This is a genomic window from Agrobacterium sp. DE0009, from assembly GCF_007680755.1.
Taxonomy (GTDB): domain Bacteria; phylum Pseudomonadota; class Alphaproteobacteria; order Rhizobiales; family Rhizobiaceae; genus Agrobacterium; species Agrobacterium tumefaciens_B.
In genome coordinates, this window is sequence record NZ_VEIU01000003.1 from 166,167 (window position 1) to 222,213 (window position 56,047).

General features: G+C 55.9%; 57 protein-coding genes, 1 tRNA gene and 1 pseudogene (2 of these 59 only partly in view). 29 read left to right on the forward strand and 30 right to left on the reverse strand.

The window, feature by feature from the left end:
- The 3 genes from hydA to FS804_RS13530 form a co-directional block, all read right to left on the reverse strand.
- Positions 1–923, reverse strand: partial view of a dihydropyrimidinase gene (hydA, locus tag FS804_RS13515; RefSeq protein WP_144577080.1) — the 5' portion only. The gene continues 535 nt to the left of window position 1, outside the view; only the first 923 of its 1,458 coding nucleotides appear in the window; its start codon is at positions 921–923; its stop codon lies beyond the left edge, outside the window.
- Positions 920–1,354, reverse strand: coding sequence for an endonuclease domain-containing protein (locus FS804_RS13520; protein WP_063948309.1), 435 nt, complete (start codon positions 1,352–1,354; stop codon positions 920–922). The genes hydA and FS804_RS13520 overlap by 4 nt, the downstream gene beginning before the upstream one ends.
- A 188-nt stretch (positions 1,355–1,542) precedes the next feature.
- Positions 1,543–2,790 (reverse strand): Zn-dependent hydrolase, encoded by a 1,248-nt coding sequence (locus FS804_RS13530; RefSeq protein WP_186376802.1) that lies wholly within the window; start codon positions 2,788–2,790, stop codon positions 1,543–1,545.
- Positions 2,791–3,049: 259 nt separating this feature from the next.
- On the opposite strand from FS804_RS13530, the gene rutR reads away from it, so the two are divergent.
- The 3 genes and pseudogenes from rutR (at position 3,050) to FS804_RS13545 (ending at position 4,542) form a co-directional block, all read left to right on the forward strand.
- Complete coding sequence (gene rutR / locus FS804_RS13535; RefSeq protein ID WP_004443251.1) at positions 3,050–3,691, forward strand: HTH-type transcriptional regulator RutR; 642 nt, start codon at positions 3,050–3,052, stop codon at positions 3,689–3,691.
- A gap of 265 nt (positions 3,692–3,956) precedes the next feature.
- Positions 3,957–4,280, forward strand: a pseudogene (locus FS804_RS13540) (DUF2325 domain-containing protein); the annotation flags it as partial.
- Positions 4,261–4,542, forward strand: coding sequence for a hypothetical protein (locus FS804_RS13545; RefSeq protein ID WP_144577082.1), 282 nt, complete (start codon positions 4,261–4,263; stop codon positions 4,540–4,542). The pseudogene FS804_RS13540 and the gene FS804_RS13545, both read left to right, overlap by 20 nt.
- A gap of 139 nt (positions 4,543–4,681) precedes the next feature.
- On the opposite strand, the gene FS804_RS13550 is transcribed toward FS804_RS13545, so the two are convergent.
- The 4 genes from FS804_RS13550 to uppO all read right to left on the reverse strand — a co-directional run bounded on the left by FS804_RS13550 (position 4,682) and on the right by uppO (position 7,381).
- Complete coding sequence (locus FS804_RS13550) at positions 4,682–5,047, reverse strand: DUF423 domain-containing protein (protein ID WP_144577083.1); 366 nt, start codon at positions 5,045–5,047, stop codon at positions 4,682–4,684.
- On the reverse strand, positions 5,044–5,445 hold the full coding sequence (locus tag FS804_RS13555; protein ID WP_063948310.1) for a group II truncated hemoglobin: 402 nt from the start codon (positions 5,443–5,445) through the stop codon (positions 5,044–5,046). The genes FS804_RS13550 and FS804_RS13555 overlap by 4 nt, the downstream gene beginning before the upstream one ends.
- On the reverse strand, positions 5,445–5,783 hold the full coding sequence (locus FS804_RS13560; RefSeq protein ID WP_371417865.1) for a DUF86 domain-containing protein: 339 nt from the start codon (positions 5,781–5,783) through the stop codon (positions 5,445–5,447). The genes FS804_RS13555 and FS804_RS13560 overlap by 1 nt, the downstream gene beginning before the upstream one ends.
- A 182-nt stretch (positions 5,784–5,965) precedes the next feature.
- On the reverse strand, positions 5,966–7,381 hold the full coding sequence (gene uppO, locus FS804_RS13565) for a polysaccharide biosynthesis phosphomannomutase UppO (protein ID WP_144577084.1): 1,416 nt from the start codon (positions 7,379–7,381) through the stop codon (positions 5,966–5,968).
- Between the two features lie 270 nt (positions 7,382–7,651).
- On the opposite strand from uppO, the gene uppM reads away from it, so the two are divergent.
- A complete protein-coding gene (gene uppM / locus FS804_RS13575; protein WP_186376803.1) occupies positions 7,652–9,280 on the forward strand; it encodes a polysaccharide biosynthesis protein UppM in 1,629 nt (542 codons plus the stop codon).
- A gap of 16 nt (positions 9,281–9,296) precedes the next feature.
- Here uppM and FS804_RS24965 read toward each other — a convergent pair whose 3' ends face one another.
- Positions 9,297–9,506 (reverse strand): hypothetical protein, encoded by a 210-nt coding sequence (locus tag FS804_RS24965; RefSeq protein ID WP_063948266.1) that lies wholly within the window; start codon positions 9,504–9,506, stop codon positions 9,297–9,299.
- A 244-nt stretch (positions 9,507–9,750) separates the two neighbouring features.
- On the opposite strand from FS804_RS24965, the gene uppL reads away from it, so the two are divergent.
- Together uppL and FS804_RS13590 are read left to right on the forward strand one after the other, a co-directional pair.
- A complete protein-coding gene (uppL, locus tag FS804_RS13585) occupies positions 9,751–10,551 on the forward strand; it encodes a polysaccharide biosynthesis UDP-hexose transferase UppL (protein ID WP_144577512.1) in 801 nt (266 codons plus the stop codon).
- A 186-nt stretch (positions 10,552–10,737) separates the two neighbouring features.
- Positions 10,738–10,986, forward strand: a complete 249-nt coding sequence (locus tag FS804_RS13590; RefSeq protein WP_144577085.1) for a hypothetical protein — start codon at positions 10,738–10,740, stop codon at positions 10,984–10,986.
- Positions 10,987–11,008: 22 nt separating this feature from the next.
- On the opposite strand, the gene uppJ is transcribed toward FS804_RS13590, so the two are convergent.
- Positions 11,009–11,953, reverse strand: a complete 945-nt coding sequence (gene uppJ / locus FS804_RS13595; RefSeq protein WP_144577086.1) for a polysaccharide biosynthesis UDP-hexose transferase UppJ — start codon at positions 11,951–11,953, stop codon at positions 11,009–11,011.
- Between the two features lie 8 nt (positions 11,954–11,961).
- Positions 11,962–12,873, reverse strand: coding sequence for a polysaccharide biosynthesis endo-1,4-beta-xylanase UppH (gene uppH, locus FS804_RS13600; protein ID WP_144577087.1), 912 nt, complete (start codon positions 12,871–12,873; stop codon positions 11,962–11,964).
- Between the two features lie 212 nt (positions 12,874–13,085).
- On the opposite strand from uppH, the gene uppI reads away from it, so the two are divergent.
- Together uppI and uppG are read left to right on the forward strand one after the other, a co-directional pair.
- The gene (gene uppI, locus FS804_RS13605) at positions 13,086–14,153 is read left to right on the forward strand and encodes a polysaccharide biosynthesis UDP-hexose transferase UppI (protein WP_144577088.1); all 1,068 of its coding nucleotides are present in this window, start codon (positions 13,086–13,088) and stop codon (positions 14,151–14,153) included.
- 2 nt (positions 14,154–14,155) lie between these two features.
- Positions 14,156–15,235 carry a polysaccharide biosynthesis glycosyltransferase UppG gene (uppG, locus tag FS804_RS13610; RefSeq protein ID WP_063948312.1) on the forward strand — a complete coding sequence of 360 codons (1,080 nt, stop codon included), beginning with the start codon at positions 14,156–14,158 and terminating at the stop codon, positions 15,233–15,235.
- A 20-nt stretch (positions 15,236–15,255) separates the two neighbouring features.
- Here the strand turns inward: uppG and FS804_RS13615 are convergent, their stop codons facing one another.
- Positions 15,256–16,326: a GNAT family N-acetyltransferase gene (locus FS804_RS13615; protein WP_144577514.1), complete on the reverse strand. Its 1,071-nt coding sequence runs from the start codon at positions 16,324–16,326 to the stop codon at positions 15,256–15,258.
- A 637-nt stretch (positions 16,327–16,963) separates the two neighbouring features.
- On the opposite strand from FS804_RS13615, the gene FS804_RS13625 reads away from it, so the two are divergent.
- From FS804_RS13625 to FS804_RS13655, 7 genes are all read left to right on the forward strand, one after another.
- Complete coding sequence (locus tag FS804_RS13625; protein WP_144577089.1) at positions 16,964–17,743, forward strand: ABC transporter ATP-binding protein; 780 nt, start codon at positions 16,964–16,966, stop codon at positions 17,741–17,743.
- Positions 17,744–17,782: 39 nt separating this feature from the next.
- Positions 17,783–18,559 (forward strand): transporter substrate-binding domain-containing protein, encoded by a 777-nt coding sequence (locus FS804_RS13630; protein ID WP_144577090.1) that lies wholly within the window; start codon positions 17,783–17,785, stop codon positions 18,557–18,559.
- 12 nt (positions 18,560–18,571) lie between these two features.
- Entirely contained in the window at positions 18,572–19,294 is a 723-nt protein-coding gene (locus FS804_RS13635) for an ABC transporter permease (RefSeq protein WP_144577091.1), read from the forward strand.
- A 12-nt stretch (positions 19,295–19,306) separates the two neighbouring features.
- Complete coding sequence (locus FS804_RS13640) at positions 19,307–19,996, forward strand: ABC transporter permease (RefSeq protein WP_063948274.1); 690 nt, start codon at positions 19,307–19,309, stop codon at positions 19,994–19,996.
- A 20-nt stretch (positions 19,997–20,016) separates the two neighbouring features.
- The gene (locus FS804_RS13645; RefSeq protein WP_144577092.1) at positions 20,017–20,931 is read left to right on the forward strand and encodes a homocysteine S-methyltransferase family protein; all 915 of its coding nucleotides are present in this window, start codon (positions 20,017–20,019) and stop codon (positions 20,929–20,931) included.
- Between the two features lie 691 nt (positions 20,932–21,622).
- Positions 21,623–23,566, forward strand: coding sequence for a methyl-accepting chemotaxis protein (locus tag FS804_RS13650; RefSeq protein WP_144577093.1), 1,944 nt, complete (start codon positions 21,623–21,625; stop codon positions 23,564–23,566).
- 511 nt (positions 23,567–24,077) lie between these two features.
- Positions 24,078–26,021, forward strand: coding sequence for a methyl-accepting chemotaxis protein (locus FS804_RS13655; RefSeq protein WP_144577094.1), 1,944 nt, complete (start codon positions 24,078–24,080; stop codon positions 26,019–26,021).
- 125 nt (positions 26,022–26,146) lie between these two features.
- On the opposite strand, the gene FS804_RS25380 is transcribed toward FS804_RS13655, so the two are convergent.
- Together FS804_RS25380 and FS804_RS13660 are read right to left on the reverse strand one after the other, a co-directional pair.
- Entirely contained in the window at positions 26,147–26,281 is a 135-nt protein-coding gene (locus FS804_RS25380) for a hypothetical protein (protein WP_256366757.1), read from the reverse strand.
- A gap of 583 nt (positions 26,282–26,864) precedes the next feature.
- Positions 26,865–27,422 (reverse strand): DUF2971 domain-containing protein, encoded by a 558-nt coding sequence (locus tag FS804_RS13660; protein WP_144577095.1) that lies wholly within the window; start codon positions 27,420–27,422, stop codon positions 26,865–26,867.
- Positions 27,423–27,679: 257 nt separating this feature from the next.
- Here FS804_RS13660 and FS804_RS13665 point away from each other — a divergent pair, with 257 nt between their 5' ends.
- Entirely contained in the window at positions 27,680–28,369 is a 690-nt protein-coding gene (locus FS804_RS13665) for a DUF5677 domain-containing protein (protein WP_144577096.1), read from the forward strand.
- 31 nt (positions 28,370–28,400) lie between these two features.
- Here FS804_RS13665 and FS804_RS13670 read toward each other — a convergent pair whose 3' ends face one another.
- Positions 28,401–29,015 carry a DUF2441 domain-containing protein gene (locus FS804_RS13670; protein WP_144577097.1) on the reverse strand — a complete coding sequence of 205 codons (615 nt, stop codon included), beginning with the start codon at positions 29,013–29,015 and terminating at the stop codon, positions 28,401–28,403.
- Positions 29,016–29,027: 12 nt separating this feature from the next.
- Positions 29,028–29,924: a DUF4238 domain-containing protein gene (locus FS804_RS13675; protein WP_144577098.1), complete on the reverse strand. Its 897-nt coding sequence runs from the start codon at positions 29,922–29,924 to the stop codon at positions 29,028–29,030.
- A 220-nt stretch (positions 29,925–30,144) separates the two neighbouring features.
- Between FS804_RS13675 and FS804_RS13680 the strand changes: the two genes are divergently transcribed.
- Both FS804_RS13680 and FS804_RS13685 read left to right on the forward strand, forming a co-directional pair.
- On the forward strand, positions 30,145–30,645 hold the full coding sequence (locus FS804_RS13680; protein ID WP_144577099.1) for a hypothetical protein: 501 nt from the start codon (positions 30,145–30,147) through the stop codon (positions 30,643–30,645).
- A complete protein-coding gene (locus tag FS804_RS13685; protein WP_144577100.1) occupies positions 30,629–31,798 on the forward strand; it encodes a hypothetical protein in 1,170 nt (389 codons plus the stop codon). The genes FS804_RS13680 and FS804_RS13685 overlap by 17 nt, the downstream gene beginning before the upstream one ends.
- A gap of 3 nt (positions 31,799–31,801) precedes the next feature.
- On the opposite strand, the gene FS804_RS13690 is transcribed toward FS804_RS13685, so the two are convergent.
- Positions 31,802–32,065 carry a helix-turn-helix domain-containing protein gene (locus FS804_RS13690; protein WP_246665885.1) on the reverse strand — a complete coding sequence of 88 codons (264 nt, stop codon included), beginning with the start codon at positions 32,063–32,065 and terminating at the stop codon, positions 31,802–31,804.
- A 291-nt stretch (positions 32,066–32,356) separates the two neighbouring features.
- Here FS804_RS13690 and FS804_RS13695 point away from each other — a divergent pair, with 291 nt between their 5' ends.
- From FS804_RS13695 to FS804_RS13705, 3 genes are all read left to right on the forward strand, one after another.
- Complete coding sequence (locus FS804_RS13695; RefSeq protein WP_144577102.1) at positions 32,357–32,914, forward strand: hypothetical protein; 558 nt, start codon at positions 32,357–32,359, stop codon at positions 32,912–32,914.
- A gap of 11 nt (positions 32,915–32,925) precedes the next feature.
- Positions 32,926–33,273: a hypothetical protein gene (locus FS804_RS13700; protein WP_144577103.1), complete on the forward strand. Its 348-nt coding sequence runs from the start codon at positions 32,926–32,928 to the stop codon at positions 33,271–33,273.
- 97 nt (positions 33,274–33,370) lie between these two features.
- A complete protein-coding gene (locus FS804_RS13705; RefSeq protein WP_246665886.1) occupies positions 33,371–33,739 on the forward strand; it encodes a YbhB/YbcL family Raf kinase inhibitor-like protein in 369 nt (122 codons plus the stop codon).
- 265 nt (positions 33,740–34,004) lie between these two features.
- On the opposite strand, the gene drt3b is transcribed toward FS804_RS13705, so the two are convergent.
- Positions 34,005–35,972, reverse strand: a complete 1,968-nt coding sequence (drt3b, locus tag FS804_RS13710) for an antiviral reverse transcriptase Drt3b (protein WP_186376804.1) — start codon at positions 35,970–35,972, stop codon at positions 34,005–34,007.
- Positions 35,965–37,200 (reverse strand): antiviral reverse transcriptase Drt3a, encoded by a 1,236-nt coding sequence (gene drt3a, locus FS804_RS13715; protein WP_144577105.1) that lies wholly within the window; start codon positions 37,198–37,200, stop codon positions 35,965–35,967. The genes drt3b and drt3a overlap by 8 nt, the downstream gene beginning before the upstream one ends.
- Before the next feature lie 276 nt (positions 37,201–37,476).
- Here drt3a and FS804_RS13720 point away from each other — a divergent pair, with 276 nt between their 5' ends.
- Positions 37,477–38,109 (forward strand): recombinase family protein, encoded by a 633-nt coding sequence (locus tag FS804_RS13720; protein WP_144577106.1) that lies wholly within the window; start codon positions 37,477–37,479, stop codon positions 38,107–38,109.
- Here the strand turns inward: FS804_RS13720 and FS804_RS13725 are convergent.
- The 3 genes from FS804_RS13725 to FS804_RS13735 all read right to left on the reverse strand — a co-directional run bounded on the left by FS804_RS13725 (position 38,059) and on the right by FS804_RS13735 (position 40,741).
- Entirely contained in the window at positions 38,059–38,865 is an 807-nt protein-coding gene (locus FS804_RS13725; RefSeq protein WP_144577107.1) for a hypothetical protein, read from the reverse strand. The two genes, FS804_RS13720 and FS804_RS13725, sit on opposite strands and share 51 nt — an antisense overlap.
- Positions 38,866–39,260: 395 nt before the next feature.
- Positions 39,261–40,586, reverse strand: coding sequence for a DUF6538 domain-containing protein (locus tag FS804_RS13730; RefSeq protein ID WP_144577108.1), 1,326 nt, complete (start codon positions 40,584–40,586; stop codon positions 39,261–39,263).
- Positions 40,587–40,664: 78 nt separating this feature from the next.
- Positions 40,665–40,741, reverse strand: a tRNA-Arg gene (locus FS804_RS13735).
- A gap of 518 nt (positions 40,742–41,259) precedes the next feature.
- On the opposite strand from FS804_RS13735, the gene FS804_RS13740 reads away from it, so the two are divergent.
- Both FS804_RS13740 and FS804_RS13745 read left to right on the forward strand, forming a co-directional pair.
- A complete protein-coding gene (locus tag FS804_RS13740) occupies positions 41,260–41,766 on the forward strand; it encodes a MarR family winged helix-turn-helix transcriptional regulator (protein WP_063950783.1) in 507 nt (168 codons plus the stop codon).
- A 174-nt stretch (positions 41,767–41,940) separates the two neighbouring features.
- Positions 41,941–42,204 carry a hypothetical protein gene (locus tag FS804_RS13745; protein WP_063950782.1) on the forward strand — a complete coding sequence of 88 codons (264 nt, stop codon included), beginning with the start codon at positions 41,941–41,943 and terminating at the stop codon, positions 42,202–42,204.
- A 48-nt stretch (positions 42,205–42,252) separates the two neighbouring features.
- On the opposite strand, the gene FS804_RS13750 is transcribed toward FS804_RS13745, so the two are convergent.
- Complete coding sequence (locus FS804_RS13750; protein WP_144577109.1) at positions 42,253–42,735, reverse strand: hypothetical protein; 483 nt, start codon at positions 42,733–42,735, stop codon at positions 42,253–42,255.
- A 70-nt stretch (positions 42,736–42,805) separates the two neighbouring features.
- The gene (locus FS804_RS13755) at positions 42,806–43,813 is read right to left on the reverse strand and encodes a LysR family transcriptional regulator (protein WP_063950780.1); all 1,008 of its coding nucleotides are present in this window, start codon (positions 43,811–43,813) and stop codon (positions 42,806–42,808) included.
- A 252-nt stretch (positions 43,814–44,065) separates the two neighbouring features.
- Between FS804_RS13755 and chvE the strand changes: the two genes are divergently transcribed.
- The 4 genes from chvE to araD1 all read left to right on the forward strand — a co-directional run bounded on the left by chvE (position 44,066) and on the right by araD1 (position 49,067).
- The gene (gene chvE / locus FS804_RS13765; protein ID WP_063950779.1) at positions 44,066–45,130 is read left to right on the forward strand and encodes a sugar ABC transporter substrate-binding protein ChvE; all 1,065 of its coding nucleotides are present in this window, start codon (positions 44,066–44,068) and stop codon (positions 45,128–45,130) included.
- Positions 45,131–45,220: 90 nt separating this feature from the next.
- Positions 45,221–46,759 (forward strand): sugar ABC transporter ATP-binding protein GguA, encoded by a 1,539-nt coding sequence (gguA, locus tag FS804_RS13770; protein WP_063950778.1) that lies wholly within the window; start codon positions 45,221–45,223, stop codon positions 46,757–46,759.
- Positions 46,756–47,952, forward strand: a complete 1,197-nt coding sequence (gene gguB / locus FS804_RS13775; RefSeq protein ID WP_063950777.1) for a sugar ABC transporter permease GguB — start codon at positions 46,756–46,758, stop codon at positions 47,950–47,952. The genes gguA and gguB overlap by 4 nt, the downstream gene beginning before the upstream one ends.
- 119 nt (positions 47,953–48,071) lie before the next feature.
- On the forward strand, positions 48,072–49,067 hold the full coding sequence (gene araD1, locus FS804_RS13780) for a 2-keto-3-deoxy-L-arabinonate dehydratase AraD1 (RefSeq protein WP_144577110.1): 996 nt from the start codon (positions 48,072–48,074) through the stop codon (positions 49,065–49,067).
- A gap of 205 nt (positions 49,068–49,272) precedes the next feature.
- On the opposite strand, the gene FS804_RS13785 is transcribed toward araD1, so the two are convergent.
- The 7 genes from FS804_RS13785 to FS804_RS13815 form a co-directional block, all read right to left on the reverse strand.
- A complete protein-coding gene (locus FS804_RS13785; RefSeq protein WP_144577111.1) occupies positions 49,273–49,908 on the reverse strand; it encodes a histidine phosphatase family protein in 636 nt (211 codons plus the stop codon).
- A gap of 30 nt (positions 49,909–49,938) precedes the next feature.
- Positions 49,939–50,346, reverse strand: coding sequence for a VOC family protein (locus FS804_RS13790; protein ID WP_144577112.1), 408 nt, complete (start codon positions 50,344–50,346; stop codon positions 49,939–49,941).
- Between the two features lie 54 nt (positions 50,347–50,400).
- Positions 50,401–50,859, reverse strand: a complete 459-nt coding sequence (locus tag FS804_RS13795) for a GNAT family N-acetyltransferase (RefSeq protein ID WP_063950773.1) — start codon at positions 50,857–50,859, stop codon at positions 50,401–50,403.
- A gap of 115 nt (positions 50,860–50,974) precedes the next feature.
- Positions 50,975–51,571 (reverse strand): bifunctional 2-polyprenyl-6-hydroxyphenol methylase/3-demethylubiquinol 3-O-methyltransferase UbiG, encoded by a 597-nt coding sequence (locus FS804_RS13800; RefSeq protein ID WP_144577113.1) that lies wholly within the window; start codon positions 51,569–51,571, stop codon positions 50,975–50,977.
- A 4-nt stretch (positions 51,572–51,575) separates the two neighbouring features.
- The gene (locus tag FS804_RS13805) at positions 51,576–52,397 is read right to left on the reverse strand and encodes a transglutaminase family protein (protein WP_144577114.1); all 822 of its coding nucleotides are present in this window, start codon (positions 52,395–52,397) and stop codon (positions 51,576–51,578) included.
- Between the two features lie 21 nt (positions 52,398–52,418).
- Entirely contained in the window at positions 52,419–53,360 is a 942-nt protein-coding gene (locus tag FS804_RS13810; protein WP_063950770.1) for an alpha-E domain-containing protein, read from the reverse strand.
- Positions 53,361–53,363: 3 nt separating this feature from the next.
- Positions 53,364–54,773 (reverse strand): circularly permuted type 2 ATP-grasp protein, encoded by a 1,410-nt coding sequence (locus FS804_RS13815; protein ID WP_063950769.1) that lies wholly within the window; start codon positions 54,771–54,773, stop codon positions 53,364–53,366.
- 437 nt (positions 54,774–55,210) lie between these two features.
- On the opposite strand from FS804_RS13815, the gene FS804_RS13820 reads away from it, so the two are divergent.
- Positions 55,211–56,047: the 5' portion of a DMT family transporter gene (locus tag FS804_RS13820; RefSeq protein WP_144577115.1), read on the forward strand. The gene runs 60 nt beyond the window's last position; the window shows 837 of its 897 coding nt (coding positions 1–837); its start codon is at positions 55,211–55,213; its stop codon lies beyond the right edge, outside the window.

Consider the following 56,047-nt stretch of genomic DNA (forward strand, 5'->3'; position numbering starts at 1 on the left):
AGCGAGCCGGAGGCGAGACCCGCCCAGAGGCTATCCTGATGCTGACGGTTACGGAAGGGCGGCGACATGACGCGGCGGGCGGCGTGATCCCAGTCGGGATTGGCATATTCGCTTTCGTCGAGGATCAGGTGCTGGATCAGCGGCTCGCCATAAACCCGCATCCCGTTCTGCCGGGCGCGGCGGATGGCTTCATGGGCCTGTTCGCAGGAGGTGTGGACGACATAAAGCGGCGCGCCGGCCATATCGGCGATGATGATGGCGCGGTTGGTGGCCTCGCCTTCCACGGAAGGCGGGCGGGAATAGGCGTGCGCTTCCGGCCCGACATTGCCTTCCGCCATCAGTTTTTCCTGCATCTGCGCGACGATATCGCCGTTTTCCGCATGCACGAAGGGAATGGCGCCGAGTTCCGCGCAGCGCGAGAAGGAGGCGAACATCTCGTCGTCATTCACCATCAGCGCGCCCTTATAGGCCATGAAGTGCTTGAAGGAGTTGATGCCTTTTTCCTGAACCACCGTCTTCATCTCGTCGAAGACCTGTTCGCCCCACCAGGTGACGGCCATGTGGAAGGAATAATCGCAATTGGCGCGTGTCGCCTTGTTGTCCCAGCGTTGCAGGGCGTCAAGAAGCGATTGCCCCGGCTCCGGCAGGCAGAAATCCACGACCATGGTCGTGCCGCCGGCCAGCGCCGCCCGCGTGCCGCTCTCGAAATCATCGGCGGAATAGGTGCCCATGAAGGGCATTTCCAGATGCACATGCGGATCGATGCCGCCGGGCATGACATAACATCCGCTCGCATCCAGCACGGTGCCGCCGGTGAGATCAGGTCCGATCTCGGTGATCCGGCCGCCCTCGATCTTCACATCGGCCTTGTAGGTAAGGTCGGCGGTGACGATGGTGCCGTTCTTGATGATGGTGGCGGTCATTGGTGTCTGTTCCCGGTAGCGAGGGCTGGCGAATAACGGTCGGGATGATCAGGCAGGAAAGTTCCGGTGTTCAGCACGACGAGGATGGTGTCGAGCGTCTGGGATAGTTCTTCAAAGATCTCGTGGTTCCAGAACCGCAGAACTGCGTAGCCCTGAGTATTGAGCCATAACGTCCTTTGTCGATCATGTGTGGAGGAGGCGTGCTGCGATCCGTCAAGCTCGACGATCAGCATTTTTTCGCGGCAGACGAAATCGGCGATGTATGGGCCGAGAGGGACTTGTCGGCTGAATTTAAAGTCGTTCAACCTCCGGCTTTTGAGTTCGTACCAGAGGCGGTATTCGGCGTCGGTCTCGTCGCGGCGGAGCCTTCTCGCCTGCGCGGTTTTGCCCGGATGGCGTTTCGATGCTTTTTTGCCGGTGTGATCGGCCATGACCCTTGCCCCCTCATCCGGCCCTTCGGGCCACCTTCTCCCCGGCGGGGAGAAGAAATCGGAAGCACCGTCGCAGATTTTTGCGACGTGGGTCAGGGGGGAGAAGGTCTTGCCGCGTGTTTCTTCTCCCCGCCGGGGAGAAGGTGGCCCGAAGGGTCGGATGAGGGGGGCTGCCATCGTGGGTACGGTCATTCGACGATCTCCGCAGTCTCCAGCACCGCATGCAGCAGCACGTCGCAGCCGGCCTTTGCCCATTCCGGTGAAATCTCTTCGGCCTCGTTGTGGGAGAGCCCGCCCACGCAGGGGCAGAAGATCATGGTCGAGGGGGCGACCCTTGCGGTCCAGCAGGCGTCATGGCCGGCGCCGGAGATAATGTCCATGTGGCTGTAACCCAGTCGTTCGGCGGCAGAGCGCACCCGGCCGACCAGAACAGGATCGAAGGTCACGGGGTCGAAATGGCCGATGGCTTCGATCGAGCAGCCGACGCCGAGGTCTTCGGCGATGGCGGGCACCTCGCGTTCGAAGATGGCGCGCATGCTGTCGAGCTTTGCCTGCGAGGGGGTTCTGAGGTCGATGGTGAAGAGCACTTTGCCGGGCAGCACATTGCGGGAGTTGGGCGTAAATATCATCTGGCCGACGCCGGCGACGGCGCCTGGCTGGTGAGCCATCGCCACTTCCTGCACCTTTTCGAGGATGCGGGCGGCGGCGAGGCCGGCATTAACGCGCATGGCCATCGGGGTGGAGCCGGTATGGGCTTCCTTGCCGCTCAGCGTCACTTCCAGCCACCACAGGCCCTGGCAATGGGTGACGACGCCGATCTGCTTGTTTTCAGCCTCGAGAATGGGCCCTTGTTCGATGTGGTATTCGAAATAGGCGTGCATCCTGCGCGCGCCGACGTCTTCCTCACCCAGCCAGCCGATGCGTTTCAGCTCCTCGCCGTAGGTCTTGCCGTCTGTATCCGTGCGGCTATAGGCATAGTCCAGATCGTGAACACCGGCAAAAACGCCTGACGCCAGCATGGCGGGGGCAAAGCGGGCGCCTTCCTCGTTCGACCAGTTCGTAACCACGATCGGATGCCTTGTCCGGATGTTGAGGTCGTTCAGGCTGCGCACGACTTCCAGTCCGGCCAGCACGCCAAGCACGCCGTCATATTTGCCACCGGTCGGCTGGGTATCGAGATGGCTGCCGATATAGACGGGAAGCGCCTCCGGGTCCTCGCCGGCGCGGGTTGCGAACATGGTGCCCATGCGGTCGACACCCATCGTCAGGCCTGCCGCTTCGCACCAGTGCTGAAAAAGGCTGCGGCCTTCCGCATCCTCATCCGTCAGCGTGCGGCGATTATTGCCGCCGGCAATGCCGGGGCCGATCTTCGCCATGTCCATCAGACTATCCCACAGACGGTCGCCATTGACCGTCAAGTTCTTACCCGCCGTCATAAAGTGTCGTCCTCACCTGTTTTGTTTTTATCAAAGCAAAGCTTGTGCCGTTCCCCTTTTTGCCGGTTAAGATAACAGCCATTGCCTTGTGACGGCGATGATGGATAAATTGACCGGCTGGTAAACATTGCAAATTCGCGATGGCGTCAGCAAGGGATTTTGTGACGAATCGCAGTAATTTTGCCTAAGCTATGAACGGCGATTATTTTTTAAGCATACTGTAGCGGCAATTGCATTGAAAAGAAACAGAGAGCTGAGAATGGCCATACCGCGCGCAGCGAAAACACAGAAGCGGACCCGCATTCAGGAGGAAAAGCAGGAGGCGATTCTTGAAGCTGCACTTAGTGTTTTTTCCACGAATGGGTTCCGCGGCTCCACAATCGACCAGATTGCGGAGGCGGCCGGCATGTCCAAACCGAACGTGCTTTATTATTTTCGCACCAAGGAGGCGATGCATCGTGCGCTTATCGAGCGGGTGCTCGACACCTGGCTCGACCCGCTGCGCGCTTTCGATGCCGAGGGCAACCCAGAAAGCGAGATCCGCTCCTATATTCGTCGCAAGCTGGAAATGTCGCGTGATTTCCCGCGGGAGAGCCGCCTGTTTGCGAATGAGATCCTGCAGGGCGCGCCCCATATCGAGGACGAACTGAAAGGACCGCTGAAACAGCTGGTGGATGAGAAGGCCGAGGTAATCCGCGCTTGGGTGAAGGCCGGCCGGATGGCCAAATGCGACCCTTACCACCTCATTTTCTCGATCTGGTCGACCACCCAGCACTATGCCGATTTCGATGTGCAGGTGCGGGCGGTGCTGGGCGACAAGAACGGCGGCGAGGGACGTTTTGAGGATGCGGCCCGGCATCTGGAGCAGCTTTTCATGGGTGGATTGCGGATAAACGGCTGATCGGCCGGCTACGCGCGATTATGTGATAAGCCCTCCGCATAAAAACATGAGGAAATTTATCACCTTTATACTTTACTCCAAAACTCATCTTTATTATGGTGCCGGCATCCCGAACGTCGGGGCCCAATATCGGGGTATGAAAAATCAACCGGCAGGTGAGGGAATGGCACGCAAGGAAAAGAAGAAGGCCGAACGCGGTGGCAAGCAGGGCAAGGGCGCGCCGCAGGCCGAAAAGGAGGTGGCCGAAGAGCAGCTTTCCGGTCCGAAAAGCTTTCTTTATGTCGGCGGCCGTGACTGTCAGGTTGCCCATCTTCGCCAGATCGCCAGCAATTTTGGCGCCGAACTGATCCACCACGATGGTGGCTTACGAGAGGCGGTCTCGCGTATCGATACCGTGCTTCCTTCCGTCGACTGCGTCTTCTGCCCGATCGACTGTATCAGCCATGATGCGTGTCTGCGGGTGAAGTCCGGTTGCAAGAAATTCGGCAAGACGTTCATTCCGCTGCGCAATGGCAGCAAATCCAGTCTGGAGCGGGCGCTGCAGACGATGAATGAACGGACCTCCAGCGATGAACGACGAGCGCAATAACGTCCACGACGACAATCCCCCGGCAGCAGAAGCCTGCCGTGCAGAATTGCACAAGATGGCGGAGCAGGCAGGGGATTTCTGCCTGACGGATATTTACGAGATGGTTGGGGAGCGGGACGAGCGCAACCGCACCGCAAATGTCGTTGTTTTTCCGCATTTGAACGCCCGACAGCCAAGTCGGACGCCTTCATTTATAGAAGATGCGCCGGACAAGTGCCGCCGCAACATCCTGCCATTTCGCAGGAAGGGGCGGCAGAGTTAATGCACCTCCCCATGATCTCAGGGCTTGCGTGAGGCATCGAGGTCTCGGTGTTGCTTGGATCCTCGTCTCAGGGGTGAGGATGACGTTACCTGCGAGACGCCGCGGCACGCCATAGTTTCAGACAGCCGATTCAAGGGTGTCAAGCCGTGGGCTTCAAAAACGCTCCTGCGCACAACACCAACCAACCCGAGATCATGCCGAGGCCGCCGAGGGGGGCGGCGTAGGGGAAGAGGCTGCGGCCAAAAAAGTGTCTGACGACGAGATCGCCGACAAAGATGGCCGTGCCAAGGCCGAGGATCAGGCCGGCGGGAATGGCGGTTCGGATACGGTCTGCACCGATGTGGAGCGCGATCAGCACCGGCGCATGGGCGAGCGCCATGGCGGAGGCGTTGCCGAGCATATAGGTTTCGCCGGTATGGGTGGCGGCGGCCGCGAGCATGACCCCGGCAGCACCCAGCAGGCTGCCCAACAGCAGGATGAAGGCGCGCAGTCTCTCGTGGGTCATGGATTATCCGCTTCCTGGTTCTGCATGTGAAAGGCGAGCCGCTCGATCGGGGGCCAGATGATGTCTCGCAGCTTCGGGTTGTCGATTGTCTCGTCCATGGCGCGGCGGAAGCAGAGCAGCCATTCGTCCCGCTCGGCTGGGCCGATGGGGGCAACGAAATGACGACGGCGCAGCATGGGGTGACCGTGCTTTTCGACATAAACGGGCGGTCCGCCAAGATAACCGGTCAGATAATCGTAAAACTTCGCTTCGCTGCCGGAGAGGTCGGCAGGGTGAATGGCACGGCAGCGCGCCGCTTCCGGCAGGGTATCCATCAATTCATAAAAGCGCCGGGTCAGCGCCCTCACGGTCGCATCGCCACCGATCGCTTCATAAAGGGTAACAGTCTCGCCGCTCATCATCCGCCTCTTGTCGCCACCAGGACCTTATCGCTCCGCCGGACGGCAAGGGCAACAGGGCAATGACAGGGTGCGACATTAGGGACAGTGCGTTGATGAGGTCCTCGGTTTTCACTTGCGACGGATCGATGAATAGCTTCAACAGCGTTTCTGAGCGGCGCCACATGTTCCGTGACGACTGCCCAAACAACGTCATCCGCGATTCTGTGGTATTCATGGCGCAGAATATTGCCGATTCCAATCCAGGGCACATCCGGCACCGTGTGCACCGTTGTCCGGTTTAAATTCTTGGACAGGCTGCAATCCCGTTGAAGTCGGTGGCGAAAGGTGGAATTCACTCAACGTCATCCTCGGGCTTATCCCGAGGATCTAATCAGGTCGAATAAAACCGACGTTTGCAGATCCTTGGGTCAAGCCCGAGGATGACGTCGGCGCGATTGGATCGACTTTACTTACCATCTAATCGCGTCCGTTCTCTTCATGCGCGCAGCTTTTACCATCGCGCCTGCGGCTTTCACTCTCACCCGAAATTTCGAATGAGCTCCAGCCCCTTGCTCAGAAGCGTTTCAGCTTCATCCTGGTTGGCGGCTTCGACGTAACAGCGCATCTCGGGCGCGTTGCCGGAAGGGCGGAAGTGGATGGTGCTGCCGTCGGTCAATGACACGCGCAGGCCGTCGATGTCGCTGAGTCCCTTCACCGTGCCGACCGGGGCGAGGAACGTGTCGAGATTGGTACGCGAGGCGCGCAGATGCGTCATCAGCGCCGCGCTTTTTTCTTGGGCGAAATTTTCCAGCCGGTCGGCGGCGGCGACGGGCAGGTTATAGGCGGCTGCGATATGCGACAGCGGTTTTTTCTCTACGGCGGAAAGATGCAGCACGGCGAGAACCGGCAGGAAGCTGTCACGCGTCGGCAGCGGCGCCAGCGGATTGCCATTCAAGGTGAAGCTAGAGGCCGTCAGCAGGCCGCCATTGGCCTCGAAACCCATCACGCCCGTTTTACCTGACGCAAGCGCTTCAGCCATGCCCGCGATGACGAAGGGGGAGCCGACCTTGGTGCGGACCACTTCGAACCGGCCGTTTGCCTCGATACCGGAGTTGGAGGTGACAGGCGTGACGACGACGCCGGCATCGAGGAAATTGGCGGTGATCAGGCCGATCAGGTCGCCGCGCAGCGGCACACCCTTTTCATCGGCAAGCAGCGGACGGTCGCCATCACCGTCGGCGGAAACGATGGCGTCGAGCCTGTGCTCGGGCGACCATTTTTTGAGAAGCGAGAGCGTTTCCGGAGAGACGGCCTCGGTATCCACGGGGATGAAGGTGTCGGATCGACCGAGCGCCACGACGTCAGCGCCATAATGGGCGAGGACGTCGACGAAAAGATCGCGTGCCACGGTGCTATGCTGGTAGACGCCGATCCTGAGCCCGGAAAGCGCCTTTTCCGGCAGCAGCGCGATATTGCGCTCGTAGAAAAGTTCCGCTGCGATGGCGGAATGGTCTTCGGCGGTCGCCGCCTCGTCGCTGATGCCTTCCGCCTCGATTTCGGCGGCGAGAGTGGCGATCGCGGTTTCGTCCTGCTTGTCGATTTCGCCATCGGGGCGATAGAATTTGATACCGTTGCGGTCTGCCGGGATGTGCGAGCCGGTTATCATCAGCGCCCCCGCTTTCAGCGAGAGGCCGTAAAGTGCAAGCGCCGGCGTCGGCACGGTGCCGCAGTCAAGCGGCGTCAGACCGGCTTTTTTCAACGCGGCAATGCAGGTGGCGGAAACATCAGGGCTCGAATCGCGGAAGTCGCGGCCAACGAGAATGGGATCACCCGCCTTTGCCTGGCCCGATGTGAGAAGGTGCCTTGCAAATGCCGTCGCATAGACGGCCGAGGCTTTTCCTTTCAGATCGACAGAGAGACCCCGAAGGCCGCTCGTTCCAAATTTCAGGCTCATGCCAAACTCCGTTTCACAAAATCATTAGGGGTCAAATGGATACTGGAAAAAGATAACGCCCGAAAGAACCTATCGATCCATCCGGTTCGATCATACCGGTCAATCGTCCCTTTCATGCCCGCTGTAAATAGGCGATGATAGCCAGGCAATATGCGGGTAACTTAAAATTCACCCGTCATATCTAGACTTGCGCGTGAATAGCGGCTTTGGCGACGGTGATGATCACCTGTTACCGGCCTTTTTTGTGGTTCGTTCGAGTTGGATTGGCTGATGTACAGGCTTCAAAAGGCGGGACATAAGCAGGCACGTCCGCTCGATGACAAAGCGACGCCCGCGGCCAGACCCCACGGTTCCCTGCTTGATGATCTCGTTGACGAGGACGAGATTTTTGAACGTACCGTGTTGAAGGAGCATCTCGAGCCCAGGCCGACGAGGACCGCTGCCGAGCCTATTGAGGCCGCTGCGCCGCCACGCGCGATCCCTTCGAGCGGCGGTGTCGATGGTTTCCTTCCCGGGCTAAAATATCTCGACAGGATCGGGGTGGCCGATGTTTTCGACTGGCTGCGCCGCGGGATCGTCTGGATCGTGCTGGCGATCATTCTTTGCGTTACGGGTGCACTCACTTACGCTTCCATGACGCCGCCGCGTTACAAGGCCTATACGGATATCGTCGTCAATCCGTCCAACCTCAATGTCGTCAATGACGGGGTGTTTTCGCCAAACCAGCAGCGCGACACGCAAATCCTCGAAGTTGAAAGCAAGCTGCGCACCATCACGTCGCGCAACGTGCTGGCCCGGGTGGTAGACGAGCTTAAGCTTGATCAGGATCCCGAGTTCACCGAACCCGCGCCGCTTGCCCGGTTCAAAGCGCTGTTTTCGTCAAAGCCAGAGGATGGTGACAACCGCGTCGGGGCGCTGCGGTCGCTGGGCGACCGCGTGGCGGCCGAGCGCGACCCGCGTTCCTTCGTCGTGACGCTTTCGGTCTGGACCAATGATGCGGATAAATCCGTGACCGTCTCCAAGGCCATCGTCAAGGCCTTCGAAAACGAGCTTTTCCAGACGACCTCAGATAGCAGCCAGCGTGTTGTCGACGATCTGAAGAAGCGGCTGGAAGAAATGCGCGAGAACGTGACCGCTGCCGAAAAACGGGTGGCGGATTTCCGCCGTGAGAACGGTCTCCAGGAGAATAACGGCCAGCTCGTCAGCAATCTTGCCTCGGGCGAACTGAACGCGCAGGTGCTTGCCGCCCAGCAGCGTGTCATCCAGGAAGAATCGCGCCTGAAGCAGATGGAGGCGGCGATTGCGCAGAACCGCAGCCAGAGCGACGCGATCTTCGACAGCCAGACAATGAATACGATCCGCGCGCAATATAGCACGCTGCAACAGCAGATCGGCGCGATGACGCTGACCTATGGCGCACGCCATCCGCGACTTGCCACGGCGGGTGCGGAACGGGCCATGCTGGAACGCGGCATGGCGGATGAGGCGCGGCGCATTTTGCAGGCTGCCAAGATCAGCGTCGCGGAAGCACGCTCTTCGCTCGATGCCCTGCGATTAAAGGCCGTGGCGGAACGCGCCAACGTCTTTACCGATAATGAGGCGCAGGTCCGGCTGCGTGATCTCGAGCGTGACGCCCGGTCGGCGGCCGCGATTTACGAGACATACCTCACCCGTTCGCGTCAGCTCGCCGAACAGCAATCCATCGATTCCACCAACGTTCGGGTCATTTCGCAGCCGGTCGCGCCCAATTCCAGAAGCTGGCCGCCCGGCAAGCTGACCTTCCTGATTGCCGGCGGTGCGGGCGGCCTGTTCCTCGGTCTTGCGATTGCCGTGGCGCTTGGCCTCTGGCGTTTTCTGCGGCGGGAGGATCATGTGGACGTCGCGATGCGCCCGGCCTGAAGGCTGATTCCCAGAACTATTCGTCGGCGATCAGCCCGTCATATACTTCGAGCAGCGCGGCGGCGATGGCCGCGCCCAGCGCATTGCCGGCATCGCGGATGCCAGCCTCGTCGCCATCGCGCACTGAAATCGCCAGATCGGAGGCCTCGTTGGCCACGATTTCTTTCGCCCGCTCTATCGCCCAGAGGCCGAAATCGCCGCGATTGTCGATCGAGATTGTTTCCATGGCCGAAGCCCTTCCTTGGTTTGATGTCCGCGTCCCTTACCCCATCATCCGCAAAACCGGAATAGCAGGGTCATGATGTGCGCAACCTTCAGGGGAATAAATTGGCGCTTCAAACGGCCGCTTATGAAAATATTAATGATAGTTCTTCGTAGTGTCTGAAGCCTTATACCCTATGGATAAGGGTGACCATAACAATGAAACGATGCCTATCTTGGACGCCGGACAGATCATGACAGGGAGAGAGATGCCGCAGACGGAGGAGAGCGGTCAGGGCTGGCCGGTTATCCCTCTTGCGGCACTGCCCATTGCTGATGTGACGATCGATGAAACCGCGCGGGACTTCATTTACCGGGCGACGCGGGAGCGCGCCCCCGGCGCAAGACCTTTTTATTCCACGTCGGCAAACGGTCAGGTCATCGCGCTCTGTCATCATGACCCTGAGTTCGATGCCATGATGCAACAGGCGGACCAGATACACGCCGACGGCATGTCGCTGGTGATCTTTTCCCGCAAATTCTGCAGCAAGGCGTTGAGAGAACGGGTTGCGACGACCGATCTGGTGCATGCGGTGGCCAAGCGCGCCGAAGAAACGGGCAGCCGGTTCTATTTCCTTGGCGGTTCCGAAGAAGTGAACAGGGCGGCCGTCGAGGAAATGCAGAAGCTCTATCCGCGCCTCATCTTTTCTGGACGGCGCAACGGTTACTTCAGCCGGACAGAGGAAGACGCTATCCTTGCGGACATCGACGCATCGAAGACGGATATTCTCTGGGTGGGATTCGGCATTCCGCTGGAGCAGCGCTTCGTTTCGCGCAATCTCGACAGGCTTTCCAGCGTCGCCGTTATCAAGACCTGCGGCGGCCTCTTCGACTTTCTTGCCGGCAGGAACAGCCGGGCGCCGCAATGGATGCAGGACATGGGGCTGGAATGGCTCTACCGGGCCATGCTGGAGCCGAAACGTTTAGGCAAGCGTTATCTGCTGACCAACCCGATTGCGATTTATTCGTTGCTTAGACATCGCTTTGTTGCTTCACGCCGAACTCGCTGAAGCATTCCGGCGAGCCGCTGTGTTGCAATCAAGCACTTCTTCCTGCTTCGCCCAATAAATATGAGATCTCTCTAACATATTGAGCGGGATGTATTTTACCGCGGAAACCCGTTGCAACTGCACTCGTCTGCGCTACACTGCCAAAATACTACAAATTTATTCGAATGCTGGATATTGAGGACACCGATGGTGATTACGTCCATTGCGCTATTCATATATGGAATTGGCACCGTTACCTCCCTCGTCATGACCTATGTCGAAGGCGTCCGTCGCGACAAGAACTGGGACTTTTATCGCGTGGCCGGCATTATCCTTTGTTTTTTCTGGCCGGTGCTCGTGCCGCTCCTCATCGTAGCAACGGCCTTTTCGTCGCTCGGTCTTCAGAAGCGGCGCATGAACCCGATGTCGTTTGGCAGGCAAAAGACTTCGGGCTGACCGATGACGGGTGGCCTGGGTCTCAGCCCCTCTTCGCCGGCGCTTTATAGGGGGTGAGCGTGATGCCGAGGCTTGCCAGCACCCGGCCGATGGACATCAATGGTGGGTGGGTGGCTGGCAACAGGGCACCGGTCTTCACAGCCGCGGAGACGGCGCGCACCACCGACAGGCAGAGGCTGACGAGATTTTTGCCGGCAAGCAGCAGGCCGCCTTTGAGGCCGGGGCGGCGGGCGCGGTCGATGCTGTAATTGATGATGCCGGTGCGGAGCGAGCGCTCCATGATCCAGCGCGGCGCCATCCGGCTTTCCGGCACATATTCGATGATGACGGCCTTCGCGTTCCAGGCAAATTTAAAACCCGCCTTGCGGCAGCGGGTGAAGAAGTCCATGTCGCCGCCGCCGAGGAAGTTGAACTGCACGTCGAATTCGGGTTTCGGTAGGGTTTCGAATACCCGCCGCGAGATGAGGCAATTGCCGGAACCATGGATTTGCTCGACGGGGCCGGTCCGGGCTTCGATGGAGCCGAACAGCGGGTGCGCCAGTACGGCCTTCGTTGCCGGTGCGTCGAATTCGCGGTTGACGGGTCCGCCGACGATATCGACGCCGAAGGATTTCGCCGCCGACACCATTTCGGCAAGCCACTGCGGGGAGGCGGCCTCGTCGTCATCGATCATCAGGAACCATGCGGCCGAAGGGTAGCTCTGCCGGGCGGTGCGGAAGGCCGTGTTGATGGCGTAACAATTGCCCTGCGTTGGTTCGACCAGGGCCTGCCCCGCCATACCGCTTTGCGCAAGGAAACTACGTGCGACGGCGAGCCCCTGTTGGCCTGCGCCATCATTATCCACGATCACGACGGCGAAGGGAAAATCGACCTTCTGGGCTGCAAGCGACGAGAGCGTCTTTCTCAGGCCATCCGGCCGGCGGAAACTTGGAATGCAGACCACCGCTTCCGGCATGATCTCGGACATGAAGACTCCTAAATGCCGGCAAGTGCTGCGGCGGACAAAGCAATGGCCCTGAAGCTCTGGCGCGGGCGGTGGAGGAAGGTATCGGCCAGCGCCGAAAGGGCCTCCCGGTGGCGGCGGGCGCGAAAGGCCTGCGCCACCGTATAGGCATTCATGTGATTTTCGGATCGGTGGCGGAGGCGGCGCAGCTCCGGCGGCGAAACGGCAGCAATGATTGCGGGATCGGAAAACACGGCTTCGATTGCCGGTTCGCAATCGCGGAAGGTCAGAAGCCTGTTCATCATCACGCTCGTTGCGTGCACCCGGTAATCGAGAACATGACAGCCCGGCAGATAGACGAAGCGGCCTGCGGCGGCGAGACGGCACCAGCCATACCAGTCTTCTGCATACCGGAGCGACTCGTCAAAGCCGCCAAAGTCCTGGAAAACCCGGGTTCTGACCAGCATGATGCCGCCATTGACGATGAAGTTTCCACCGAGCAAGGCCTCCAGAATGAAACCGTCAGGCTTTTCCCTTCGGCGGATGAGGTTGCGCCGTCCGATCTTTTGGCCGCGTTCATCGATGCGCTCATAGTCGCCATAGACGGCGACGACATCCGGGGCCGACGTGCCGGCGGATAAGGTATTTACAGCGCCGGGCCGCAGACGGTCGTCGGCATCGAGAAACATGGTCCATTCGCCGCGCGCCTGCGACAGGCCGAAATTACGGACGGCGGAAACACCCTGTCTGCCCTGCGGGCGTGCCAGCAATTTCACGCGGGGGTCAGAAAAACCTTCCACTTTTTTCGCGGTGGCATCGGTGGAGCCGTCATCGACAACGAGCACCTCGCGGATGATCTCGCCCTGCACCAACACGCTGTCGATCGCTTCCAAGATGTAGCGCTCGCCATTGCGAACGGGAATGACAATCGAAACGGAAGTCACGCTTTTTCAACTCCATCAGGACAGACCAAGCAATCTCACAGTGAAGTTACTACGGCCTTAAGCGGATCTCACCAATTATGACGTGGGAGAACGTCAGTTAACCTTGCAAATCTTTAATATCCCTTTGGCATGGTTGGAATGTTATGTTTTGGGAATGAAAGTGCGGTGCGTCGGTCGAATGTCCATGCGCCGGGGATTGAGGAGGTGGGTGAATGCGGATCGGGCGGCGGAACTTTTTGGGCGGTGCGGCATTCGCCGGTTTGTTGCATGCTGTCGAAGGCCCGGCATTTGCGGCGCAGAAAAAGGCCACGATCAAAACTGCTCCCTATGGCGCGGCCGTCTATCTGCCCGACCTCAATGCGGACAGCCGCATCGGTGAGGCGGTCGTCAAATATTGCTCGCGCATCACCCCCGTCACCGAAATGAAATGGGAGGTCATGCGGCCTTCGGCTGAGGTCTTCGACTTCGCCGCTGCGGATGCGCTCGCCAATTTCGCGCGGCAGCACAAGCTTTCCATGCATGGCCATCCCCTGATCTGGTACGCTTCCAATGCCCCGTGGCTCGCCACCGTTGGCGGCAGTAAGGTGGAGAAGTTGATGGAGACACATATCGTTACCGTGATGGAGCGATATAAGGACGTCATCCGCAGCTGGGATGTGGTGAACGAACCGATCCCTGACGTTCCCGCCAACGTGCGCGCGCGGCGCGACGCCTGGTATTACGGCGCCGGGCCCGACGCCATCAAGAAAGCGTTCGACATCGCTCATGCGGTCGATCCGAAGGCGCAGCTCGTGCTCAACGAATATGATGTGGAATTTGCCGCCGAGAAATCGCCGGCCAAACGGGCTGCCTTCCGAAATCTCATTCTCGAGCTGCTCGAAAAAGGCGCGCCGATCAATGCTGTCGGTCTGCAGGGGCACCTGCGTGGCGGCTGGCCGATCGCCAAAGACGAGCTGGCGGCCTTCACGACCGAGATGCGTGGCTACGGCCTTGCCGTCCTCGTGACCGAACTCGACGTGATGGACCAGACGCTGCCGACGCCGGAAGCTGAGCGGGATATGCTGATCACCGGCCAGGTCCGCGAGTTTCTGGAGGCAGCCTCGGCAGGCGGGCCGCTTTCCTCCATCACCACATGGGGCATTTCTGATCAATACAGCTGGATCCGCTGGGCCTATCCGCGCCGGGACGGTACCGCCAACCGGCCGCTGCCGCTCGACTGGAGTTTCAAAGAAAAACCCATGATGGCCGTTATCAATGAGTTCCGGAACCGTGGTGCATGACGATGAATGCTGACATGCCGCTTCCTCCCGTTCAAAAGGCACTTCAGATCAATCTCCACCCCTTCGATGCTCCCCATGCGGCGCTGACGCTCCCGCATCAGCTGCGGGTGTGGGGCGGGCAGGTGGACCGTATTCTGCTGACGGTCGATACGGGTCAGGTGGGTGCCGGCCGATACAAGGGCAATGGTTTCGATTCCGCGCGTCAGCGCCTCTTCGACATGCTGGACGAAATGCAGATCAATTATCCGCATCTCCATGTCGATATCGTCGATTACAGCGAGGCGGCGCGTGGCGCGGTGACGCAGACCTTCTTTTCGCGCTCCCCCATTCCGTATCCCGCCAAGGCTTTCGACGGCGGGCCCTTCCATGTCTATTTCCATGGCCTGAAACGCGCCAATGCCCGTTACGTGCTGCATATGGACAGCGACATGATGTTTGGAGGCGGTAGCCAGAGCTGGTTCAGCGAGGCGGTCGCACTACAGAAGGCCAATCCGGATGCGCTGTGCATCACGCCGTTTTCCGGACCACCGACAGTGCGCGGCGATCTGGATGTGGCCCGCCATGTCGGCATGCCCGGCGTGAAGAATATCCCTGCGCCGCGCAAGCTGCCGTCACGCATTCCCACCTGGCGTTTTGCCACCGTCTCCACGCGGCTTTTCATGATCGACATGGACCGTTTTTCAAAACGGATCGGCTCGCTGGAACTGCTGCGGCCCGACGTCAAACGGCGCATCCGATCCTATGCCTATAACCAGCAGCCGGTTTCCATGCCGGCCGAGGAAGTGCTGAGCACGAACATGATGCGTGTCGGCGTGCACCGCCTTGATTTTCTCGGCACGGGCAAGGGCATGTATTCGCTGCATCCGCCCTATCGTTCGCCGGAATTTTACGCGGCGCTGCCCTCGATCGTCGAGCGCATCGAAAAGGGCGACATTCCCGAGGGACAGCTGGGCGATTTCGATATCAACGGGTCGATGGTGGACTGGGGAAGCGCTCTGGCAGCCAAGACGCGCTCAAAACGCTATGCGAAAGCGCTACGTCACCTGATTTCTGCCAATGCCGGACGATTTGGCAAGGCATGAAAGCGTGACGCCATGTCGCCTCAATAATCGGTACTAAGCTTGCTCCAGCTTTCCGAGCACAGCCCACCGATGTAGATATCGCCGGCCAGCGCTTTTGACCTCAGCCCGTCATCCCGCGTCGCCATGCAGAAATAGCCATCATGACGGAAGCTCATGTGGTTCTGGCGGTAAAGCGCGTTGATAAGGAACGGCTGCGCCATGCCGGTGACATGGGCGTAGTTTTCTTTATCCAAGTGGTGAAACAACGTGTTGAGCACATCGTTTTCGCGACCGGCCTCGCAGACGAGATTAAGCACGTAGGCCGTTCGTCCCGGCTGTCCGAAAAACAGCGCCGCACCCAAGGGATGGCCTTCGGCATTCTCGATGGTGAGGGCGTTCAGTTGACCGAGGCTCTCATTGGCCCTGCTCATCTCCATCAGCCAGTGGAACTCCTCGTGCGACCATTCCGGGCGGATGGAAAAACGCTCGATCATGACGAGCGCCTGGCGGCGGAAGGTTTCGTCGTCGATGGCCTTCACGGTGGCGCCGGGCGCCGGCTGGGGAACCAGTCCCTCTTTCCATCTTCGCAGCAGCCGGTCCACAAAACCGAGAGCCGCGAGGGCGAGGGTGGTTTTGGCCAGTTTCGAACGGCGCGGCATACGGAGCGCGATCGTGCAGAAGGGTTTCAGCGCCTTGTGCCATTGCAGGCTTTCGATCGGCAACATATTGCCGCCGATCGCCACCCAATGATCGGCGCTGACGGGTGAGGCCGTATCGGAAAACAGCATGTCGTGCCTGGAGGCGCGCATGCCGCGCGACAGGCGTGCGGCCCCGAATGCGCCTTTCTTTCCGTCCGATGCGAAGGCGCAGAGCAGCCGTGCCGTGATTGTTTTACCATTCACGACGAAACGCATGGGCACGGCGAGGATGACGCTCGTGATACCGTTTTCGCCGGCATCATAGACGACGCTTCCATTGTCAGGGCAGAAGGCTGGGCTACCGAAAAACAGCTTTTCTATATAGGCGCGTAAATCGAAGTTGCCTTTATCTGCGGTTTTCCTGAACGCGTTGTTGAGGACGGCATGAACGGCGGGCAAGTCTTCCCGGCGCATGGGGCGCACGCCGGGGGCACCTGGCTGAGGCAGGATTTTTGTCGGCTGACTGACGTCGCCATCGTCCGTGTCGGCGTGTATCTTAACGTCCACCGCCTATCTCCCGCTTGTGCGCAATGGCGAAATCAACCTCCGGCAGCGTATATTTGAATTTATTAATATAAATATAAAACCTGCAATTCGGTTGAGCTGCGGATGACGCGTGGAGAACAAAATGAAATATATCAATTATCTGAGCTGCTTTTCCTTGAATTATTTAAAGATTAACAAAATATACTTGGATAAGCAACCTTTGGATGAAATAGGTCCGGGTGATTTTGCCAAAACGCTTTGAAATCCGAAGTAAGTCGGCAAAGAGTCGAGCCTGTTTTTCGTTCGCGCCGGCAGTTTGTTACGGGAGGTGCACAGACAAAGTGCGATGCTTCCGGCGTTGACGGGCAGGGCGTCTGCCCCGGCCGTCGGCGACAGTGATATTTTGAAATGATTTTTTGCGGCAAATATGTAAAAGAGCCGATTGTTGCGCGCGTCTCTCCGATATTTCGCTAAACATGCGCGGCTCTCGTCTTTGTTATGGCGCACGTGCGTTGCGCCGGTAGCCGCGGCGGTATTGAAAGAAACAGATCGGTAAGGTCAATCGATGGCAGATACAGGCGCCTGCGCGCTCGAAGCGGATGACATCCACAAGAGCTTCGGCACGCATGAAGTTTTGAAGGGCGTTTCGCTGAAAGCCCACAAGGGCGATGTCATATCGATCATCGGCTCGTCCGGTTCCGGCAAGAGCACTTTCCTGCGCTGCATCAATTTTCTCGAAACACCGGATCGCGGCCGCGTCATCGTCAATGGCGAGGAGATCGCCACGAAGGCTGGCCGCGACGGCAAGGTCGTGCCGAAAAGCTGGCGGCAGGTGGAAAAACTGCGCACCGGGCTTGGTATGGTATTCCAGAATTTCAATCTCTGGGCCCATCGCACGGTTCTTGAAAATGTCATCGAGGCGCCCGTTCACGTTCTCGGCGTGAGGCGGCATGAAGCGGTCGAAAAGGCCGAGGCCCTGCTGAACAAGGTCGGCCTTTACGACAAGAAGAACGCTTACCCCGCCTTTCTTTCCGGTGGCCAGCAACAGCGCGCTGCCATTGCGCGTGCGCTCTGCATGGAGCCGGCGGTGATGCTGTTCGACGAACCGACCTCGGCGCTTGATCCGGAACTGGTGGGCGAGGTGCTGAAGGTTATCCGCGATCTGGCCGACGAAGGCCGCACCATGCTGCTCGTTACCCACGAGATGCGTTTTGCGCGGGACGTGTCCTCTAAGGTCATGTTCCTGCATCAGGGCCGAGTGGAAGAAGAGGGGCCTCCATCACAGGTGTTCGGGAACCCCATAAGCGCCCGCTGTCGTGAATTTACCGGTGCTCTTACCAACTGATCCATGCCCGACGGCCAAAATTTTACAGGAGAGATTTGAATGAAATTTTTCGCAACGCTGCTTGCCGGAACGGCATTTGCGGTTTCCGCCTTCACCGCCAGCGCAGATGTCCGCTTCGGCATCATGAACGAATCCTACCCGCCTTTCTTCGCCAAGGACGCTACCGGCAAGTGGCAGGGTTGGGAAATCGATCTCATGGACGCCGTCTGCGCGGAAATGAAGGAAAAATGCTCGATCGTCGAGCTGTCCTGGGATGGTCTCATCCCCGCCTTGCAGACCAAGAAGTTCGATGTCATCTGGTCGTCCATGTCGAACACGGAAGAGCGCCAGAAGGTGATCGATTTCACCGACAGATATTACAAGACGCCGAGCAAGCTGATCGGCGCCAAGGGCGAAAAGCCGGGCGCGGCGGCGGAAGACGTCAAGGGCAAGACCATCGGTATTCAGGTGGCGACCATCCAGTCCGAATATTACAAGAAATATTTCGCTGATGTCGCTGAGGAAAAGACATACCAGACGCTGGATGAGGCCTTCCAGGATCTGGCCGCCGGCCGCATCGATTACGTCTTCGGTGATTCCATTGTCCTGGATGCTTTCGTCAAAAGCGACGCCGGCAAGGATTGCTGCGCCGATATGGGCGATGTCGCCGACGACCCGGAAATCCTCGGTCTTGGCGTCTCCGGTGGCCTGCGCAAGGACGATACGGAGCTGAAGACCAGGCTGAACGCCGCTCTCGCCGCCGTCCGCGCCAGCGGGAAGTACGACGAGATCACCAAGAAGTATTTCAGCTTCGACATCTACGGCAGCAAGCCTTGATCGGTCGCGTCAATGGCAAGCCTTGAAACCACGCTGCAGCTTTTGTCACCCTATCCTCCGGGATGGGGCGGCACCCTTTTGAAGGGTGCGGCATCAACACTTGCCATTTCCGCCGGTGCTTATCTCATCGGCATCGTCATCGGGCTTGCCGGTGCCCTCGGCAAGCTCTCGAACAGCAGGCCGCTTGGCCTGCTGCTCAATCTCTACACCACGGCGATCCGCGCCGTTCCCGAACTCATTCTCATCGTCGGGCTTTATTATGCCGGCACGGATGGTTTGAACCGGCTGCTGCAGCTGATGGGGCTGCCGCCGCTGGAGGTGAACGGGTTCGTGGCCGCCGTCGCCGTTCTCGGTTTCGTGCAGGGCGCCTATATGACCGAGGTGCTGCGCGGTGCCATTCTTGCCGTGCCGAACGGTCAGATTGAGGCGGCGCGCGCCTTTGGCATGTCGCCGTTCCTGCGTTTCCGCCGTGTGGTCCTGCCGGCATTGCTGCCGAATGCCCTGCCGGGCCTTGCCAATCTCTGGCTGGCGGTGACCAAGGACAGCGCATTGGTGGCTGTCGTCGGTTATCAGGAACTGGCGCTGGCGACGCGGCTGGCGGGGGCCAGCACCAAGCAATATTTCCTGTTCTTCCTTGCGGCGGCGTTCCTTTATCTCGCCATCACGCTCGTCTCCAATCTCGTCTTTTCGCTGCTGGAACGCCGGGTGCGGCGTGGCCAGCCGGCTTTGGCGTAGAGGGCGAAGGGCATGGATTTTTCATGGGTCGCCAAATATTGGCCGCTGCTTCTCTCCGGTGCCTGGCAGACGCTGGCACTGCTCGTCATTTCCGTCAGCATCGGTTTCGTGCTGGCCATCGGCCTTGCCTTTGCGCAGGTCAGCGGCGGTCGGATGACGAGACTTCTTGCCCGCGGTTATTGCACCTTCTTTCGCGGCACGCCGCTGCTGATCCAGCTCTGGCTGCTTTATTACGGCGTCGGCTCGCTGCTGCCGATGATCCCGGGCCTGCGCCAGAGTTTCATGTGGCCGGTGCTGCGCGAGGGGTTTTTCTTCGCCGCCGTCAGCTTCACGCTGAACTACGCGGCCTATGAAGCCGAGGTTCTGCGCGGCGCGCTGCTGGCGGTGCCGAAAGGCGAGTTGGAGGCGGGACGGGCGTTCGGCATGGGCCGTTTCACCCTCATTCGCCGCATCTGGCTGCCGCGCGCCATCCGCATCGCGCTGCCGACCATTGCCGGCGAGGTGGTGATGCAGCTGAAAGCAACGCCGCTTGCTTTCACTGTGACCGTGATGGACCTCTACGCCGTGGCCTACAAGGTGCGGCAGGATACGCTTCTGGTCTACGAGCCGCTGATCGTCGTCACCGTTTTTTATCTCATTCTCACCGCCATCATCGCCCGCTGTTTCGGCCTCGTCGAACGGCAGGTGCCGGTCCGGCGGTAAATCGTTCAAGGAGTATGAACATGGCCACTTTGCGTATCCTCGATGGCGGCATGAGCCGCGAATTGCAGCGGCTTGGCGCCGAGCTGAAACAGCCGGAATGGTCGGCGCTGGCGCTGATCAATTCGCCCGATATCGTGCGGCAGGTGCACCAGGAATTCATCGAGGCCGGTGCCGATGTCGTCACCACCAACTCCTACGCGCTGGTGCCGTTCCACATCGGCGAGGAGCGCTTTCAGAAGGATGGCGCATCGCTGATCGCCCTTTCCGGCAGGCTGGCGCGAGAGGCGGCGGATGCTTCCGGCCGTGATGTGCTGGTGGCCGGTTCGCTGCCACCGATCTTCGGATCGTACGAGCCGCAGAATTTCGATGCCACGCGGGTGCAGGACTATCTGAAAGTGCTGGTCGACAATCTCGCCCCTTCTGTCGATGTCTGGCTCGGCGAGACGCTGAGCCTGATCGCCGAGGGCGAAGCGGTGCGTCAGGCCGTTGCTGCAACGGGTAAGCCGTTCTGGATTTCCTTCACGCTGAACGACGATGCGGCTGCCGTTGCCGGTGGCGAACCCGCGCTACGGTCGGGCGAAACGGTGAAGGCTGCCGCCGAATGGGCAGCGCAATCCGGTGCTTCCGCCCTGCTGTTTAACTGCAGCAAGCCGGAAATCATGAAAGCCGCCGTTGAAACCGCCTCTGCCGTCTTTGCGGAAAAGGACGTTTCGCTTGAAATCGGCGTTTATGCCAATGCCTTCGAAGGCGAACAGGGCGATTCCGCCGCCAATGAGGGACTGCACGGCACCCGCGCGGACCTGACCGACGATGTCTATTCGCGGTTTGCCTGCGCCTGGGCGGACGCTGGCGCGACCATGATCGGCGGCTGCTGCGGCATCGGTGCTGCCCATATCCACACGGTTGCGACAGCGCTGCGGCGTAAGGCCGGCTGACGCAGCTGGCGGTGCTTTTGCCGCCGCTATCGGGAACGATGGCGGCGGGCCGACGGCTCGCCGCTTTTTGTCCACCACCATTGGCCTCAACCATGGTTGAAACGCCGTCATGCCGTCCCTCATGTCCGCGACGATCATGTTTGCGTCGCTGCGATTGCGCATCGACGTCATGGCCGGATTACCAGCCACTATCTCTGATATCCCCAGCATCGCATCGTGCTGCTGAAGGCGTAGCTTCTTGCTCGGGTCGGATAAGTGTCGTTTTGCACTTGCGGCAAGCTGCCGAAACCGCCGCAAACCCTTCGGGCTGATGTTGAGAGGCTCTATTCGGTTCCGGAAACCGAGTTTGCCGCGTTTCATTCAAAATAAACAAATTGTAAATATTTAGACTATAATTTTTACCGCGTAGAGTAAATAAAATAATATTATAAAGTACTGTTTGTCTTTTTTCTTAAGGTCGCAGTCTGGCGTCTCATCTGTGGGCTGCCGCCAGACTGCCGCAACGAGAACCTGCCGTAATTTCAGGGGCAGGTGTCACCCGTTGTCGGCAGGTGCATGATGCAGGTTGCGACGAGGGCCGATGACGCGGCTGATGGAGCCTTGATGACGAAGGCGACTGACGTGCAATGTTATTTTTTTGCTGAACACCTCCGGCACGGGAAAGGAGCGGCGTCAATTTCAGGAGCTTCCCGTGTCATTTTTTAAAAACGCCCGTATCCGCACCAAAATCCTGTCGCTCATTTTGCCGCTTTGCATTGTCGGCCTGGGAGCGGTTGCCTTCATGGCCAGCCGTTACAAGGAGGCGGACACGCTCAATTCGAAATTCATCACCAGCGACAATGCCGCACTTATCCAACTGGCGCAGGCAAACCGCAATCTCGTCGCGTTGGGCTACAGCGCCTATCAGGTCATGGCCTATGACGCCAAGGGAACGGAGATAAATGTTTCCAAAAGTGCGTATCAGCATGCCAAGGGAAGACTGTTCGAGCGACTGAACAACGTTAAGTCGATTTTCCCCGAGGAGGCCGCCGAAATGGACTCCTTCATTTCCCAATCAAAAGCCATCGTGGCAATGACGGACAAGGCTGTCGAGCTGGGACTTTCTGATCGTAACCAGGAGGCCGCCGCGCAGCTTTTAACGGCCGACGCCGCCATAAAGGCCACTTCCGCTGCAGTTACGGCACAGGTCGAAAGGCTGGAAAAGAACATTGCCGCAGAGGCCGCGGAAATGACGGCCGAGGCCAATTCGACCATTGTCACCTCGCTGGTGGTTGTGGGCGTCGTTTTCCTCGCCGGCATCGTTCTCGCGCTGTTCGTGGCCTCGCGCGGCATCACCACGCCGATTGCCCGCCTGCGGGAGCGTATGGCGTCGCTTGCTGCCGGTGATACGGCGGCCGAAATCGACGGCATGGATCGCAAGGACGAAGTGGGCCAGATGGCGATGGCGGTTCAGGTATTCCGCGAGAATGCCATCGAGCGCATTCGCCTCGAACAGGAAACCGAAGCCAATCGGTCGATGTCGGAGAAGGAACGCATCGCGCGCGAACAGCAGAAGGCAAAGGAAGCAGCCGACGTCAAATTTGCCGTCGATAATCTGGCCGCTGGCCTTTCGAAGCTTTCGGACGGTGACGTGTCCTATCGCATCGACCAGCCGTTCACCGAGACGCTCGACGGTGTTCGCAATGACTTCAACATGTCGGCCGAAAAGCTGCAATCGGCGCTGACCCGGGTTGCGCAGAATGCCGGCGGCATCGGCGCCGGAGCCAACGAGATCAAGTCGGCTGCCGACGATCTCGCCAAGCGCACCGAACAGCAGGCCGCCGCCGTGGAAGAGACCGCAGCCGCTCTGGAAGAGATCACCACGACGGTCCGCGATTCCACCCGTCGCGCCCAGGAAGCAGGCCAGATCGTCAGCCGGGCCAAGGCGGGCGCGGAACAATCCGGCGATGTGGTGCGCCGCGCCGTGGTTGCGATGGAGCAGATCGCCAAATCCGCCAATGAGATCTCCAACATCATCGGCGTGATCGACGAGATCGCTTTCCAGACCAATCTTCTGGCGCTGAATGCCGGTGTGGAGGCAGCACGTGCGGGTGAGGCGGGCAAGGGGTTTGCCGTTGTCGCGCAGGAGGTGCGCGAGCTTGCGCAGCGTTCCGCAAGCGCGGCCAAGGAGATCAAGGCGCTGATCACCACCTCGAACGACCAGGTGCAGCAGGGCGTGCAATTGGTGGGCGACACGGGCAAGGCGCTGGCGACCATCGTTTCGGAAGTGCAGGAGATCAACCGCCACGTGGTCTCCATCGTGGAATCCGCGCAGGAACAGTCGTCCGGCCTGCAGCAGATCAACACGGCCGTCAACCAGATGGACCAGGATACGCAGAAGAATGCGGCAATGGTGGAAGAAACCAACGCCGCCAGCCATAGCCTCGCCAAGGAAGTGGCGTCGCTGAACGACCTGCTTGCGCAGTTCAGGCTGGCGGACGGCGGCTATCAGGCGAAATACCAGCCCGCACCGGTTCGCACTACCGGCAACGAGAGGTCCGTTGCCTCTCCGGCCCGCGCCCTTGGCCGCAAGCTTGCCTCTGCCTTCTCCGGCAATGCCGCCATCGACACGAAGGGCGACTGGCAGGAGTTTTGAGGCGAGCGCCGCTCGCTTCCGGTATGAGCTTCAATCCGACGGTACGGCATGACTGAAGGCTAATGCCCCGCAGGCGCGAAATGCTCTGCGGGGCTTAATTTTGATCGTGGCCCGTATCGTCCGGGTCGGTGGGGCAGGTGGGACGCCAGATTGGTTGGAGGGTGAAAGCCCGCTGGCCTGTCACGGGTGTCATTCGTCTGCATTTTTCCTGTGAACAGATTATAAAGTTTTTCTACATAATATTGTTATCGGAAAACAGATTGATGCCGCCGCCCCTCGGCGGTTTTGCGTGCTTTTTCCCGAAATTCTGTCTGTGGCCGTCGCTTGCCGACGGAGCAGCATCGTCGGCCTAACCATGTTGCCGAAAGCGTGCTTGTTGGCCTTCGCGTCGTGGTAGGCCGCAAGCGGTCAGTAAAGCCTTGATGACGAAGGCGTTTGACGTGCAATGTCATTTTCGCCGAACACCTCCGGCACGGGGAAGGAGCGGTCTACATCTTTTAAAGGGTTTCCCGTGTCCTTTCTTCAAAATGCCAGTGTCCGCACTAAAATTCTGTCGCTCATTTTGCCGCTTTGCATTGTTGGCCTGGCCGCCACCACGTTCATGGCCAGCCGTTACAAGGAGGCGGACAACGCCTATTCGGATTTCATCGCCAAAGACAGTGCTGCACTGGTAGAGCTGGCGCGGGCCACCCGCAACCTGCAGTCGGTCGCTTACGGTGCCTATCAGATCATGGCATATGATGCGGCTGGGCCTGAAATAAAGGTCGCCCAGCAGGCTTATAATGAGAGCAAGGCTCTCCTCATACAGCGCCTCAACAAGGTGAAGGCCGTTTTTCCGAAAGAGGCCGCCGCGATGGATGCCTTCATCGCGCAGTCAAAGACAATTACAGACATGACCGACAAGGCTGTTGAGCTTGGAATGCTCGACAAGAACGAAGAATCCGCCGCCCAGCTCCGGAAGGCGGATACATCGATCGCGGCGACTGCGGCAGCCATCACGGCGTTCGTTGACAAGCTCTCTCAGGGCGTCGTTGAGGGCAGCGATGACCTGACGCATCAGACCAATTCGACGATCCTGACCTCGCTGGTGGTTGTGGCCGTCGTCTTCCTCGCCGTCATCGTTCTCGCGCTGTTCGTGGCCTCGCGCGGCATCACCACGCCGATTGCCCGGCTGCGGGAGCGCATGGCGTCGCTTGCTGCCGGTGATACGGCGGCCGAAATCGACGGCATGGAGCGCAAGGACGAAGTGGGCCAGATGGCGATGGCGGTTCAGGTGTTCCGCGAGAATGCCATCGAGCGCATTCGCCTCGAACAGGAAACCGAAGCCAACCGGTCGATGTCGGAGAAGGACCGCATCGCGCGCGAACAGCAGAAGGCAAAGGAAGCAGCCGACGTCAAATTTGCCGTCGATAATCTGGCCGCCGGCCTTTCGAAGCTCTCGGACGGTGACGTGTCCTATCGCATCGACCAGCCGTTCACCGAGACGCTGGACGGTGTTCGCAATGACTTCAACATGTCGGCCGAGAAGCTGCAATCGGCGCTGACCCGGGTTGCGCAGAATGCCGGCGGCATCGGCGCCGGAGCCAACGAGATCAAGTCGGCTGCCGACGATCTTGCCAAGCGCACCGAACAGCAGGCCGCCGCCGTGGAGGAGACCGCAGCCGCTCTGGAAGAGATCACCACGACGGTGCGCGATTCCACCCGTCGCGCCCAGGAGGCAGGCCAGATCGTCAGCCGGGCCAAGGCGGGTGCGGAGCAATCCGGCGATGTGGTGCGCCGCGCCGTGGTTGCCATGGAGCAGATCGCCAAATCCGCCAATGAGATCTCCAACATCATCGGCGTGATCGACGAGATCGCCTTCCAGACCAATCTTCTGGCGCTGAATGCCGGTGTGGAAGCAGCACGTGCGGGTGAGGCGGGCAAGGGTTTTGCCGTTGTCGCACAGGAGGTGCGCGAGCTTGCGCAGCGTTCCGCAAGCGCGGCCAAGGAGATCAAGGCGCTGATCACCACCTCGAACGACCAGGTGCAGCAGGGCGTGCAACTGGTGGGCGACACGGGCAAGGCGCTGGCGACCATCGTTTCGGAAGTGCAGGAGATCAACCGCCACGTGGTCTCCATCGTGGAATCCGCGCAGGAACAGTCGTCCGGCCTGCAGCAGATCAACACGGCCGTCAACCAGATGGACCAGGACACGCAGAAGAATGCGGCAATGGTGGAAGAAACCAATGCCGCCAGCCATAGCCTCGCCAAGGAAGTGGCGTCGCTGAACGACCTGCTTGCACAGTTCAAGCTGGCGGACGGCAGCTATCAGGTGAAATCCCAGCCCGCACCGGTTCGCACTACCGGCAACGAGAGGTCCGTTGCCTCTCCGGCCCGCGCCCTTGGCCGCAAGCTTGCCTCGGCATTCTCCGGCAATGCCGCCGTCGACACGAAGGGCGACTGGCAGGAGTTTTGAGGGCTGCAAAAAGTCGACTGGCGGGGAATCGTTCCCGCCAGTTCACATATTTTGCCTACGCGGAAAGCCTGGTTGCGCCTGCGCGCGTGGCAGGGCACCGGCGGGAAGCCGCGCAGGGTAGCGGCTTAGCGCCCGCCGGATTCCTTCTTGGCTTGATCGTGATGCCACTTGATGGCGAAGTACATGCCCGTACCCAGTACGATAATCTTCAGCGGAAAGAAGACGATCGGAAACAAATCCACCCAATCCCAGTCCATCATTTGATTATTCCAGTCCGTTATTCGAGATATTTTCCTACAGGCAGGGCTATCGCAAGCCGGCCGCCGCAACAATAGCTTTCCATCGCCCCTCGGCCGGGCTTTTTGACGCAGCCAGAGGCGTCGCGTTTTTTTGGAAGCACTTGAAATAGGTCTCTGGACGTCGCGCCATGATGTCTTGGGCATCGTGAAATACAGAGTGTTTCAGACAGGAGCGGCGGCAATGCCTTCTTCCTCTCGATCTTCAGGCTTTTGAAAAGGGTAGCACCATGCCCCACATCAATTTCTGTCTGGATTAGGGCGTCGCGGCTTTTTGCCTGAAGGCGGAGGCCTGCGCAGCGATGGTGAGTTCAAGCATGGCAGCAACCACCAAGGCTGATAAATTAACGCTAATTCCAACTCATGAAATTTTAGGTGCTGTTTAGCTCTGCGTAAAAATCAGCGTGACTAACACGGCGCGCTTCGCCTCACCGCGTGATCGGAATTGGTCACGGGTAAAGAAGGCTCGGTTGTGGCCGCGTCGTTAACCGCGCACGCTTACAAATTTTCGGGTGTTTTGAAAATTGTAATGCGGAAATGCCCTTCCTCAAGTCCGCAACGGGATAGGGGAAAAGCGAATTAGGTCGTTCGTGATTGGTACCTTCGCTCTCCGAAGCTCGTCTTGCAGCGCCATGGCAATCTCGTTTTGATACTGAGACGGCCCTATTAATATTCCCGACAAGAGTTCTGGCACGGAAATCCCGGGTATGCTGCCATCCAGAGACAATTTCAATATTCGTTGGGGGACGCCTGCAATGACCTCCGTCTCCATTCGCAGCTTCTTTAACTCGTCCAGTTGGTAGGTGTGAAAAATTCTCCATTCCCTCTCTTCCTTGAAGCCCGGATGTTTGGAGCCGTGAGAAATGCTACGCGGCATTAAAAAATACATGCCCGAAATTCCTGCTCCAGAAAGGAGTGAGAGGGCTTGGGAACATTGCGTAATTTTCTGAGCTACATCCTGAAACATGTCGTCCGCGTCTTGATCCGAAAAATAGAAGACCGGACTACTATAGATGCCAAGCTCAATCGTTGCATCATCAAGATGCGTGAAAGCCTTGAGAAATATGGCGCACCCGACATCATTCGATTGGTTGAATATAGGCAAAATTTCCTTTTAAAATCAATAGAGTTCGTGTGGCGGCTTGACGGTTTTTGTACCCTGTTTTGTACTTCGATAGACCGCGTATTAAGCGCTTACTCTCAGCTCACATGACAATCTCTCACTAGGATTTCCATTGAGTTTCAGAAGTTGAATAATTGCGTTTCAGAAGGTGTGCTTTAAATCCAATGCTATCTGCTGCTGAAGCCCCCATCAAAGTTAATTTCGACACAGAGAAAATATCGGGAGTGTGATGGCGAAAAATGGTCCAATTTTTAGTGGATGAAACAGTCATCGTTGCAGCGCATGACCGCATGATAGCCAGCGACGACGATTTGGCTCGGCATCTCGACCTTATCAATAACGCTCTTGACTGTCTTTCCCGTCTGCCGGAGCTTCACAAGGAAACGACCGACGAGGAACTAATGCTGCTCCGCCTTGCGATACGGTGCTTCAATAGTGGCGCGTCTGCTCTCCGGCTTCTTCGATGCGGTTACTTCCAACCCGCAATGACTATGGTGCGCGACTTGATCGAAGTCTATTTCCTCATGGATTTGTTCGCAAAGGAGCCGCAAACCCTCAAGGACTGGCGTTCAATGGACGACAATGATCGTAGAAAGCATTTTAGACCCGTTCGAGTGAGAGAACGCCTTGATAAAATCGACGGGTTTAAAGAGAACAGGCGGCAGCGGGCTTACGATCTGCTAAGCCAACATGCTGCGCATGTGAACCCGACCGGGCACAGTTTGATTTCGCCGGGTAACATGACACGAATAGGACCATTTCCCGAATATGGTTTATTCCGTGCTGCTCTCGAAGAGTTGGCCACCCATCTTGGGTATGCTGCGGTAGTGGTCTGCAACTTAACTGACACCGATGATCGGGGCGCGCTGATGGTAAAATCACAATTTCTATCGTGTTTATCGCAATGGAGAAGCCAATACCTCTCGTAGGCGTCGCTGAAAGGCTGAACTTCGCTTCGGATTACGCATGCATATCAACTTCATCCACTAAAGTAACAGCTCCAGATATCAGCGTTTCCCAAAGTGGCATTGAGGAGCTTTCGCCGCTCCAGTAGGCTTCCGCGCTTTTATAAGTTGCTGATAAGGGTTCACTGTCCCCAAGAAGCAGATTGGCGTCTGCCCTATGCTTTAAGCCAACAACGCGAAGTCGAAAAATACGTGCTCTTCCTCCTAACTTCACTGCCCATGCGCGCGCTTCTTCAATATTGTCTGAGGCCCAAAGGCAGGTTTGCCGCGAGGGTAAATCGGCATGATCCCTTACCCTAACTTCCTCATATAAGAGCTCTCTGGCCAGCATGAGGTAGTGTTGGGCAATATCGAGGGCGTCACCGGCTAAATTTGCAGGCGTAATCTCCCCTGACCTCACCGCTTTCAGAAAACGGATAGCGGGTACTTGGATGATATCGCCATTCGCGAGATTCACTGGGTAGGTTCGCGCGTTCTCGTAGAAGTTAAAGAACGGGTTGGGATTTTGGCCAATGGTCGTGGTGTAGCCGATCTCTAGAGGAAGTTTCGGGCTGTACGGCACGTCGCGTGTTACATGAAAACAATCGAATAGGGATGATAGATGAGTCATCGAGCCGTGTCGTTAGATAGGTAGCGTTCGATAGCGATGGGCGGCGTCAAGGAAAGTGTCTAGCCAAGCTACCTTGTGGTGTCGGAATGTTAGGAATTTTCCGCATGTAAAGGAATCTAGAAGATCTGGCTTTTGGCTTCGATAAAAAAGCTGATCCTTCGAATAAACTTGAACCAGCTCATTGAATTGAAAAACCTCAGTTTTTGCCAATCTGATGGTTATAAGTTTTGGTTCTGTGAAATATCTCGTGGGACGTGAGTAAATCACACACATAACAGGTGTAATTGGAAGGACCGTCTTCAGGTGCCCCAGCGGATGCTCGCCTGCCATATTCGTATAAAATCCATCACCAAAAATAAACTCTGTCTCGTCAGAGTAAGCAACTATGTACTTTCCTCCGGTGAAATTCCTCAAAACCACGTCTAATTTTGACGCTAAGTTCATATTGATTAGATTTTTATCTACATTTGGCTGCTCAAAACCTAGCCGTTTTTGATAATATTCTGTTGTTTTCGCAATTGAATTTCGGTGGCTAGGGCTGCGAATTATCATTGAGGCAAGTGTTGAGCCCAAATCTTGAAGGAGTTCGTCAGTCACGAATTGAGATTGAAACCGTTCTTCAAATGAAGGACCGGTGTACAAATGCTTCGCGTCAAATTTCAAAAGGTCATCGACCAAATAGGGAAGGCGAGAATCAATCGCGTCGAACTTCGACTCAAACGAGAAGGACCATGGCCCATCCAGCTTTACAGCATGACCATTTGTGATGCCACCGAACTGAGCCGGAGGCGATCTAAGTTCTCGCCCCTCAGGTGTAATCCGGACTACGCAGTCTTCGTCATTGCTCCAAAAAGAGGAAAGTCCTTTTGGCCACCAATGATGTAAGCCTGTTTTCACGGGATTTGTCATACGCTGAAAGCCAATCTGCGCCAAATAGTTGAGACAGCCCAAAACTACCGTGATTCCGCAATTAATTACAAATGCGAAAAAATCCGTAGCAACGGCGTATAAAAGCCCAAAAATCCGAAATTTTGTGACACGAAATTTCCGTAAGGGACTTCGCACATGTAGTAACGGAGAATTTGAGAACTGCAATTATTCCGGAGCGGGCCCAGAGCTATCTAATATCATGGAGCTCAACAACGAAACCGATTCATGTTCGTTCGCCAATTTCCTTCTCGTTAACGCCAAACATGCGAAACGCACCGAAAATTTATGGTGTTTTAAAACCACGTTTGATAATTACTGGTTTCTTAAAAAAATAATCGGAGCATTTATGAGGCCCATCCCTGTCACCCTAGTCGCCCTATCCGTTGTCGCTCACGTTCTCGTTGAAGCACAGGCAAATGAAGCGTCCATCATCGGTTCATGGCGTGGAAAATACGCGGAAAGCTGTACTGCCGTAAAAGAGGAGAGCACCGAAGACTTTCTGAAAATCGGCAAAAAGCAGATCGCTCGTTATGAAGGCGCTTGCGAGATCACACGTCAAAGCAAACAGAAGGGCGTGCATGTCCTTCAGATCCTCTGCGAGACTGAAGGGGAAACGGTTCGGGACACGTTGAAAATCACCCCTGTCAACAATGATCGGATCAATGTCGAGGGAGCAGGCATGTATGAACGCTGCAAATAAGGTTCTGCTCACGACCGGTGTAGCGCTTTTCGGTATGAGCGCATCTCAAGCCGCAGAGGCTCAGTATTTTTCCAGCGAAGGCCGTTCAGGCCACTATGCTGATATGTTTCTGGTCGGGACGCAAAAGACGTCTATCGAGCAGAACGTGATGGCAACTGTCCGCATCTCCAATAATTTCGGCGAGATCGAAATGCGGGATTTCGTGGTCAACTGCAATCATCACAATGCGCAGGTTTTGGACGATGGAAACGTCAGTCATCGTATCCGGGTTAAACAGACTCCCAGCAGCGCGGAAAAGTTCACATGGGAGCTTTGGCAGGCCGTCTGCCGGAAAGAGTTCGCCAAGATATCGAAGCGTCAAGCGCCTTTTCCGGCGCTTGAAAAACTGCCTGATCAGGTTTCCATTTCTTTCGATGGAAGTTTGTTCAGCATTCCGGTGACGCGGCTGGGTCGCAAAGAAAACCTGTCGAATTTGGTCGAAGCGAAAGTCGATGCCGAGCAGGTTTCCCTATATTGCGACGCAGATAATGGCACTGCCTATTGGGCTGACAAGAAAACTCTTGTGGGGATTGGCAGCGATTTGGCCGAAGAACTGAACGGCGATGTTTCTGCTGAGCTTGTTAGCCGTTCGCAAGAGCTGTGGAATGGTATTTGCCGCTATGGGTTGGATCGTGTCGCGAGTAATAAAACTACACCTGTAGAGCCTCCTACGAAGCCAACAGAACGGGTTGATCTGCAACCGGATGTTAAACCTAATCCGCCCGCATCGTCATCGTCGCAGGAGCCCCATGATGAAGCTGTCAAATACATATCGGCGGTCTACGAAAGCTATATCCTCGCAAAGGCTATTTGCGATCTGAGTTATTCCGGCAGTTTTAGTCTCAACAGCGTCAAAGCCAAGATGAAAGACATGGACACTTTTGCGGGAAGCCAAGGGATCGACACCCAATTGCTCTGGGAAAAGGCGACAGCGAAGATGGAAAATGACGGAAACTACAAGCTCTTCAAGCTCTACAAATCCATGCCGATTGAAACACCTGACCGCGTGCGGTTTTCGAGCGGATGCAGTCAGATGACGCCAATGATAATAGCTGGTGTAGACAGCTATCTTTCGAAATTCGCAGGGCAATCAGGGATCAAGAAGGACTTCTGAGAGCTATTTGGTTTTCCGGCCACGAGGAAGCGTCGTGATCGATTTTTCCTCGCCTTCTGCAATATCTTCGAAGAGCTCGGACACCTTGCATCCGAGCGCAATGGCGAGCTTCTCCACAGTCTTGATTGTCGGGTTCTTTGCCCCTCGCTCGACGTAGCCCACGTATGACCGCTCTACGCCTGACGTAAGCGCGAGCTCATCCTGTGAGATCTGCTTTGCAACCCGAATTCGGCGAAGATTGAGCGCGAAGATTTCTTGAATATCCATGGTCGTAAAAAACCACCTTGGCATTCTCCGCACCACGTTATATTAAACGTGGTTATATAAGACTCTAAATCTGTAGTTATCTGATTTCGTTCCGGACTCAGGTGACATTTGGCGTCTTAAGGGTTGGGGTAAAGGGATAAAATTTGATCAGGAAATTATCGAGCATCTGCTTGGTTGCGGTTGCACTGGCGGGCTGTGAGCAGAAGGTTTCAGCCACCGTCTATTTGCGAGACGTTCAACAGCTTCTTTCATCAACGGTACCGGCTGAAATGCCTGTCGAAATCAAAATCGATGTGCATCGAGCAGGAATGCCAAAAGCCATCCGGTCAAAAGATTCTAGAGGCCGTAGCAGCTCATTTTGAGACGGCTACTTTGCTTGGGTGCGAGAAAATCTCCGGAAGCATGAATGGCCGTATGTCAATCAAGGCAACCACACGATTGGCTGCCCCTGAGGGTGAAGACGCTCCGATCAAATATCTGATCGAGCTTCAGGCCAGCAGAAGACCTGATGAGAATGTTGATCCTTTGTCGCTGCGGTTCGATCCGCAGAAATACGCGGAACTTCAGGATGATCTGAAAAGGATCAGCATGATGTCCAACATCAAGCTCTCCGACACGCGGGTTTCAATTACGGTCAACAACGACACTGGCGCTCGCGTACCGCTGTTCTTCATGCCCGGCTCTTTCGTAGATGGTGAAGCCATTGACACTACGAAGGACCGCGCTCTTCAGCTTCGCGAAGAAGCGATCATAGGGCTTGGCGATGTGAAAACGGCCTTTCTCGGAAAGAACGGCTGGGCGTTCCTGCTGGGCTGGAAACACCAAAATCAACAAACACAATCAAACTAAGGAATTTAGACATGCAGAAAGCAGGTGGAATTATCGGTCTCGTTGCGGGCATCTTCGGTGTCATCGCGGCTTTGGCAACATTGTTGATTGGCGGTATCGGTGCAGGACTCGAAGCTGAAGGCGCATCCACGGTTGTCGGTCTTGGATGGGGTGGTGTTGCCTTCTCGTTCCTGACCATCGTGCTCGGAGCAGTCGCGATGGGTGCCAAAACGAAAACTCCTGGAATGCTCCTCATGCTGTGTGCCGTCGTAGGAGCCGTTCTCGGGGGCATGCTTGTAGCGATTTGCATGGTGCTCGCGTTCATCGGCGGTTTGCTGGCAACGTTCGGCACCAAGAAAGCCGTTGTCGCTGCGGGTTGATGTAATCACATTTTCACCGCGTAATTAATCAAATTTAAGTTGCATTACATGGGCGACACACTAGGCTGAAACAGCAAATCTATATTGGGGAATTTCAATGCGCATTCTTTTAGGATTAGTACTTTCTCTGGCGTTATCGGGAACCGCCTTCGCAGGAATGAAAGCTTCGTTCGAGTGGGGGCCTACCGGAAAATGCTTTGACAGCAAATCGCCGCCATTCAAAGTTTCTGGCGTACCTGCTGGAACGAACAAGCTTTCGTTTCTGATGAAGGATTTGGACGCACCGGACTTTTATCATGGTGGCGGGAAAGTCGACTACACTGGGCAAGCGGATATCCCTTACGGCGCATTCCGTTACAAAGGACCATGCCCGCCAACTAAACACCGTTACACGTTCACGGTGAAGGCGCTGGATGCAAAAGGGAAAGAACTAGCGAGCGCGAGCGCGGCAAAGTCCTTTCCGTAGGAGAATAGCCTACTTGTGAGCGAGTTTTAGGCGGCCAGTCGGTCGCCTTTATTTTGCTTTGTGTTAGAAAAAAGCGGAAGCCATCTCACGCGTGGCGTGTGTGCGACAAACGAACCTCGCCTGCCGCTCAGGGCGTTTGTTTTGAAGCGACCAATTACCCACTTCAAAACCAAACGGCTGTCAAATCTGCTCCACTCGTCGGCTTTCTTTCACCTTGATAGGGGCAGTATAGCGGTATTGACGGCTTCCGATTTTGCATAACCGATTAATATACCGCGCTCAACTCTTTCTTTCTGATCATTGCCATCATATCAAGTGTCTCCCACTGAACAAACCAAGGCTTATCTCTAAGCTCCGCTAGATCGATGTCCAACTCGGCATTAGTCCTTTTGGGCAAACCGCAAATCTTGCGGATTTCAGTCAAAATTTTCCTGCGCAACTTAGTGCTCAAGTATGGGCAGGACAGCACGTCCAAAGCCAATTGAGCGTCATGAGCGGAACGCTTGACATTTACACAGCCGTTGAGAATTTTCCCTATCTTTTCTTCTATCTGATTTCGGAGGCCGGAGAAATTATCCTTTTCTTTAATGTAGTATAGGCAAGATATTATCGAGAAATACTCAATATGATCGACGCTAATCACATTGTCGATCAGCCATTTTTCATTCACAGAATTATAATTACCTAGTTCAGATGAGGCGATTAATACATTTAATAGCTCAATGGGCACCTTTGATCTTGGTGATGAACGCTTTAAGTAGCTGCTGCTCTTTATGAATTCGTTGACCCACATTTGAATTTGGGTAGCAATTTTCTTGAGATGGGAAGGATGTTTTTCACTGATAAATCTAGAAGAAAGCACAATCGCCCGGCTTACATTGTAAGACGAAGCCACCGTTGGATTAACAGTGTAAAAAAAGAAAACCAGTTCCATCAACGCGGAGATGCTGTCGGGATACAGGTCGATCAAGCCACTATCGTGATTAATCGCTTCGTCGAAATCGCGTATAAGCCGTTCAACTCTCTTGCATAAGCTTGAGATGACATAATTCGCAACCATGTCATAGTTCGCATCTTCCTCGAAGCAACCGCTTTTTATGGAAGAGATGAACGATTTCACGAACGCGCCGGGGCGCAAGATCCTCTTGGGAAGCAAAAGATTCTGACCACCAAGTTCCACGATTGTCTCGAAAAGGCGAGCAAGTCGGTTTCTCGTCGCGTTGACGATATGTGATTTCGGCGTCAAAAATGGCCGACTGAAATGCTGGAGCTTTTGATTATTTAAATGAAGGTTAAACTGCGATAAGCAGTGTGACACAATGCCTATTAACTTTTGTTTTTGGACGTCTGTGTTGCAGAATATAATATAATCGTCAACGTATCGTTTGCAAGAAAAGTCTCTTCCGAATATAATTCCTTCATTTTTGGCCTCTTGAATTATATCGACATCTACTTTCTGCAAAATTATTTCTGCAAAAATGCGGCTTATCTCCGGGCCTATACAAATGCCGTTTGTCTCACTGTAGTTTGAGCTTTGCATTAGCTTGTCAAATTCGTTTCCGAATGAGGAGGCGGCTGTATTTTTTTTGGAGTTTTCCGGATCTTTGATGGCCCAGCTAACGCTATGCGTATATATGCTGTCAAAGCACTTGGATATGTCCATCAGCGCCATTAGCGGGAAGCGCTTCTCAAGTCGTACGAACGCGCCCGAACCGTAAAATTTATACAGACGGTCGAACCCAGAATACGCAAAGTATGAGGCGGGGTTTCGGACAAACTTATCCAGATCTGCCGTGTCAATTTTGTTGTTACGATATTTATTGGCATCGGCGATAGGTGTCGAAAAAAAGAAAGTACTTCCGACCTTGCTTGGAAACCTAATAGAAAAAGGGCTGCGGGAGGCAAAGTGACAGATAAGGGAGTCATACTTTTTATAAAATTTCGCCATCTCGAATTGCGACGCCGGATGAATAAGACTGAGGCGTCTCACTGAAATTTCATCTTTAGTTATAGTATACCTATAAGGTATTGTGTAGTTTTCCTTGTTATTCGTAATAAGCTCGCTGATAAGCGAAAAATTACTTGAATTAAAGCTATCTATGTTCGTCAAATTATTGTAGAAACCATCATTCGAGACGATGAGGGGCGCCTCGTAGGGCGACGTGTCAGTCAAGATGCTTCGGATAAAATCTCCGCGGCGCAGATTTCCTTTAATATATTTGAACTTACTCATATTTCCAACAATCGATAATTTCAGACAGCCGCGTAGAGTTGAAGTGGTAGTGTGTTTTCGACTGGAAGGACGAAGAAAAGCTGTATTTAAGTAGCTGCCGTCGCAGATCTGGAGTAAGTCTAGCATGGAGTCGCCGGCAAACGTTGCCGCTTCTGGAAAGAAGCATGCCTTTCAAAAAACGGTCTAGTTCAGGAAGACCAACTGAGGTTTCCATTGTTATCTGGTTATAGTTATAATATATTCCAACTTTTCGTCTAAAGCTTTTAACGTGATCATAGATGTGATAGTTGCCAGTTATAATACGTATTCGATCTTCTAAATCTCGGAAAGATCCTCCATTTAGATAGTCTACTATTGATAAAACTATCCTGCTCTTGATTTTCGAGATCTTGTTTTTCGCAATATCGACACTGACTTTTCTCATCCACTTGTTGTGTTCTTTATACCTTTTGGAGACAGAAAATTGATACCCTAAAAACTCAAGTGACCCATCCTCGGAAATGTCAGCTGCCTTTTCACGAAAAGGGAATTTTCTCGTCTTCACCGGGTGCAATATTAGGCCCGGCGGCAGGAGGCTGGCGACCGATTTTAGGAAATCTACCTCCTCCGGTTTGCCAAAGCGCAGTATAACCATGTCATCTACATATCGGGCGAAATAGTATGCTCCCGGCAGATTTGCCACTCCGCGATCAAAATCTCGCATAGCATATTCCGACAATGTCGCACTTATTGAGAGGCCGGGTGGCAAACCGGAAATACTCTGAGACCGTAATGATTCTGAGAATGATTTCCACACCGAGTAAGATGCAGCAGGTAGGCTCGAGTCGGCACACAAGAGGCTATCGATATATGCTCTGTCTAATGACGGATAAAAGTTCTTAATGTCGATTCTGTAAACATCAAAATCTTCTCCTTCGCCCAATAAACAGATCAGTGATTTGACGATGTCATCTCTGTTGGCTTGCCTGACTTTTGTTATTACTCTCAGATTTCGAGATAGTTTACGAAGTACAAGTTCCTTAGGAAGCGAGCCGTGCTGGTACAGGTCTCGTCCTTTCACGTTTGATCGTTCCAAAAGCAGCCGGCTAAAACCATCCGCTGCGTAACCTTCTGCTGACGCAACGATTTCAGCACGTGCTCCCTGATCGATGAGTTCAGGCATGGAGCGGAAGTCTTCGCGGGAAAATTCTCTATTCAGGCTCTCTCTGCTAAAGCTAAAATCATACATTTGGATAAGCTATCTTGAGTTGTGTCGGGTAGTCATATCACCCAAAACTGCGCAGATAAAGTTTCAATAGTCGAAGGGATGGTGCGGCAACGCATGTGTCGTGGACACCGAGATTGGTGATATAGTTTGTTTGGAGATCTACTACCTCTGTGATGTGCTGCCCAAGAAGGTATACCTCAATCGAACCGTCCGCATTCTGGTTCGATAATTCACTTATTGAAACTTAAATCGAACTGAGTATTATAGAACCATATTAAACGAACTGTGGTGCTATAAATGTTTGTCCGAGCCTACCTCAGAGCCTCAACGAAAGAACAGGATGCGAACCGCGCAAAAACGGATTTGCTTTCTTTCGCAAAAGAGCGAGGTCTGAAGATCGCTGCATCCTACGTTGAGAACGAGAGCGGAGCATCTTTGCAGAGGCCCGAGCTATTCAGGCTGCTTTCTGATTCCCAGCCGGGAGACATTTTGCTCATTGAACAGGTAGACCGCTTAAGCCGCCTCAATTCTGAGGATTGGGAAAAGCTGAAAAATGAAATCAGAAGCCGGCAGGTGAGAGTTGTTGCTCTGGACCTGCCGACTTCATGGTCGTTGATGTCATCAAACGCTGACGAATTCACCATGCGGATGAGTGAAGCCATCAACAGCATGATGTTGGATATGATCGCCGCTATTGCTCGTAAGGACTACGAGGACCGGAGACGTCGTCAAATGCAAGGAATTGCAAAAGCGAAGGGTGCCGGTCTCTACAAGGGCCGCCCTGCAAACGATGCGAGAAACGCTGCCATCCTAAAAATGCTTGCCAGCGGTCAGAGCTGGAACAGCATTGTGGCTGCCACAGGTTGCTCTCGATCCACTCTATCGAGATTGAATAAGACTCGACCTTTGACGACCGACAGGACCATATAACACTGGCGCACCGCCCGTTTTCGATGAGCGATTCCTTTTTCCCGAAAACGAAGTGTTTTTTGTTTTCCCAGCGGACTTTTGCTTATTACGCTGTGATTGCGCTTTGGCCACACGCAAATCCCAATCTGCTGGCCGAATGTGTCCGATCATCAACTCAGGATGCATCGTTGCCCATTTATAGCGATCACGGCGTGGTATGAAACCAGCCTTCTTTCTCGCTGCCTTGCCAAGACACCGAGCCGCGCTCGCTCGCGGGCCGTGGACAAGACCTTGGTATTTACGATATTTTTCCAAGTTCAATCTTTTCGAAGCAAAAGGATTTACACCCTTTACAAGATAGTTTGCCAAAACCTTGTCATTGTAAATGTTGATGGGTCTTACATCTATCTGTCTTTTTTTGATACAACCAACATATTTTGGAATCCATTTTTCAAGCTTTTCATATAAATCTAAGATGAAATCATCTTCAATATTAATAGCCCAATGAACATGCAAATTCGAATGCGGTTTTTCAAATACATAAACCCAAGGATTTAAATAAGAAGTCTTACCAGACTTCTTACGCTTCGCGCGTATCCATCCACTATATAACTCTCTAATCTTTTGAAATTTTTTATAAGCATTCTTATAATCATAGAAATTTATGGTAATAAGAACATTCAACGGCTTTCCAATAAATTTAGAAAAATCAAATGCATGCAAGATATTTGAAGCAGTGTTATAATTTAGATATTCAGTATAAATTCTTTTTTTCATGCGTATTCTAACTCAGTTCCTTTCAATAAATTTTCACGTAATGATAACCATAAACTAGATTTAAAAATCAATGGAGAGTCACCCACGCTGGTCTCTCCATATCGAATTCTTTGTATAGTCTTCTGTATTCTTCGTTTATAAGGTGGTACTCGTCTTTTAACCCATTTTTATAGGCGTACTCCCCAATTTCTTTCAGCGCTTCGAGTACGGCTTCGGGTTTTGTCGGCTGCAATATAAAAAATCCTTTCTATTTCTACGCGATAATAAGATCGCTATGTTAATATGAATATTTCACAAACAGAAAAAGCTCGAGTGAAATCATCCCGAGCCATGTTATTGTCAAAATTTTCGATGTTGTACAATTTTACTAGACGATTTTCAGAAAATTGTCAATATCAACTGAAGTCGGTTTCGAGTTCGTTCATTGCCGCAAGGCGCGCTTTCAAACTGAAGCCTTTCCCATATTCTGGTGACATGCCCGGTGTTTGATGACCCATCAAGCAATCTTGGAGTTCCGAACCAATATTATGCTCACGGAGTCTATCCTTGAATAAGTGTCGAAGTCCGTTCGCTGTACATTGGCCTTGTTCATCAAGGTTGTTTTGCTTCAGAAATTTGTTGATTGTAGCAGATGCGCTCTCATAGCCAGTCGGACCCGAATATCGCGAGAAACCCGCGGGGCAATTTTTGAATGCCGTTAAAGCGAGACCTACGAGAGGGATTGTGCGCTCGCGGAAATCGGTCTTCAGTGTGCGGTTGGCGTTAGGTCTGATTAGTATGTGCGGGATATCCGCATCAAGCCTTATGTCCAAAGGATCGAGACCGCATAACTCTTTGAAGCCGCAACCAGTGTCGATCAAGGCAAAAACCAAGTTACTGGCTTGGTCGTTCAGTCCTGCGAGTGCGCCAGCCTTTAACAAATGATCTCTCACGAAGCCTACAGAAAAGGCCACGCGTTTGGTACGCTTTTCCTTAAACTTCATTTCGTCGAAAGGAGTCTGACGCGAATTTTTTTTCACGCCCTTCGAGCCAAGATAAGTTTTTATCAGAGTTCTCAGAGCTACGAGGCGCTTGTTGGCGGTATTCGCTTTTATCTTCTGGTCTGCAATTCGGGATTTTAGGACGCTCTCGTACGTTTTTGCGTCGTTATCCGTAAGGCTTCCTAGTAGCTTGTCCTCTTTAAGGTGATCAACAAGATCCTTGCATGCCAACTTAAGGGGCGCGACTTTTTTCTTTTGATCGCGAATGTTCAGATCGACAAGGTTATGTGCTTGTTCGCGCTCGTAGCAGCTAACGAGTTCGGATATCCGCACATCGGTCGTGCCGGCGTTAAAATATGATTTGAATATTTCTGGCGTTGCGCGCGAGGTGTTTTTCCACTGGGCGTGGGCGGCAAGGATTTCGGCGGAATCGCTCAAAAGCTGTTTGAGCGGGCGCAGTTCTCGTCCTTGTGCTTTCGCTAGAGTGGCTGACTCGTCAAACGTGATAGATTCCCTGATGGATTTCCCGCGACTTAAGTCGAGCATCATTTTGTCGACGGCATTTTTTGCAGCTTCGAAGTTTTCTAGGGCTGTCTTGAAATCAGTCGTTTTAAGGGAAAATTTGAATTCCCGTTTCCCAGCTAGATCACGATATTTCTCAGGGATTGCCCTTCGAAAAACGTAAACTCCGCTCTTTTCATTCCGGTAGAGGTTTGCAAGCTCCTTCGTTATTTTTCTCAATTTGTACCTTTCTTTGTACTATGTAGGTCATGAAATCACCTGATGTGCCAATAAAAACAATATGTTAGTTGAGTAAAATGGCGCACCCGACAGGATTCGAACCTGTGACCTTTGGAATCGGAATCCAACACTCTATCCAGCTGAGCTACGGGTGCAGCGGTCACGCTTGAATCGCGTGCAGCGGTTGGTTCATACCCTAGCTTGGTGTCGGCATCAATGTCTAAAAATCGAAGATTTACGAAAGCTGATCGGATTTCCGGTGCGGCCAGTCGGGGACGTGGTTCTTGGGCATCTGGCGTGCGGACCGCCGGGTGCCAAGATGGGTCATTTGACGTATTGTCTTTTCGACGGAGCTTCTCATTCTCCTATAAGTAGTATCTTATGGGGGAAATTTGCGGGTTCGGCTTTTTCCTGCCGTCGGGTGATTGCAATCACTGAAATGCCTTTGCGCGCCGACCCAGAGGCATTTTTTGCTCTTGTAAATTAGCTTATAAATAGTCATACTTTTCTTGTCGGCGAGCGCGTGAATTCCGCTTACGTTTTTCGGTAGCGGGCATTAACTGTCAAATTATTCTACAATATTAGTATCATCTACATTTATTAGGGATACAGTTTTGCGGCGTTGTCGGCTATAGTTCGGGCAATGCGAGAGGCGAATCAGGCGGGGGATCGGATGGCTTTGCGACTGGCACATAGCAACGGGCCGCAGATGGAAAAGGCCGAGCGCGGCAGCTCCGGCGACGCGGCGATGACGGGAATTGACTACGGCTTGCTGACGACGGCGATCAGTTATCACTTGAGACACTCTCAACTTGCCGTGGCAAATGATTTTGCCGAGGTGCTGGCCGGGCACGGTTTGCGACCCGCCGATTTTTCCGTTCTGGTCATCGTCGGCGGTAATCCGGGCCTCAAGCAGAGCGATGTTGCTGAAGCCCTTGGCATCCAGCGAGCAAATTTCGTCGCGATCGTCGACAGCATGGAAGAAAAGGGCCTGCTTGTCCGCCGCAAGTCGGAAGAGGACAGGCGCGTTCATTTCCTTGACATGACCGAGGAAGGCAGCGACTTGCTCGACCGCCTTTCCGACAGCTGGCGCGACCGTGAAGAAAAGCTGATCGACCGGATCGGTGGCAAAAAAGCACGCGATCAACTCCTGTCCCTGCTGGGGCGTCTGCGCGACTGACCGTTGCCGCTCAATCATCGCTTCCGAGCCTTCTCTTCACGGCAGCCTGATCGGCTGGGGTTCGAATTGCGTTGCAATTTTCCTCTGAAACCGCCAAGACGCATGCGCATCTCGACTTCTGAAGGGAGATCGGGGTGCTGACTGATCGACGGGAAAGGTCCGGGACGGAGCGCCATGCTGAATATCGATACGAGTCATCCGCTTTACCGGCCGCTGTGGGTCCGGTTGCTCATCGTTGGCTTCTGCGCCGCATGGGCAATCATCGAATTCGTCAATCGCGAGTTTTTCTGGGGGACCATCGTTGCCGGCATCGGCGCCTACGCCGCTTACGAACTGTTGGTGAAATTCAAGCCGGCAAATGCCAGCGCGAAAAGCGCCGACGTTGCCGACGTTCCCGCGGTCGACAGCACGCCAGCCGATAAAAACGACGCCGGTTGAGGCGTCCCTTTCCTTCGTCTAATACCTCTTGCTTCAGCACGGCCGATTTTACCTGAAATGCTCGCGCGTTCGTAACATGCGGATGGCCTGATCGATCAGCAGATTGGCCGCAGTCATGCGCTGCGTTGCATTGTGCCGGAACTGCGGTTTTACCCGGTCGGGGTGGTTAAGGCGGGCAAAGGCACGACGCTTTTCCGCAAGCGTGGCAGCCGTGTCGGTGTCCTGAATGGCGAGTTCCGCGGAGACGTCCGCCAGCGAGGTTTTTTCAAGATGCGCCGGCATGGCCTCAGGCTCCGGCTGCGGTGTTGGCCCCGGCGGCGGTGCGGGCTCCGCCAGGAAGGCGAAGTAGGCATCGAGATTCCCGTTTTTTTCCGGTGGCGCCTCGCTATGGGTATCGATGACAAAGCCCGAGCTGAAGCCGGCGATACGATGGCCGGCAGGCGGTCGCTGATCCAGGCTTTCGTCCCGTTCTTCTTTCTCCTGCTTCAGCCGTTCAACGACCGACTGAAAGACGGATTGTCCGAAGAGCATGCGGCTTTCCTGTGCCGGTTGGATGATGCGGCTTGTTTAGCGCATGAAAATGGTGCCGGGCTTGCAGCCATCAAAGGCCCGTCAGCTTCCGGCTCTCATCCAGCACCAGATCGTAAAGCAGACGGGCGCTGGGCGGCAGGACCCTGCCTTTGGTGGTGATGATGCTATAGGGCTTCACCACAAGTTCGAAATCCGTCGGCAGGATGCGGGTTCGGCCGATATCGGCCTGCTGGCCGGCCACGAACTCCGCCATGTCCTGCGCAATGGGCGCGATGGCATCCGTGTTGCAGACCAAAGCGAGCGTCAGTACGACGGAGGGTGTGTTGATGACGTTGCGCGGCATGGCGACGCCATGGGTCAGGAACACATCCTCCATGGTTCTGCGCAACAGCGCGCCCGGCGGTTGGAACACCCAGTCATAGGCGGAGAGGTCCTGCAGGGTCACGGGCTCGCCGCGCAACAGCAGTGGATGGTCCTGGCGCACCACCAGACAGGCCCGCTCGATGCCGATTTCGTGGATGGAGAAAAGGCTCGGATCGAAATCATCGGGGATACGGCCGATGATAAAATCGTGCCGGGCCGCCAGTAATTCGCGAGCCAGCACGTTGCTGCTTTCCACCTGAACGTTGATTTCAATGCCGGGATAGGTATCCATTGCGCGCCTTATGGCGGGAACCACAAGGCTGATCGCCGGTGCGGTGACAGCGCCGATGAAGACGGAGCCGCCGCTTCCCGATTTCATCTGGTTGAGTTCGCGGCTCGCTTCGCGCAGTTCCAGAAGGATGGTGCGGGCCCGACGCGCCAGCGCCTCGCCGAATTTCGTCAGCACCACGCCGCGCGAGGCTCTCTGACAAAGGGGTGATTTGACGATCGCTTCCATTTCCGCGAGCATGCGCGAGGCGGCGGGCTGGGTCATGTTCATGGCGGCGGCAGCCGCGCTGACCTGACCGTGCTCCTCTATCATGACCAGCATGCGCAGGTGGCTCATCTTCAATCCAGCCCGCAGAAGAGGGTTGTCTTCGAAGACAAAAAGGGCGTCCGTCGTTTGCGCCTGCTCATACACTCTTTGGTTGCTCATTCGCAGTTTATACCCCTCATCGGTTTTTGTATCGATTTAATATATCAAAATTGATATATGGAAACCGATATATTCTATTTGACAGTTATATGGATTCAGAACAATTTGCGGAATGCCGGGGAGGAGCGGCAGCTGTTCCGTTTCGCATGTGCGAAAAGGAACGAGCGCAATGCGGCTTCTTCCTCTGACGGCATGAATTTCATGGTGCACCGCAGCAGCGGGCGCCATAGAAGGGCTCAAGGGAGAGAGTTTATGAAGTCCATTATTTCGCTGATGGCAGCTTGTGCCATCGGTGCTGCTTCTTTCGCAGCGCCGGTTTTCGCACAGGACAAGGGTTCTGTCGGTATCGCAATGCCGACCAAATCGTCCGCACGCTGGATCGACGACGGCAACAACATCGTAAAGCAGCTTCAGGAAGCCGGTTACACCACCGACCTGCAGTATGCTGACGACGATATTCCGAACCAGCTTTCCCAGATCGAAAACATGGTTACCAAGGGCGTCAAGGTCCTCGTGATCGCATCGATCGATGGCACCACGCTGTCGGACGTTCTGAAGCAGGCTGGACAGCAGGGCATCAAGGTCATCGCTTATGACCGCCTGATCCGCAACAGCGGCGACGTCAGCTACTACGCCACCTTCGACAACTTCCAGGTTGGCGTTCTGCAGGCGACTTCGATCGTTGACAAGCTTGGTCTGAAGGACGGCAAGGGTCCGTTCAACATCGAACTGTTCGGCGGCTCCCCGGACGACAACAACGCCTTCTTCTTCTATGATGGCGCAATGTCGGTTCTCCAGCCTTACATCGACAGCGGCAAGCTGGTCGTGAAGTCCGGCCAGACCGGCATGGACAAGGTCGGCACGCTGCGCTGGGATCCGGCAACGGCCCAGGCCCGCATGGATAACCTTCTCTCGGCCTACTACACCGATGCCAAGGTTGACGCCGTTCTGTCGCCTTACGACGGTCTGTCCATCGGCATCATCTCCTCGCTCAAGGGCGTTGGTTATGGCACGAAGGAGCAGCCGCTGCCGGTCGTTTCCGGTCAGGACGCTGAGGTTCCTTCCGTGAAGTCGATCATTGCCGGCGAGCAGTACTCCACCATCTTCAAGGACACCCGCGAACTCGCCAAGGTGACCGTGAACATGGTCAACGCTGTCATGGAAGGCAAGGAACCGGAAGTGAACGACACCAAGACCTATGAAAATGGCGTCAAGGTCGTTCCGTCCTACCTCCTGAAGCCTGTTGCCGTGACCAAGGAGAACTACAAGCAGGTTCTCGTCGATGGCGGTTACTACAAGGAAGACCAGCTGAAATAAGCTGAAGACACATGCGGGGATGGCTTGGCGTCATCCCCGTTTTTCCATAAAAATAAAAACGCCTGAACTAATCGGGCGCTGGATTGCGATATGGCCAATACCATTCTCGAAATGCGGAACATCACCAAGACGTTTCCGGGCGTGAAAGCGCTTGAGAACGTTAACCTCAAGGTGAAAGAGGGTGAGATCCACGCACTCGTCGGTGAGAACGGCGCGGGAAAGTCGACCTTGATGAAGGTCCTTTCCGGTGTTTACCCCGCCGGCTCTTATGAGGGCGAAATCCATTATGAAGGCGCCGTCAGAAACTTTCGCGCCATCAACGACAGCGAAGATATTGGTATCATCATCATTCACCAGGAGCTGGCGCTCGTGCCGCTTCTGTCGATTGCGGAAAACATCTTCCTTGGAAACGAAGTCGCCTCGAACGGCGTCATCAGCTGGCAGCAGACCTTCAACCGGACCCGCGAACTCCTGAAGAAGGTGGGTCTGAAGGAATCGCCGGAGACGCTGATCACGGATATCGGCGTGGGCAAGCAGCAGCTGGTCGAAATCGCCAAGGCGCTGTCGAAGAGCGTGAAGCTGCTCATCCTCGACGAGCCGACGGCATCGCTCAACGAAAGCGATTCCGAGGCGCTGCTGAACCTGCTGATGGAATTCCGCAAGCAGGGCATGACGTCGATCATCATCACCCACAAGCTGAACGAAGTGCGCAAGGTGGCCGACCAGATCACCGTGCTGCGTGACGGCATGACCGTGAAGACGCTCGACTGTCACAAGGAAGAAATCAGTGAGGATGTGATCATCCGCAACATGGTGGGACGCGATCTCGAGGATCGTTATCCGCCGCGCGACGTGCCGATCGGCGAGACCATTCTCGAAGTGAAGAACTGGAATGCCTATCACCAGCAGCATCGTGACCGCCAGGTTCTGCACGACATCAACATTACCGTGCGCAAGGGCGAAGTCGTCGGTATCGCCGGCCTGATGGGCGCAGGGCGCACCGAATTTGCGATGAGCGTGTTCGGCAAGTCCTACGGCCACAAGATCAGCGGCGACGTCTTGCTCCACGGCAAGCCGGTGGATGTGAGCACCGTGCGCAAGGCGATCGATGCAGGTCTCGCCTATGTGACGGAAGACCGCAAACATCTTGGTCTCGTGCTCAACGACAATATCCTGCACAACACCACGCTGGCCAATCTCGCCGGCGTCTCGAATGCCAGCGTCATCGACGATATCAAGGAAATGAAGGTGGCGAGCGATTTCCGCACGCGCCTGCGCATCCGGTCTTCGGGCATTTTCCAGGAAACAGTCAACCTCTCGGGCGGCAACCAGCAGAAGGTCGTGCTGTCCAAGTGGCTGTTCTCCAATCCTGACGTGCTGATCCTCGATGAACCGACCCGCGGTATCGATGTCGGCGCGAAATACGAAATCTACACCATCATCAACCAGCTCGCTGCCGAAGGTAAAGGCGTTCTGATGATCTCATCGGAAATGCCCGAACTGCTCGGCAATTGCGACCGCATCTACGTCATGAACGAAGGCCGCATCGTCGCTGAATTGCCGAAGGCAGAGGCGAGCCAGGAAAGCATCATGCGCGCTATCATGCGCTCAGGGGAGAAGAACTCATGAGTTCGGCAAACACCACAAACGAAGAAAGTAACGTCATCTCGGTCGGGTCGTATATTCGCTCCAACATCCGCGAATACGGCATGCTGATCGCGCTCGTCGCCATCATGGTTTTCTTCCAGTTCTACACCGGCGGTATCCTGTTCCGCCCTGTGAACCTGACCAACCTCATCCTGCAGAACTCCTTCATCGTCATCATGGCGCTGGGCATGCTGCTGGTCATCGTGGCGGGGCATATCGACCTTTCGGTCGGCTCCATCGTTGCCTTCGTCGGCGCGATCGCGGCCATATTGACAGTGCAATGGGGCATGAACCCATTTCTGGCGGCGCTGATTTGCCTCGTCATTGGCGGTATCATCGGTGCTGCCCAGGGTTACTGGATCGCCTATCACCGCATTCCGTCCTTCATCGTGACGCTGGCGGGCATGCTGGTGTTCCGCGGCCTCACGCTCTTCGTGCTCGGCGGCAAGAATATCGGCCCGTTCCCGACCGATTTCCAGATCATCAGCACCGGGTTCCTGCCCGATATCGGCGGCATCGAAGGTTTGAACACGACCTCGATGATCCTGACCGTGCTTATCCCCGTCGTGCTCTTCTATCTCGCTTGGCGCCGCCGCGTCGTGAATGTGAAGCACGGCATCGATGTCGAACCTTTTGGCTTCTTCGTCGTCCAGCATCTGGTCATCGCTGCTGCCATCCTCTTCCTCGGCTATCAGCTTTCCACCTATCGCGGTCTGCCCAACGTGCTGATCGTGATGCTGGTGCTGATCGCGCTCTACAGCTTCGTGACGCGCCGCACGACCATTGGCCGCCGCGTCTACGCCATGGGCGGTAACGAGAAGGCGACCAAGCTTTCCGGTATCAATACCGAACGCCTGAGCTTCCTGACTTTCGTCAACATGGGCGTGCTTGCCGGTCTCGCCGGTATGATCATCGCGACCCGCCTCAACTCGGCAACGCCGAAGGCCGGCGTGGGCTTCGAGCTTGACGTGATCGCGGCCTGCTTCATCGGCGGCGCTTCGGCATCCGGCGGCGTTGGCAAGATCACCGGTGCGGTCATCGGCGCCTTCATCATGGGCGTGATGAATAACGGCATGTCGATCGTCGGCCTCGGCATCGACTTCCAGCAGATGGTCAAGGGCCTCGTGCTGCTCGCCGCCGTGTTCTTCGACGTCTACAACAAGAACAAGGGCTGATCGGCTCACCCCTATCGCAGTCCAAAAAGTGGCCGGTTTCCGGCCACTTTCATAAGATGCAGGCGCATTGCGCCGCGTAGAAGAGATAAAGGCGCTTGGCGCCGGAGGAAGGAAATCCCGTGCTCATTTCACAGATCAAAGATGCCAGTGGCAACATCATCGTAGCGGTTCGCGAAGAAGGCGGAGAGGCACGCGCAGTCAAGGGCGCAGCGTCCGTTTATGCGCTTGCCATGGAGGCCGCCAATGGCGGCAAGAACCTCGCCGACGTCATTTCGGCGCACGGTCTGGGTGATGCCGTCGATCTTGAAAAGGCTTACGCCGAAGGTCGCTTCCTGCCGCCGATCACCCACCCCGATCCGGCGCATCTGCATCTGGCCGGCACCGGCCTCACCCATCTCGGTTCGGCCGCAACCCGCGACAGCATGCACAAGAAGACCACGGAAGCGGCGGAAGAAAGCCTGACGGACTCCATGAAGATGTTCCGCATGGGGCTCGAAAACGGCAAGCCGAAGGCCGGTGAAAAGGGCGTGCAGCCTGAGTGGTTCTACAAGGGCAACGGCCATGTGGCGGCAGCACCGGGTGCGGCGCTCACCTCGCCATCCTTCGCGCTCGATGGCGGCGAAGAACCTGAGATGGCGGGTATCTACGTCATTTCGGACAAGGGTGAAGCGGTGCGTATCGGTTTTGCCGTGTCGAACGAGTTTTCCGATCACGTCACCGAGCGGATCAACTATCTTTACCTTGCCCATTCCAAGCTGCGTCCGGCGAGTTTCGGCCCCGAAATCCGCGTCGGCGCACCGCCGTCCGATATTCGTGGTACCTCGCGCATTCGTCGCGGCGACAAGGTCATCTTCGAAAAGCCGTTCGTTTCGGGTGAGGACAACATGTCCCACACCTTCGCGAACCTCGAATATCACCACTTCAAATACGGCCTGTTCCGTGCGCCTGGCGATGTTCATGTGCACATGTTCGGCACGGCAACGCTTTCCTTCGCCGAAGGTATCAAGCCGGAAGAGGGCGACGTGTTTGAGATCGAGGCCGCCGGTTTCGGCCTGCCGCTGAAGAACCCGCTGGCGGTCGATGCGGAAGAAGAGATCGTGGTCCGCCAGATCTGATCTAAGGGCAATCTTTGGGAATGATAGAGGGAGCAATTGCTTCCTCTATTCGTCATACCGGCCTTGAGCCGGTATCCAGCCAGCCCGAGTTTTTGGGCTGAAAAGAGTCTTTTCTCCGCGCAGACGCGCGTTGGCTGGTTTCCGGCTCAAGGCCGGAATAACGCAGGTCATATTGTCTGCGTCGACTGATCACGAGCAAATGTCGCTATCGCGAGGCAAGATCCTGCAGATGCGAAACATTCGCCAGTGAAACGACGGCGCGGTTTTGCCAGTAATCGTCTTCCTTCAAATGGGTGATGCTGCCGGAGCGCGCCGGGAAGCTGACATAACCTGCGCCGTCGATCGGCATCTTGATCCATGCCGCGATGACGAAGGTCAGGGCAAAACCATGGGTCACGATGATCTGCGTGGGACAGGGCCGCGCGATGATCATGTCCACGGCCCGATAGACCCTTTCGGCAAATTCGCGTCGTGTCTCCCCATCGGCAATGCCGCCGCGATGGTCAAGGCGATTATGATGCGGTGCTGGGATTTGACGCTCATCAAGCCATTGCTGCGGCATGCCTTCGGCCTCGCCGTAACTCATTTCCCTGAGGTCGCGCATGGTCTCCATTGGCTGCCCGAAGCGTTCCGCGATGATTTCTGCGGTCTGCGTGGCACGAAGCAGGTCGGAGCTGACGATTTCCACGGGTTCGCCGCCGACCAGCATCGCCAGCCTTTCCGCCGCCGCCTCCGCATCGTTCCTGCCATGTGGAGTCAGTCCGGTATCATACCAGCCGCCGACCCGGTTCTCGATATGGTGGACCGACTGAGGGTGAGTTACGACATAGATATTCTTCACGGTATCCTGTTTCTTTGCGGCCAGTCCTATTCAAAATCCCCAGAGCTTGCCTTCTCCCACTTCCACAGAGTTCCCGGAGGGATCGCGGATATAAACCGAATAGCTGTCATTCGGCCAACGGTGATAGTGCTCGACGGGAATTTTGAGCGTTTCGAAGTGCGCTTTCCAGCCGTCTACCTCCGTTTTGTCCCTTGCGTAAAAGCAGAAGTGGCCTGCACCGGCCGTGCCATGGCGGGGAATGGGGTTGTCGGGATCGGCCTTGCGCGACTTCTCTGGGTCGAAAACCAGCAGTACCTGCTGCCCGCATCTGAAAAAGACGAAGCTTCCGGGCACCTTGCCGATGATCTCCAGCCCAAAGACATCGCGGTAGAAAGCCTCGGCGGCTTCGAGATCATTCACATAGATCGCGGTTTCCATGATGGCTTTCGGCGGTCGCATGGTTCCTCCTATGGTTCAGACGCGGTGACGAATGGTGGGAAAGGGCCGGCCGCGTCAGGTCTTGTAGGTCAGCACGGTCAGATCGTGCTGGCCGACGCCCCCTTCGAGGATGCTCCAGCCGCAGTTGATGTAATACTCCTCAAGCCCTGCCTCGCAGCAGAGGTAGGCCGTGTCGTAACCGAGTTCGGCGGCCCTCTTTGTTGCGGTCTGCATCAGGGCGCGCGCCACGCCTGAGCGGCGGCGGCCTTCCTCCACCCAGAGCGCGGCGACCCAGGGAAGATATTGCGGGCGTTCCTCGAGATCGGAATGAATGAGAAAGGCGGAGCCGACATAGGCGTCTCCATCATGGGCGACAAAGCCGGTGGGGAGGGCGTAAGGATTGGTCATCTCTTTGAGGTGCTCGATGACATCGTCCACCTTGAGGCCGCTACCCTGCCACCAGGCCGTCCAGACCCTTTCTGCTATGATGGGTCCATGCGACAGGCAGTCGCGATAGTCGGAAATGCTGTACAACGCCGTCTCCCGGCCGGTTTGTCCCAAAAGGGTAAACCGGATCATGCCTTCAATTGAGAACGGCGATTAAAACGGGTGCAGCACCTTTTTGCAACCGTCAACTTGTGGCGGTTGGTCAGCGCTTTTTGGCCGTGACATGCAGCCAGTCTGTCGGCAGCTTGTCGTAACCGCTTCCCTGTCGGGCTTCGATCTCTACGCCCGTCCAGTCATATCGCCCATAAAGCTCCTCCAGCCATGAGCTCGATGGATAATTGTAATAGCGGCCGAACGTATCGCGCCCTTCAGCCTCCCCGGCCTTGAAGCTCGCGTAAAAGATCCCGCCCGGTTTCAGCGCGGTGTGGATGCGGCCGATGATGCCCGGCAGGGCAGGGCGGGGCACGTGCAGCAGGCAGGCATTGGCCCAGATGCCATGATAGCGCCCGACCTCATCGAGATCTTCGAACAGCAACGTTCTGACAGGAATGCCGAGCCGGGTTTCCGCCGCTTTGGCGATGTCGGGCGTTCCATCGGTCGGGTGCACATCGAAACCGGCTGCCAGCATGTATTCGCTGTCCTGCCCGCCGCCGCATCCTAGCTCGAGGATGCTGGCGCCCGTTTGCAACTGCGACAGGAATGTCTCCAGATGCGGGCGGTCTGCCACCTGTCCGCGTGTGGTATAGGCGGTTGCGTTGTCCGTGTAGAAAACGATGGTATCGTCGTCCTTGGCAACCATGATATCAGCTTTGCGACTGGCTCTGGCTCTGCGATTGTTGCACGGTCACGGAGACGCTGAGCGTCTCACCGGCCGGGCCAATGCGCATGCCCGATATCGGCGCGCAATCGCGATAGCAAAGGCCGGACGCGATGCGGACATAACGGTCGTCGGGGCAGATATTGTTGGCGGCGTCGAAGCCGACCCATCCGAGGCCCTGTAGGTGCACCTCGGCCCAGGCGTGGGTGGCGGTCTGTTCCTCGACCTCGTCCATCATCAGATAACCGGACACATAGCGCGCTGGCAGGCCCATCTGACGGGCGGCGGAAATGAGAATATGGGCGTGGTCCTGGCAGACGCCCTTGCCGGCTTCCAGCGCCGCTTCGGCCGTGGTTTCGATATCGGTCGCGCCGGGCACATATTCCACCTTGCCGTGGATGGTCTCCATGAGATTGTGGAGGCGGGCAAGCTCGCTTTCGCCGGCACTCACCTTCACCAGTTCGCGCACCAGTTTTCCGGGTTTGGTACGCGGCGTTTCCCGCAGGAAAAGCCATAGCGGCGCGCTGCCGATGTGGTAACCGAACACGCCTGCCTTATCCTGCGTGCTGACAGTGCCGGTCGCCACCACCTTCACCCGCTTTTGCGGCCCTTCGGTTTCCACCAGTGCGACGCGATTGCCGAAATGGTCGTCATAGGTCACTTCCACGGTCGCACCATCGACGGAGACATCCCAGTCCTCCACCGTCTGGCTTGAGCCGGTCTGCGGTGTCAGGCGCAGCCGCTGCAACGCATAGGGCATCGGCTCGTCATAGACATAGTCCGTCGTATGGGTGATTTTCAGACGCATCAGCTGTCCCCGTCCACGCGCTTATTGATAGAAGCGGTAGCCTTCCGTTATTTCCTGTCCCAGTTGGCCGTTGCGGTGCACGAACCTTTCCAGGAACTCATGCAGCCCCTCGTCCATCACCCTGGCGATGGTGGTCGTGCGCAGGCTGTCGCGAATGCTCTCGGCCGTATCGTGCGCCTTGTGCCTCTCGCTGTAGTCGTCGGCGATGTAGTTGAGGTTGCTGGCGATCTTTTCGTAACAATAGGCGAGCGAACGCGGCATGCGGCCGTTGAGGATGAGAAAGTCGGCGATATTGGCCGGCTTGTATTCCGCATCATAGACCCAGCCATAGGAACGGTGGGCCGAGACCGAGCGCAGGATGGATTCCCATTGCGCATTGTCGAGCGACGAGCCCACATGCGCCACGGCCGGCAGCAGCACGTAATATTTGACGTCGAGGATGCGCGCCGTGTTGTCCGCCCGCTCGATGAAGGTGCCGATGCGGGAGAAATTATAGAGATCGTTGCGCAGCATGGAGCCATGGAAGGCGCCGCGCACCAGACCGGCGCGATGTTTGATCACATCAATGGTCTGCGGCAGCTCTGCGTGGCTGAGCTTGCGGCCGAGGATGTTTTTCAGCTCGATCCAGAATTCGTTGGTGGCTTCCCACGTCTCGCGCGTCAGTGCCGTGCGCACCATGCGCGCGTTGTTGCGGCCCGCTTCGATGCAGGACATGACGCTCGACGGGTTGGCCTTGTCCCGCAAGAGGTAATCGATCGCATTGGCCGTCGTCACCTTCTCATGTGTTTCGAGAAAAGCTTCGTGAACGCCCGCGCTCTGCAACACGCCGTCCCAGTCCTCGTCGCCGCTGCCCGAGCGCGTCAGGGAAACGCGCAGGCCCGCATCGATCAGCCGGGCGATGTTTTCAGCGCGCTCGATATACCGGAACATCCAGTAGAGCCCGTTTGCCGTTCTGCCCAGCATGGCTTAGTCCTCCAGTACCCACGTATCCTTGGTGCCGCCGCCCTGGCTGGAATTGACCACCAGCGAACCCTTCTTCAGGGCAACGCGGGTCAGGCCGCCGGGGATGATCTGCACCTTGTCCGAAACAAGCACGTAGGGGCGCAGGTCGACATGGCGCGGCGCAATACCGTTTTTCACCATGATCGGCACGGTGGAGAGCGACAGCGTCGGCTGCGCAATGTAATTCGAAGGGCGCGCCCGCAGCTTGTCGGCAAACAGCGCGCGCTCGCGTTTCGTCGCGGTCGGGCCGACCAGCATGCCGTAACCGCCTGAACCGTGGACCTCCTTGACGACGAGTTCGGCGAGGTTGTCGAGAACGTATTTCAGGCTGTCGGGCTCGGAACAGCGCCAGGTTGGCACGTTTTCCAGGAGCGGCTTGCGGCCGGTATAAAATTCGACGATCTCGGGCATGTAGGAATAGATCGCCTTGTCGTCGGAAATGCCGGTGCCGGGGGCATTGGCGATGGTGATGTTGCCGGCGCGATAGACATCCATGATGCCGGGAACGCCAAGCGCCGAATCCGGCCGGAACGTCAACGGGTCGAGGAAGTCGTCGTCGACGCGGCGGTAGAGAACGTCGATCGCCTCATAACCGCGTGTCGTTCGCATCTTGACCTTGCCGTCCATGACACGCAGGTCGGAACCTTCCACCAGCTCCACACCCATCATGTCGGCGAGGAACGAGTGCTCGTAATAGGCGGAATTGTAGATGCCGGGGGTCAGTACCGCGACGCGTGGTCTGCCGGTGCAGCCGGGCGGGGCCAGTGAAGCAAGCGACTGTCGCAGCAGATAGGGATAATCCTCCACCCGCCGCACGCGGTTTTCGTGGAAGAGTTCCGGGAACATCTGCATCATCGTTTCGCGGTTTTCCAGCATGTAGCTGACACCTGACGGCGTGCGGGCATTGTCTTCCAGAACGTAGAACTGGTCTTCGCCGGTGCGGACGATATCGGTGCCAACGATATGGGTGTAAACGCCTCCGGGCGGCGTGAAACCGATCATTTCCGGCAGGAAGGCTTCGTTCTTCTCGATGATCTCCCGGGGAATGCGACCGGCGCGGATGATTTCCTGCTTGTGGTAGATATCATCGAGGAAAGCATTGAGGGCGAGAACCCGCTGTTCGATGCCCTGGGCCAGTTTGCGCCACTCACGGCCGGAGATGATGCGTGGAATGATATCGAAGGGTATCAGTTTTTCTGAACTGTCGGCGTGGCCATAGACCGCGAAAGTAATACCGGTTTTTCGGAAGATGTTTTCAGCGTCTTTTGACTTCTGGATCAGGTGCGCCCTGTCCTGCCGGCTGTACCATTCGTTGTAGTTTTCATATGGGCTTCGCGGCGTGTCGTCCGCATTTATCATTTCGTCAAATGCCAACTTCGATGTCCCCTTTTTTGCCATATGAATACAACGGGAAATGCAATGCAAGAACTATGCGGGGCTGCCCTAGAAGATTTTTCGTCACTCTAGAGTTTTAAAAAAGAAGCGTTTTTTTAGCTTCAGCCTATAAATGCGGCATAGACAAATTCGTTGCGTGAAAGGAAGCGGCGATCGCGGTGACAAAGCTGTGTGTGCCGTGTGCGAATGCATAAAATTTGGTCGGTCGCTTTTGTCTGATTGATCTCGAAGGTCGCATCAGAAAATCTGAAAGATGGGATGACGAAAACACCTTTGACCTTTTGCCGCGTTGCTTATACCGCCATGATGAACCACGGCTCGATCATTCGCCGGCCTGCATAATCGAAAATTCTTGTACGCCGCCTGTCCCGCACCACTTCCGGTTATGGCCACGACGCGGCTGAGGGGGAGTTACCATGTCGCTCGACCGTCTGGCCCCGGCCATCTTCGTCTTTCTCTGGTCGACCGGCTGGGTCACCGCGAAATATGCCGTCTATTATACCGGGCCACTGACCTTCCTCTGTCTGCGGTATCTCTTTGCCGGGCTGCTGCTGTGGTTCATCTGCTGGGTCTCTTCCATTCCATGGCCGCGGACATTGACGGAGGTCTTTCGGGCAATCCTGTCCGGTGTCTTCCTGCACGGCCTTTACCTTGGAATGATCTGGTGGGCGATTGGCCAGGGTGTTCCGGCGGCGATCGGCGGGATCATTGCCGGGCTGCAGCCGTTGATGACGGCAGTCGCCGCCCGCTTCATGATCGCCGAAAAAATCTCGCCGATGCAACGCGCGGGCCTGGTCATCGGTTTTGCCGGCATTACCATAGCGGTTCTGCCAAAGGTCATGGCGGGTGGTTCGACGGGCCTGTCGGTGCCGCTCTACGCCGTGGCGGTCAATGTGCTGGGCATGACATCGGTCACATTCGCAACGCTCTATCAGAAGAAATATGTCCAGGGCGGAAACATCATGGCGATTGCTACGCTGCAATATGTCGGGGCGCTGCTGGTGACGGTGCCGTTTGCCCTGCTTTTGGAGGATGGCCACATAGACTGGAGCTTTGGTCTTGCAGCGACGCTTGCCTGGTCGGTGGGTGCCATATCCATCGGTGCGGTTGCGCTGCTTCTTTATTTGATACGGCGTGGGCAGGTCTCGCGCGCCGCCTCGCTGATCTATCTCGTACCACCGCTTGCGGCGGTGGAAGCAGCCCTTCTGTTTGGAGAAACCCTGACACCGGCCATGATCGCCGGCACGGTCCTT

What these genes read in the sequence shown, in the direction of transcription:
- FS804_RS13520 (WP_063948309.1), bottom strand. Translation starts at nt 1,354, where the DNA reads ATGGCCGATCACACCGGCAAAAAAGCATCGAAACGCCATCCGGGCAAA.
- FS804_RS13530 (WP_186376802.1), bottom strand. Translation starts at nt 2,790, where the DNA reads ATGACGGCGGGTAAGAACTTGACGGTCAATGGCGACCGTCTGTGGGAT.
- rutR (WP_004443251.1), top strand. Translation starts at nt 3,050, where the DNA reads ATGGCCATACCGCGCGCAGCGAAAACACAGAAGCGGACCCGCATTCAG.
- FS804_RS13545 (WP_144577082.1), top strand. Translation starts at nt 4,261, where the DNA reads ATGAACGACGAGCGCAATAACGTCCACGACGACAATCCCCCGGCAGCA.
- FS804_RS13550 (WP_144577083.1), bottom strand. Translation starts at nt 5,047, where the DNA reads ATGACCCACGAGAGACTGCGCGCCTTCATCCTGCTGTTGGGCAGCCTG.
- FS804_RS13555 (WP_063948310.1), bottom strand. Translation starts at nt 5,445, where the DNA reads ATGAGCGGCGAGACTGTTACCCTTTATGAAGCGATCGGTGGCGATGCG.
- uppO (WP_144577084.1), bottom strand. Translation starts at nt 7,381, where the DNA reads ATGAGCCTGAAATTTGGAACGAGCGGCCTTCGGGGTCTCTCTGTCGAT.
- uppM (WP_186376803.1), top strand. Translation starts at nt 7,652, where the DNA reads ATGTACAGGCTTCAAAAGGCGGGACATAAGCAGGCACGTCCGCTCGAT.
- FS804_RS24965 (WP_063948266.1), bottom strand. Translation starts at nt 9,506, where the DNA reads ATGGAAACAATCTCGATCGACAATCGCGGCGATTTCGGCCTCTGGGCG.
- uppL (WP_144577512.1), top strand. Translation starts at nt 9,751, where the DNA reads ATGCCGCAGACGGAGGAGAGCGGTCAGGGCTGGCCGGTTATCCCTCTT.
- FS804_RS13590 (WP_144577085.1), top strand. Translation starts at nt 10,738, where the DNA reads ATGGTGATTACGTCCATTGCGCTATTCATATATGGAATTGGCACCGTT.
- uppJ (WP_144577086.1), bottom strand. Translation starts at nt 11,953, where the DNA reads ATGTCCGAGATCATGCCGGAAGCGGTGGTCTGCATTCCAAGTTTCCGC.
- uppI (WP_144577088.1), top strand. Translation starts at nt 13,086, where the DNA reads ATGCGGATCGGGCGGCGGAACTTTTTGGGCGGTGCGGCATTCGCCGGT.
- uppG (WP_063948312.1), top strand. Translation starts at nt 14,156, where the DNA reads ATGAATGCTGACATGCCGCTTCCTCCCGTTCAAAAGGCACTTCAGATC.
- FS804_RS13615 (WP_144577514.1), bottom strand. Translation starts at nt 16,326, where the DNA reads ATGCGCCGGGAAGACTTGCCCGCCGTTCATGCCGTCCTCAACAACGCG.
- FS804_RS13625 (WP_144577089.1), top strand. Translation starts at nt 16,964, where the DNA reads ATGGCAGATACAGGCGCCTGCGCGCTCGAAGCGGATGACATCCACAAG.
- FS804_RS13630 (WP_144577090.1), top strand. Translation starts at nt 17,783, where the DNA reads ATGAAATTTTTCGCAACGCTGCTTGCCGGAACGGCATTTGCGGTTTCC.
- FS804_RS13635 (WP_144577091.1), top strand. Translation starts at nt 18,572, where the DNA reads ATGGCAAGCCTTGAAACCACGCTGCAGCTTTTGTCACCCTATCCTCCG.
- FS804_RS13640 (WP_063948274.1), top strand. Translation starts at nt 19,307, where the DNA reads ATGGATTTTTCATGGGTCGCCAAATATTGGCCGCTGCTTCTCTCCGGT.
- FS804_RS13645 (WP_144577092.1), top strand. Translation starts at nt 20,017, where the DNA reads ATGGCCACTTTGCGTATCCTCGATGGCGGCATGAGCCGCGAATTGCAG.
- FS804_RS25380 (WP_256366757.1), bottom strand. Translation starts at nt 26,281, where the DNA reads ATGATGGACTGGGATTGGGTGGATTTGTTTCCGATCGTCTTCTTTCCG.
- FS804_RS13665 (WP_144577096.1), top strand. Translation starts at nt 27,680, where the DNA reads ATGGTCCAATTTTTAGTGGATGAAACAGTCATCGTTGCAGCGCATGAC.
- FS804_RS13670 (WP_144577097.1), bottom strand. Translation starts at nt 29,015, where the DNA reads ATGACTCATCTATCATCCCTATTCGATTGTTTTCATGTAACACGCGAC.
- FS804_RS13675 (WP_144577098.1), bottom strand. Translation starts at nt 29,924, where the DNA reads ATGACAAATCCCGTGAAAACAGGCTTACATCATTGGTGGCCAAAAGGA.
- FS804_RS13680 (WP_144577099.1), top strand. Translation starts at nt 30,145, where the DNA reads ATGGAGCTCAACAACGAAACCGATTCATGTTCGTTCGCCAATTTCCTT.
- FS804_RS13685 (WP_144577100.1), top strand. Translation starts at nt 30,629, where the DNA reads ATGAACGCTGCAAATAAGGTTCTGCTCACGACCGGTGTAGCGCTTTTC.
- FS804_RS13690 (WP_246665885.1), bottom strand. Translation starts at nt 32,065, where the DNA reads ATGGATATTCAAGAAATCTTCGCGCTCAATCTTCGCCGAATTCGGGTT.
- FS804_RS13695 (WP_144577102.1), top strand. Translation starts at nt 32,357, where the DNA reads ATGTGCATCGAGCAGGAATGCCAAAAGCCATCCGGTCAAAAGATTCTA.
- FS804_RS13700 (WP_144577103.1), top strand. Translation starts at nt 32,926, where the DNA reads ATGCAGAAAGCAGGTGGAATTATCGGTCTCGTTGCGGGCATCTTCGGT.
- FS804_RS13705 (WP_246665886.1), top strand. Translation starts at nt 33,371, where the DNA reads ATGCGCATTCTTTTAGGATTAGTACTTTCTCTGGCGTTATCGGGAACC.
- drt3b (WP_186376804.1), bottom strand. Translation starts at nt 35,972, where the DNA reads ATGAGTAAGTTCAAATATATTAAAGGAAATCTGCGCCGCGGAGATTTT.
- drt3a (WP_144577105.1), bottom strand. Translation starts at nt 37,200, where the DNA reads ATGTATGATTTTAGCTTTAGCAGAGAGAGCCTGAATAGAGAATTTTCC.
- FS804_RS13720 (WP_144577106.1), top strand. Translation starts at nt 37,477, where the DNA reads ATGTTTGTCCGAGCCTACCTCAGAGCCTCAACGAAAGAACAGGATGCG.
- FS804_RS13725 (WP_144577107.1), bottom strand. Translation starts at nt 38,865, where the DNA reads ATGAAAAAAAGAATTTATACTGAATATCTAAATTATAACACTGCTTCA.
- FS804_RS13740 (WP_063950783.1), top strand. Translation starts at nt 41,260, where the DNA reads ATGGCTTTGCGACTGGCACATAGCAACGGGCCGCAGATGGAAAAGGCC.
- FS804_RS13745 (WP_063950782.1), top strand. Translation starts at nt 41,941, where the DNA reads ATGCTGAATATCGATACGAGTCATCCGCTTTACCGGCCGCTGTGGGTC.
- FS804_RS13750 (WP_144577109.1), bottom strand. Translation starts at nt 42,735, where the DNA reads ATGCTCTTCGGACAATCCGTCTTTCAGTCGGTCGTTGAACGGCTGAAG.
- FS804_RS13755 (WP_063950780.1), bottom strand. Translation starts at nt 43,813, where the DNA reads ATGAGCAACCAAAGAGTGTATGAGCAGGCGCAAACGACGGACGCCCTT.
- chvE (WP_063950779.1), top strand. Translation starts at nt 44,066, where the DNA reads ATGAAGTCCATTATTTCGCTGATGGCAGCTTGTGCCATCGGTGCTGCT.
- gguA (WP_063950778.1), top strand. Translation starts at nt 45,221, where the DNA reads ATGGCCAATACCATTCTCGAAATGCGGAACATCACCAAGACGTTTCCG.
- gguB (WP_063950777.1), top strand. Translation starts at nt 46,756, where the DNA reads ATGAGTTCGGCAAACACCACAAACGAAGAAAGTAACGTCATCTCGGTC.
- FS804_RS13790 (WP_144577112.1), bottom strand. Translation starts at nt 50,346, where the DNA reads ATGCGACCGCCGAAAGCCATCATGGAAACCGCGATCTATGTGAATGAT.
- FS804_RS13800 (WP_144577113.1), bottom strand. Translation starts at nt 51,571, where the DNA reads ATGGTTGCCAAGGACGACGATACCATCGTTTTCTACACGGACAACGCA.
- FS804_RS13805 (WP_144577114.1), bottom strand. Translation starts at nt 52,397, where the DNA reads ATGCGTCTGAAAATCACCCATACGACGGACTATGTCTATGACGAGCCG.
- FS804_RS13810 (WP_063950770.1), bottom strand. Translation starts at nt 53,360, where the DNA reads ATGCTGGGCAGAACGGCAAACGGGCTCTACTGGATGTTCCGGTATATC.